The sequence below is a fragment of the Kineococcus rugosus genome (assembly GCF_050871975.1).
Lineage (GTDB): Bacteria > Actinomycetota > Actinomycetes > Actinomycetales > Kineococcaceae > Kineococcus.
Map to the genome: position 1 here is coordinate 1 of NZ_JBJLSJ010000017.1, position 57,671 is coordinate 57,671.

The window sequence follows — 57,671 nt, forward strand, 5'->3', positions numbered from 1 at the left end:
ACCCCCGCGACGAATCACAGGAAACAGACCAGCCGGTGTAGATCATTTCACTTCATAGTTGACCTTGGACTCCAAACCCTGTCCCGAGCTGGCAAGCCAGAACAGGGGTAGATCCCAAAGGAACCCCGACCACTCACCACACAGGATGAGTAGCCATTGGGGGTTAATGCATTGGCATCAACATTTATGGCACACTGTTGAGTTCTCAAGAACCGGACGCACCCACCCCGAACCAACCCCCGAAAGGGCCAGCGGAAGAGGGGCAACTTTCCCACCTTAACCGGACATCGGGCCAACCTGCAACCCCACCCCGGTCAAGACCTCCCGGCGCCACCCCCTGGACGCGGACCACCCAAGCTCGTGAGCTCCGGTTTTCCGCCCCGCCGGGGCGACATCGAGAACATTACGCGGCTCGCGGCCCAGCGCCAAATCCGTGCCCGTAGCGGCAGCGGATCCGTTGCCGCACAACGGAAGGAACGCTCCGAGGAGCCTGCGGACCCTTGGACACCCTGCCTCGTCCGTCGCTCCGGGGCCATCGATCGGTCCGACCACCAGCGGAGGTGGCGAGCGCTCGGGAGGTTCGTGCCGCCCTCCCGCTCAAGGTGAGCCCTCCAACGGTCGAAGACCCCCCGTACCGGTGGAGCCGCCACCGGACGCCGACCCTGCCGTGCCCGGAAGAGGACCCCGTGCTCACTCCCACCGCTGTCCCCACCGGCGCGCGGTCCGCTCGCTCCGCGGCGGCGCGGCACTGCGTGCGCGTCCTGGGTCGCCCCGACGCACCGGTCCTGCTGCTGGTGCACGGGTTCGGCGGCGACCAGCGCGCCTGGGACCGGCTCGTGCCGTCCTTCGTCGACCGGTACCGCGTGGTCCTGCTGGACCAGGCCGGTGCCGGCGGGTTCGACAGCGCGACCTACGACCGGGAGCGGTACTCCACGCTCGACGGCTACGCGGCGGACCTCGTGGCCGTCTGCGAGGAGCTCGACCTGCGCGACGTCGCCGTCGTGGGCCACAGCGTGAGCTCGACCATCGCCGCCCGGGCCGCGGTCCTGGCGCCCGAGCGCTTCTCGCGCGTCGTCATGATCGCGCCGTCGGCGCGCTACCTCGACGACCCGGGCACCGGCTACGACGGGGGCTTCTCCGCCGACGACATCGACGAGCTCCTGGACTCCCTCGACCAGAACTACCTGTCCTGGACCACCAGCGTCGGCCCGATGGTCATGGGCAACCCCGCCCGCCCCGAGCTCGGCGAGGAGCTGACGGCGTCGTTCCGGGCGCTGCACCCCGGCACGGCCCGCGACTTCGCCCGCGCCACCTTCCTCAGCGACTCGCGCGAGCTGCTGACGCGGCTGCAGGCGCCCACCCTCGTGCTGCAGTCCCGCGACGACGCCCTCGCCCCCGACAGCGCCGTCCGGGAGGTCGTCGCGCTCGTCCCGCACGCCACGCTGGTGCCCCTCGACGCGAGCGGCCACTGCCCACACCTCAGCGCCCCCGCGCAGACCGCCGCCGCGATCCTCGCCCACCTGTCGTGACCGACCCGTTCGAGGCGCTGTTCCACCACGCCCCCTGCGGCTACCTCACCACCACCGACGACGGGCGCATCACCCGCGTCAACGACACCTTCCTCACCTGGTCCGGGCACCACCGCGACCAGCTGCTCGGATCCGCCTTCGGCCGGCTGCTGCCCGTGGGCGACCGGATCCTGTGGTCCACGCACAGCCAGCCCCAGCTCGCCACCACCGGGACCGTCGGCGACGTCGCCGTGGACGTCGTCGGCGCGGACCGGACCCGCCGCCCCGCGCTCCTCACCGCCACCCGCGTCCCGACGGACGACGGCACCGACGCCGAGGTGCGGGTCGTCGTCGTCGGCGCCCCCGGACGCCGCGCCCACGAGCAGGAACTCGTCGCCGCCCTCCACCGCGTCGAGGAAGCCGACGACCGGCGCGTCGCCGCCGAGGCCGACGGACGCCGGCGAGCGCTGCAGGACCCCCTCACGGGGCTGCCGAACCGCGCCGGGCTCACCCAGCACCTGGAACCCACACCGGAGGGACCGGTCGGGGTGCTGGTCGTGGATGTCGACCACTTCGCCGTCGTCAACGAGAGCCTCGGCGCGAGCGCCGGCGACGAACTGCTCGTCACCGTCGCGGCCCGGCTGACCGCCGCCGTGCGCGACGGGGCCGTCGTGGCGCGCGTGTCCGCCGACGAGTTCGTCGTCGTCGAGCGCTGCCCCGACCTGGCCGCGGTGCGCCGGCTCGCCGACCGTGCCCTCGCCCAGCTGAGCGCACCCGTCGCCCTCGCCGGGCTGGAGGTCGTGACGTCCGCCAGCATCGGCGCCGCCGTCGCCGACGACGCCGACCGGGCGCTGCAGCACGCCGGGTCGGCGATGCAGCGCGCCAAGGCCCGCGGCGGCGGGCGCGTCGACGTGCACGACCCCACCACCGCGAACTCCACCGCCGACCGGCTCCGGCTCCTCGGGGAACTGCGCCACGGGATCACCGGAGGGCAGCTGCGCCTGCTGTACCAACCGCAGGTGCAGCTCCACGACGGGCACGTCCGCGGGGTCGAGGCGCTCGTCCGGTGGCAGCACCCCACCCGGGGTCTGCTGCCGCCGTCGGAGTTCATCGACGCCGCCGAGCAGTCCGGCCTCGTCCGCGAGCTCGGCGCCTGGGTCCTCGACACGGCCGTCGCGCAGGCCGCCCGCTGGGCCCGCGACACCGGTCAGCCGCCGCTCGAGGTGTCGGTGAACCTGTCCGCCCGGCAACTGGGCGACCCCGGCCTCGTCGACGCCGTCACCGCCGCCCTCGGACGGCACCGGCTCCCCGCCCACCTGCTCGTCCTGGAGATCACCGAGACCGCCCTCGTCGCCGACCCCGACGCCGCGGCCGCCACGCTCAGCGCCCTGCAGGAGCTCGGCGTGGGCATCTCCGTCGACGACTTCGGCACCGGCTACGCCAGCCTCACGTACCTGCAGCGGTTCCCCGTCGACGAGCTGAAGATCGACCGGTCCTTCGTCGACGGGCTCGGGGTGTCAGACGGGGACACCGGGATCGTGCGGGCGTGCGTGCAGCTCGCGCACGCCGTGGGGGTGCGCGCCGTCGCCGAAGGGGTCGAGACCGAGGAGCAGCGGCGTGCGCTGGTCGAGATGGGGTGCGACGTGGGGCAGGGGTACCTGTTCTCGCGGCCCGTGCAGGCGGACGCGATCCGCCCTCTCTGACAGGGAGCTGCACGGGCCCGGTTCGCCCTCGGAGCAGGACGTCTGGACCCGCCGGTCAGGCCGTGCCCTCTCGAGGGGCCTGCTGCACGAGCCGCTTCAGCTGGGCCCGCGTCTCGGCGTCCGTGGAGTACAGCACGGTGCCGACCATGCCCCGGGTCATCAGGACCTTGTAGACGTTGCGGACCAGCCGGTCGAAGTCCGCATCGCCGACCCGGGTGCGGTTGCGGAAGTCCGGGTCCCGGTTGGCTGAGCGCTCGCTCACGAACCGACCTTCCCGCCACACGAGGTCCGGGCCGAGGACCACCCCGCTCCAGTCGTACTCGAAGCCCTGCGCGGTGTAGATGCAGCCGACCTGACCGAAGCCGCCGTCCTGGGTCGCCCACAGGGCGGCCGGTGGTGCGTCCCCGACGGCCCGGTCACCGGGCACGTTCCAGGGGCGCGCCCAGTCGCCGATGCGGACGTCCGGCACGAGGCCACCGTCTGCGGCCGGAATCTTGCTCCACGGCCAGCAGTACCCCGCGGACATGCGGGCGGAGTACCCCTCCTCGAGCCGGGCCGCGAGGAACTGCTCCATCTCCTCGGGGGTGTCGGCGACGCGCAGCTGGAAGTGCTCGTCACCGGTCCAGTCCTCGACGCCCTCGTCGCTGAGGCCCAGCAGTCGCTGCACCCACCGCACGTACTCGGCGCTGCCGCCGCAGCGGAACTGCGCGTCGAGCGGGACGGTGAGGACCTCGACCCCGAGGCGCTCGGCGTGCCGGGTGATCTCTTCCAAGGAGCCCATCTCCCCGGGGCGGACGACCTGGTGCTGGTCGAGCAGGAACACCGGGACCCGCGCGGCGGCGATGAGCTCGTCGACCTGCGGCCGGCCCGTGCGCAGCTCCGCACGGGTGTAGCGGTCGACAGACGTCTCCCGGATGCGGTGGGCCTCGTCCAGGATCAGCACGTCGAGGTCGTTGGGCTCGGCGGTCATGAACTGGTTGAAGTACTTGAACATCGACTGCACCCGCGGGGCCCGGTGGCCGGCGACCTTGCGGAGCGTCTGCGTGAAGGACCGCGACCCGGTGGCGTGCAGCACGCTCTGGCCCGCGCGGGACAACTCGCCCAGCAGCGACAAGGCGATGACGCTCTTGCCGCTGCCCGGTCCGCCGGTGACGACGACGACGCGCTTGCTGTTGCCCGCCTTGGCCCGCCGGACCTGGTGCAGCACGAGGTCGACGGCCTCCTGCTGCTCCCCGACGAGGCGGAACTGCTCACGCTCGCGGATCTCCGCGGCGGCGACCTTCAGGAGCTGGCGCGACGGCGCGACCTTGGACCCGAGCAGCTCGTCCGCGGCGTGCACCCCGGGAACGCCCGGCGCCAGCCGCGTGCGGAGGTGGTTGCGGAGCGCACCGCGGTCCGCTCCGGTGAACAGCCTTCCCGAGCGGTCCATCGCGTAGTCGGCGAGCTCGGCGACCGCACCCGGCGCTGTCGCGTTGTGCAGGTACGCGACGCCGGCGACGGCGTCCCGCGCGAACTCCAGCGAGCGGGTGAAGTCGAGGAGGTAGTCGACGTACCCGCGGACCTGCTTCACCGGGTGCAGCTTCGGCGGACCGGCCATGGCGGGGACGACGACGAGGTCGGGGTTGTCCTCGAACCGGTGCGCCGAGCTCCACTGCTTCAGCTCCACCACGACGTACGAGGCGTCGCCCGTCCTCGGGTGCACCCCGGCGAGGACGACGTCGGCGCGTTTCGACGTCAACGGGAGCTGGTGCTCGAGGAGGACTTCGACGTCGCCGAGGTCGGCTTCGACGAGGTCGGTGACGAGCACGGGGAGGCTCGCCCGCCACGAGGCGACCTCGCTCGGACTGGGTGCGTAGCCCGCCGAGTGGAGCATCTGCTCCACCATCGCCTCCACGACGGAGCCGGTGGGCAGCTCCTCGTGGAGCTGGGCGGCGGAACGACGGACCAACGACACAGGACATCCCCCGGGCAGCACGAAGTCTCGTGCGGGTGGGGGCGTGTCCTGGGTCCCGTCGGAGCGTGGACGGCGGAAGCCTGTCGGGCCGCGCGGGCAGGCTACCGCCCGCTGATCACCGGCGCCCGTGTCGGGACCGGCCCCTACGATCACGCGCATGCCGGCCCCGACCTCCCGCGCCCGCACGGCGCCGAGGGCGACGCCCCCGGTCCGGGTCGACGACGCGGCGCGACGGGCCCTGCGGGCGTGGGCGGACGTCGACCGGTTCGAGGTGCCCGAGGTCGAGGAGGACGACGCACGGGGCCGCCGTGCTGTCGGGACGCTGCACCCGGACGTCCTGGCGCCGGCGAGCGCCGCGCCGTGGCCGCCGCGGCCGGTCGAGGACGCTCCCCGGCGCGAACCCCACGTCCTGGCCTGCCTGGTGCTGGTGGGGTGCGTCCCGCGGACCCGGGTGGAGGAGGACCTGCTCGAGGCGTTCGCCGACGACCTGCGCCTGCGGGAGGCGTGGCGGCCGCCCACCGGTCGGCGCGGGCGGCCGCGCGGGAGGCTGACGTTCCGGGCGTCGTTCGTCGTGGACGCGACGGGCCGTCCCGTGACCGACTCCCTGCAGTACCACCCGCTGACCGACTTCACCGACTTCGCCCGCGAGCACGGTGCGGCCCTCGGCACGTCCCGGGTCGCGGCGGACGGCCTGCGGCACGTGGAGGCGCGCGAGGCGTCGCTGCGCGCGCGGTGGGACGAGGTCGTCCGCGCCGGCCGTGACGACGATCCCCGGCTGGTCGTGCGGCGGCTCGTCGAGCTGCTGCACGTCACCGATCCCCGGGAAGCCCGCGAGGTGCGGTTCGACGCCCGGTGGGTGCCGGCCGGGGGGAGCCTGGAGGTCCAGCCGCGGTCCTTCTACCGCGACGACCTGCTGGCCGCCGCGGACTCCCCGACGTCCCGCGCCGCGGCCGTCTTCCTCACCGGGCGCCCCGGGGCCCGCCCGGCCTCGACGGTGGACGTGGAGTCGCGGGCTCCGCGGGAGGCGCTGCTGGACCCGTCCCGGCTGCCGCGCGCCGCGTGGCCCGGCGAGCACCTCCCCCGGCTGTCCCAGCAGGTCGCCCTGGCGGGGCTGCTGGAGCACGACGACCCCGTGGTGGCGGTCAACGGCCCGCCGGGGACGGGGAAGACGACGTTCCTGCGGGACCTGTACGCCAACGCCCTCGCCGACCGGGCGGCCGTCATGGCCGGTTTCGACGACCCGCGCGACGCGTTCGGCCCCCGGCAGGACGTCCCCCTGACGTCCGGCGGAACGCGCCCGTTCCACCCGGTCGTCGAGGCGCTGCACGGTTTCGAGCTGCTCGTCGCGTCGTCCAACAACGCCGCCGTCGCGAACGTCAGCCAGGAGATCCCCAAGCTGGGCGAGGTGGACGCGGCGTTCCGCGACGCGCTGTCGTACTTCCGCGGCGCGTCCGACCCGGAGGACGACGGCGAGGTGACGCGCCGCGGCCTGCTCGACGGCGACGCCCCCACGTGGGGGTTCGGCGCGGCGACCCTCGGCAAGCGGTCGCTGATCGGTGCCTTCGAGACCGTCGTGGGGCGCTACACCGCCGCCGACAAACCCGGCCGTCACCTCCTGAAACTGCTGAAGGAAGGCGGCAGCCTCGCCGACTGGCAGGACGCCCGGCAGCGCTTCACCCGGGCCGTGGCGGCGGTGGAGGAGTGGATCGAGCGGACCGAGCAGCAACGGGCCGGCGTGCGGGCGGCCGCCGAGCACCTGCGGGACCTGGAACGGGCCACGCGGGCCGTGACGGACCTCGACGTCGCCGCGACCGACGCCCGCACCGCGGCGGAGGCGGCGGAACGCCGGGTGGCCGACGCGAGAGCGGCCGCCGTGGCCGCGGCCGAGGCGGTCGCCCGGTCCCGGCAGACCCGCCCCGGCTGGTGGGCGCGCGTCACCGGCTCCCCGGAGAGCCAGGCGTGGGCGGACGCCGACAAGGAGAGCCGTCAGGCCTCGGCCGCCGCCGAGAAGACGCTCCGGACGGCGCGCACGACGGCGACGACCCGCGCGGACGAACGTTCGGCGGCAGAACGGGCGCTGGAGACGGGGCAGGCGCGGCGCGACGACCTCCAGCGGGGCGCCGACCACGCGCTCGCGGTCCTCGACGGCGCCGACCCGGACCGGTTCGTGGACGACGAGCGGTGGTGGAGCCGTGACCGCGACGACCTGGAGCAGGGCACGGCGTGGACGACGCGGGAACTGCACGCCCTGCAGGCGGAGGTGTTCGCGGCGGCCATGGCCGTCCACGAGCAGTTCGCCCGCCGCGCCGGGAAGCAGCTCGCCGCCGACCTGCGGTTGTGGATGCACCTCAAGGCCGGTGAGGTCCGCGCGCCCGCGAACACCCAGGTCGCCCTCGACGCGTGGCGGGCGTTCTTCCTGCTCGTCCCGCTGGTCTCCACGACGTTCGCGTCGCTGGCCCGACTGCTCGACGGGGTACCGCCCGGTTCCCTGGGCTGGCTGGTGGTCGACGAGGCCGGGCAGGCGCAACCCGCGCACGCCGTCGGCGGCCTCGCCCGGTTCCGGCGCGCCGTCGTCGTGGGCGACCCCCAGCAGCTCGAACCGGTGGTGGGACTGCCCGACGTGCTCGTCGACCGGCTCCTGGCCGCCCACGACGCCCCCGCCGAGCTCGCGCCGACGCGCGGGTCGGTGCAACGTTCCGCGGACGCCGTCAGCCGGTGCGGCACGAACCGCCAGGGCACCTGGGTCGGGCTCCCGCTGCTGGTGCACAACCGCTGCCTGGACCCCATGTTCAGCGTGTCCAACGAGGTGGCCTACGACCGCGACATGGTCCTGGGCCGGGAGAAACCCGCACCGGCCGCCGCGAGCGCCGTCGGGGACAGCCGGTGGATCGACGTGCCCCGCCCCGACGGCCCGCACTTCCACGACGGTGACGCCGCCGTCGTGCGGGACCTCCTGCGGTCCCTGGACTGGACCGCGGCCAAACCCGCCTCCGTGGCCGTCATCAGCCCCTTCCGGGACGTCGTCCGCGGCGTGCGGCGTGTCGTCGAGGAGGAACTGCGCCACCACCTCCCCGGCGCCTCCCCCGAGGTCCTCGACGCCCGGTGCCGGGTCGGGACCGTCCACACCTTCCAGGGGCAGGAGCGGAACATCGTGGTCCTGCTCCTCGGAGGTGGTTCCCGCGGCGCGCGGCAGTGGGCCGCCGGCACGCCGAACCTGCTCAACGTCGCGGTGACCCGCGCCAAGGACCGGCTCGTCGTCGTGGGTGACCGGGCGGCCTGGCACGACGTCGGGTGCGCGGAGGTGCTGGCCCGGTGGCTGCCCGTGGTGGGGACGGGCGCGGGCTGATCAGCCGGTCAGCGGCAGAGGGCGTCGTCGATGAGTTCCGTCGCGATGTCCCCCGCCGGGACCTGCGCGCCCGGCTGCGGCACCGGGGAGTCGGTGTTGAACGAGACGACGACGCTGCGCCGCCCGTCGGGGGTGACGCCGTTGCGGGTCATGAACCCCTGGATGTCCCCGCCGTGCGCCCACATGCCGCCGCAGGACGTCGGCACCCACATGATGCCCAGGCCGTAGCGGGCGCCGGGCCAGTTGGTGCGGAACTCCTCGCTGGCCGGGACCGTCGCCGTCATCTCCACCCACTGCGCCGGGCGCAGCACCCGGCCGCTCACGAGGGCCTGCAGGAACGTGTTGACGTCGTCGGTGGTGCTGATGATCGCGCCGGCCGCCCCCGCCCACGACGGGTTCAGCTCCGTCGCGTCGATCGCCTCGCCGTAGCGGGGGTCCTCCGGAGTGGCGCCCTCGCCGGGGAACCGCTCGTACCCGATAGCGTGCGGGCCGCGGATCTCCGACGAACTGCCCGGCAGCGTGGTGTGCCGCAGCCCCAGGGGACGCACGATCCGCTCCCGCACCTCGTGCTCCCAGGTGTTCCCGGTGACCTGCTCGATGACCATCCCGGCGAGCACGTAGTTCGTGTTCGAGTAGTTCCAGCTCGTGCCCGGCGCGAACGTCGGGGCCTGCGTCATCGCCAGCGCGACCGCGTCCGGCGCGGTGAGGTCGTCGAAGCGGTGCTGCTGGAAACCTTCCTCGCTGAACAGCTGCGGCATCACGGCCAGGTACTCCGGCAGGCCGCTGGTGTGCTGCAGCAGCTGGCGGATCGAGATGAGGTTCCCGTCGTTGCCGTTGCCCTGCACCACTCCGGGCAGGTGCTGCTCCACGGTGTCGTCCAGCGACAGGCGGCCCTCCCCGACGAGCTGCAGCAGCGTCGCCGCGACGAACGGCTTCGTGACGCTCGCGATGCGGAACCGCGCGTTCCACGGGACGGGGGTCTGCGCGGCGACGTCGCCGACACCGGCGCGGACGGTGAGGTCGCGGTGGCCGGCGCGGTCCAGCTCGGCGAGGACACCGGGGGTCCCCAGCGCCAGCAGGGCGTCGGCGTCCTGCTGCAGCACCTGCCGCAGGTGCGCGTCGTGGTCGCGCGACGGGGCGGCGAAGGCGGGCAGGGCGGTGGCCAGGGTGGCGCAGGCCGCGACGGCCGCCGCGGCGAGCGTGGTGGTGCGGCGGGTCCGGCGGGTGGTGGTTCGCGTCGTCGTCATGCCGAGGACGCTAGGGAGGGCGACCGTCGCGGCGCATCCCCCGAGGCGGGCAACTCCCCCTACCCCCGCAGGGGTACGCCGGGGGTCCGGACGGCCGATGGCGCCCGGCGCGGGTGACGTGCCAGGCTCACGGACGTGCGGAGACTGCCCGGTCCGTCCCTCGTCGACCCCGCGCTCGCCGCGCTGCTGACGCTGCTCACCCTCGGCCCGCTGGTCCGCGCCGGGGAACCCCTGCCCGGTCTCGTGCTCGCCGCGCTCACCGCTGCGCCCATCGCCGTCCGCCAGCGGGTACCGGTGCTGACCGCGGTGCTCGTGCTCGCGGCGGTCACCGGGCACCAGCTCCTCCTCGGCGCGTTCCCCGGCAGCGGCCTCGGCATGGTCGTGGCGATGTTCACCGTCGCCACCCTGCGCCCGCGACGCACCGCGGCCGCGGTGTTCACGGCCGCGGTGGCGGTGGTGTGGCTCGGCGGCGCCGTCGGCTCCGACCCCGAACCGAGCTGGTTCGACATCGGCCAGGCCGCCCTCGTCCTCGTCGGTGCGTGGGCCCTCGGGGAGAGCACCCGCCGCTGGGCCTCGCGCACCGAGGCGCTGGCCGCGCAGTCCGCCCGCGCCGTCGCCGACGAACGCCGCCGCATCGCCCGCGAACTCCACGACGTCGTCGGGCACCACCTGTCGGTGACCGCCCTGCAGGCCGGGGTCGCCGGGTACGTCCTCGACGACGACCCCGCCACCGCGAAGACCGCCATCGCCACCGTCGAGGACACCACCCGCGAGGCGCTCGCCGAGATGCGCCGGCTGCTGGAGGTCCTGCGGGCCGACGACGACCCCGACTACCTCCCCCAGCCGGGACTGGCCGCACTGCCGGACCTCGCCGAGCGGACCCGCGCCGCCGGGATCGCGGTCGACGTGCACACCAGCGGGGAGTTCGACGACCTCGGCGCCGGGCAGGGGCTGTGCGCGTACCGGGTCGTGCAGGAATCCCTCACCAACGTCATCAAGCACACCGCCACCACCCCGCGCGCCGTCCACGCCCAAGTGCTCGTGGAACGCCGCGACGGCACCCTGCACGTCGCGGTCCACGACGACGGTCCCGCGGTTCTGGGACCGGTGCGAGAGGGGCACGGTCTGCGCGGGATGCGCGAACGCGCCGCCCTCTACGGCGGAACCCTCACCGCCGGGCCGCGTCCCGGACACGGGTTCAGCGTCGAACTGCAGCTCCCCGTGCGGGCCGAACCGTGAGCGTCCGCGTCCTCGTCGCCGACGACCAGGCCCTCGTGCGCGCCGGCCTCGTCGCCCTCCTGCGCGCCGCCCCCGGCACCGAGGTCGCCGGGGAAGCCACCGACGGGCAGCAAGCCGTCGACCTGGCCCTCGCGGTCCGGCCCGACGTGGTGCTCATGGACATCCGGATGCCCGTGCTCGACGGGATCACCGCCACCCGGCGCATCCTCGGCTCCGAACGCCTTTCCGGCGAAGAGCCGCCGAAGGTGCTCGTGCTGACGACGTTCGACCTCGACGAACACGTCTACGCCGCCCTGCGCGCCGGCGCCGCCGGGTTCCTCCTCAAGGAAACCCCACCCGCGCGGATCATCGCCGCCGTCGAAGCCGTCGCCGCCGGAGACGTCCTCCTCACCCCGCGGATCACCCACCGGCTCGTCGAAGCGTTCCGGCCGCGAAAGGTCAGTGAGTCGGCGGTCGTGGACGCGCTCACCGCGCGGGAGCGGGAAGTGCTCGTCCTCGTGGGGCAAGGGCTGAGCAACGCGGAGATCGCGGAGCGCTTCGTGCTGAGTGAGGCGACGGTGAAGACGCACGTGAAGCGGGTGATGGGGAAGCTGGGGTTGGCGAGTCGGGCGCAGGCGGTGGTGTGGGCCTACGAGAGCGGGTTGGTGGTGGCGGGGAGGGACACCGCCTCGTGATCGGGATCTGGCACGCGTCTGCTCCATGCGCTAACAAGGGCTGCCTGCGTGGTCGAACTAATCGAGCGGGACGGGCGACGAATCCCGCAGCGTCTGAGGCTTGGTGAGGGTTCGGTCATCACCACCTCAGTTGCTGTTGCTGGCGCAGATGGTGCTGGCGACGGCGGTGATGTTCTTTCCCCTGACATCTGGCGCTCGTGGTGGTCGGCTGCTCCATGCCGCTCACCAACATCCGCGACAAGCCACAGCGCCCGGTGGCCGCGGCCTACCCGCAGGTGCGGGTGCGGATGGGCGAGCTGCTCGGCGCCGTTTCCGAGACCGTCGTCGGCGCCGACGTCATCCGCGCCCACGATGCTGCCTCCCGCTCCTGGCGCACCGTGGACGCCGCCGTGGAGGCGCACCGCAAGCAGGCCGTGAAGGCCCGGGTCGCCACCGCCACGACGTTCTCCACCGGCGTCGGCGGCGACATCACCCCCGGTCGGCTGCTGGCCTTCCTCTTCCTCGCGCAACTGTGGATGGGGCCGGTGCAGGCGACCATCGAGGTGCTCAACGAGCTGCCTGCCGGTCCCGTCGACGTGCGCGTCGAGGACCTCGCCTACACCTACTCCGGCACCGACAAGGTGGTGCTGACGGGCGTCACCCTGCACCTGCCCGCCGGCTCCCGCACCGCCGTCATCGGCGAGACCAGCTCCGGCAAGACCACCCTCGCCCGCCGCGTCACCCGCCTCGTCGACCCCGCCGCCGGGCGAGTCCTCCTCAACGGGATCGACGCTCCTGACCTGCCCAGCCGCGAACTGCACCGCCGCGTCGCTGCCGTGCCCCAGGAGGGCTTCCTCTTCGACGCCACCGTCGGCGACGACGTCCGCCGCGGCAAGCCCGGCGCCACCGGCGACGACGTCTGCGCCGCCTTCGCCGACCCCAGCCTCACCGCCTGGCTCGGGGGTCTGCCCGACGGCCTCGACCCCCCGTCGGCCAGCGCGGCGAGCGCCTCTCCGTCGGCGAGCGCCAGCTCGTGGCGCTGGCGAGAGCACACCTCCCGACCCCGACCTGCTCGTCCTTGACGAGGCCACCTCCTCCGTCGACCCCGCCACCGAAGTGGGGCTGCAGCGGGCCCCCGAAGAGGTGCTCAGCGGGCGGACCTCGGTGGCCATCGCGCACCGGCTGTCAACGGCGGAGGCCGCCGACGTCGTCCTGATCGTCGACTCCGGGCGGATCGTCGAGGTGGGGCCGGCAGTGGAGCCGGCGCACGCCGGAGGGCCGTACTCGCGACTGCACGCGGCGTGGATGGCGCAGCACTCCTGACCGGGCCACCCGTCGACGCGGGAACCGCACCGACGGTGCGGGTGCTGGAGCGAGCGGTCACCCAACGGCGATTCGGCACGCCCCACCGCGACGAGCGCCCGCACCCGGATCGACCCGACGTACTCACTCGTACGTCGCGGGCCAGCGCGGACCGGTGGGCGCCGAAGGGTTCAAGCCGTCGAGGACCAACCAGGGAGCAATCCGACGAGCGGAGGAGCAGTGGGCGACGGCCTGCCCGGCGACACGGCAGGCCAGGGCGAACAGGTCCTGCAGGTCGCTCACCGAGTCACCGCTGCCCTGCAACGTCGAGCCGCCCGCCCTCGCCCCGTCCTCGAGCATGCCTGCGAGGAGACGGGCTTGGTTCGGAGTGAGGTCGTCGAGGACCTCGGCGAGCCCTCCGACGGTGCTGTCGCTGAAGGCCCCGGAGTCCTCCAAGGCGGCGAGCGAAGCGGCGATCCAGCGACACAGGACGTCTGCGCTGCGCTCGAAGTGGTCCTCGGCGGCGGACTCGAAGAACCACGATCCGTGCTGCTCGTTGATGCCAGGCAGCACGGTGCTGGTCACCAGCCCGCTGAGCATGACTTCGACGTCATCGCGCACGTCGGGAACGGTCCGTTGGGTGGACATGGCCCCGGAGAAGCTGTCGATCCGGCGGGATCGCGCAGGTGCGGCTAGATCAACCTCCCACGCGGGGAGCTCGAGGAGAGCAGAAGCGTCCAGCGCGCTGCCCGGCAGCACCGTCACCGACAGGCAACGATCGCCGGGCGCCCGGCGCGCCGTCTGAACGGCTCGGTCCACGACACCCCGCTCCCTCTGCGTCAGGTCGGTGAGTCCCACCCTCCGCTGCGTGGTCAGTCGTGGCAGGCCCGCCGCGGCGGCGATCACGTGCTCGTCCTGCACGACGTGCAGGTGCAGGAGCAGCGCGAGCTCGCCGATCAGGTCGGCGTGGGAAGAGGTGTGCCACGTGATCCCGGGCGCCCCGTCCAGCCCGGAGCGCTCCTCACCCTCGAAGAGGTCCAGGCGCAGGAGCTGCCACGCGGTCTCGGCGCCCTCGTGGAGCAGCACGAGCCACCCGGGCCGGACCCCTCCCCGGTAGCGGTGAGGGTTGCCGACGAGGATGCTCGTCGTCACAGTGCTCATGTCTTCCCTCCCTCGACTGCTGTTGAGCAGTTGATGATGCCGCTCGACGCCACGGGCAACGCACGGGATCCGCCGTGATTCGACCGTCTGGCGCAATCGCGCGGCTGGATGCGGGACGAGCCCTCTCGGGCGTCGGCACGTCGACCGGGTCCTCTGCGTGCGAACACCCCTGCGCTGGAGGCTCGCACTCCCCCGCACGACCTGTCCGTGGTCGACCACCGGAATCGGCGCCTTCCGGCACAGGCCGTTCGTCGACCAGGTGAACGCCCAGTTCATCGGCACCTGCCACGTGCGTGGTACGACACCGGGATGGTTGAGGTACCTTCACGACGAGGCAGAGCGAGGGCGTGAGTGACCGCAGCTGAGGGGAGCACCCACCGACTCGTGGTGGGCACTGCGGCAGCAGCGGTTGTACCCTTTTCCACAGGCATCAGGTACCAGCTCCCGGACCAGCGGCGGCACCTCACCCTCGGCCACGGCTACAGCGTCAGACCACCTCGGCGGGCGAGGCGAGTCACGGCGGAGCGAGCGGTCGTCCGGGGTGACAGCGCTCGTAGCGTTCACAGCGACGGAGCCGTCCGCCGAGCTGGGTGGCGCAGCACGGCATTGAGCAGTGGTCCCTTCGGGTCACCTGAACCCGCGTGTCTTGAGTGTGTCGTTCCATGCGGCGCGACACCAGATCGGCACGGATGAAAGACGGAATCTTGAAGAGGCTCGCTCTCCTGAGGGAGCAGATCTCACAGTGAGAAGGGTTTTGTGATGGTCGACACCACGCCGTGGGAGCCGCACGCTCCTGCTCAGCACGCCGATCCTGGTCCGGCCGATGAGGGTCTCCGCCGGCACCTTTCGTTCGGCCTGTGAGCCGTCACGTGCCTGACCACGTCGTGGAGGAACCTCCGATGTCGATCCCGAAGCGTGTTCAGCGCTCCTCGGGGTTCCAATACCGCTCGTACCGATCGCGCTCGGCCGGCCGTCGCGTGGCTGGGCTTCCGCCTGAAGGTCCGTGGAGCACTGAACCTGACGAAGTTCGGTGGATCGACGCACGGACCGACCTCGCGTGCGTCGTCAGCCGCAACTACTGGGGCGCATGGTGCGGCTACGTCGCGGTCACTTCCTCACACCCCTTCTGCGGACGTGAACGTTCAACGATCAACGGCATCGTCGTGCACGGGGACTTGACGTACAGCGGCTTCTCCGGACCATGGGACGAGCGCGCGAAGGGCGATGGCGCACCAGTCCTGGCGAGCTCCGGCTACTGGCTGGGGTTTGACTGCATGCACATCTACGACGGCGACCTCATCCCGAGCCGGCTGAGCGCTCCAGGTGCCCCCGCCGTGGACCGGAACGCGGTCTACCGCGATCTGACATTCGCGATCCGCGAAGTGGAGTCCCTCGCGCAGCAGTTGGCGGACCAGACTGCACCTTGATCGCCAGGAGGCGAGGGGTGGGTGGCTGTCGGCGCTCCCGTCCGCGCCACCGCCACGTCGTACGGGTCGAGGAAGTCGAGCCTTATGAATCGACGTCTTGGATCTTGCGGAAGCGCTGAGACGCCACGCGGCTCGGCCGATTGAGGCCGAGGTTGATCACGAGCGTCGTCCTCGACGGGGTGCCGGCCACCGGGCAACAGAGCCGGCCTCGAGCGTTCCGGTTGGCGCCGTGGAGGACGCTCAGCGGTAGTTCGTCGGTAGTGACCAACAGGGCGGGCACAGTACCCGGACCCCCCGGGTCGGTGAGGTCGCGCCTCCTCGGCGCACCCCCTCGCTGATCAGCCGGCGAGGGTGAACCAGACGGTCGGTGGTCGTGCGGATCGGGCTGCGCACGGCTCAGCACGGCACACCGGAGCCGTCGACCGGCTCTCGCGACGAGGTTCTGACTGAGTGGCGACTCCTGCCGCCGTCCGTGAACTCGGGTTCGCCGACGGCCGGTCCGTCGTCACAAGCCGGTCCCCAGCTCCTCAACCTCCTTCCCGTGCAGTCGGCGAGGAGCTGCTGCTCGAGGTGATCGAGCCGGATCGCGGCGCACGCTGTGGACGGAGCGCAAACCGTCGTAGTCGACCGAGAAGTACACCCGGCTCGACGTCCACGCCACCACTTCACTGCCGGGTGCGTTGCCGCCCACGCAGGGGTCAAACCGTGCAGCGCCTCCCGGGGCACCGCTGAGCCCGTGGTCGTTGGGGAAGGTGATCCGGAAGGTGCCCTCATCGGGCCAGTACTCCTGCACCGGGCCCGGATCGCCGGCCTCGACCATCGCCTGGCGCAGCTCGTGGAGCCACGTAGTGAGAGGGTGTGTTCCTCGCCTGCTCACACCCCACGCCTCGAGCGGTGCTGAGTCCCTCCAGGACTCACCGCGAGCGTCACCAACCGGATCCATGTGCTTGCCACCCCCTCGAACCGTCGTGCACTTCGTGTTCTGCGATGGTCGGCCCGCACGAGGAGCACGGCGCGTCGGGCTCCGGACCACGACAACGGTGATCGCGGTGGACCACCGAGCTCACGCGCATCCATGCACCCACACCCACACCCACACCCAGCGAGCGCACCACGCGCCAGGCGGACTTCCGCGAACCGCCTCGGAGCTCACCGTCGTCCCGGCACGCCGGTCGAGGAACCGGTGGTCCTGACCACTTCCGGCGACGCGTACCTGCGCAACCGCATCGTGGTGAACACGTGCTCGAAGGACATGGGCGCGAAGCCGTGCACGTCGACCCCCACGTCCAACCTCGTGGTGTCCGGCACCCGCAGGTTGCCGTGGGAGTGCCCGTGCAGATGCCACGACCCGTGGTGCGCCCTGTTCCACGTGAGCAACGGGTAGTGGCACAGCACGATGAGCAGATGGCGCCGGCGCTCGCCCCGTGCTGCCGCTCCACAACAACCTCGAGGTCGAGCAAGCGGTCCGCCGACGGTGGTGGCACGACAGGTCGCCCAGGTGGTAGACGGTGTCCCGCGACCGCACGGTGCGGTTCCAGCGCTCGATGAGCATCTCGTCGTGCTCCTCCACCGTCCGTGCCGGGCGGCCTGCACCCGCCCTGAGGGTGGCAGCGTGCCCGAAGTGGGTGTCGCTGGTGAAGGAGGTGCGGGACGCCTGCCCGACGCTCGACGCTCGGATGCGTAGAGTCACCTCCGCGCCGCTCATCAGCGGCTGAGCGCGAACGCTCGGCACAGCTCCTCGTCCGCCAAGCACCGGTCGACGAGCGAGAGCGCGACGGCCGGGTCGACTCCGACCGCTCCGGCCCACAGGACCGAGGGGCAGACGTCGTACGCCTCGGCCAGCGGGTGCCCGAACGGGTACTGCAGGTGGTCGCCCTGTACGTCCAGCGCCATGACGTGCCACACGTCGAGGTCGGGCTCGTCCCGGTCGCCCCAGATGGTCTCGGCCATCGGGAGCAGGCACAGGCGCTTGCCGGCGCTGAGCTGGACGTGCAGGGCGGTGAGATCGCCGTACTCGCCGAGGCTCACGCCGAGACCGGCGGCCCGGAGCAGCAGCGCGGAGCTCTCACACAGCTCCCGCTGCACGGTGTCGCCCAGGGTGGCCTCCTGAGCGCTGGCGGTGGTGGTGTCCTGCAGGTCGAGCATCATCACGTCTTCCTCTGTTCTTCGTCGTCGTGGTGATGCCCATCCTCCACAGCGTTAGGACACGGCTCCTGCCGCGACGTCCTCGAAGCAGCGGCGCCGGGCGTGAGCCCGGGTCAACTGCGACCGCCACATCGACAGCTTGTCCGCTGCCGTCCGCAGGGGCCCGTCGCCCCACGCGTCGTCCACCCGGCAGACCTCGTCGACGAGGTCCAGGCGCTCGTCGGTCTCCTCGAGCGTGTAGGCGAAGCGTCCCAGGGCACCGAGGCCGGCGGTCGTCGAGGGGCACGCGTCCAGGACCACGATGAAGTCGGACTCCGGGTCGTCGAGGTCGACGTCGACGACGTCGAAACCGTCGAGGACCGGCTGGTCGGACTTCTCCGGCTCGAGCGCGTTGGGGGTGCGGTTGGCGACGAACCAGGCGAGCGCTGCGCGCAGTTCCTGCGGGGGCACGCCGAAGTCCTGCGCCAGCTGCCGGCCGTTCGGTCCTGCCGAGCCCTCGTCCAGGAGGAACTCCTCCTCGAGGAACCGCAGCACGGACAGCACCAGGTCGAACTGGCGGGAGCGTCCGCTGCGGGCACCGACCCGCAACGGTCCGCGCTGGAGTCGGCGGCGCGCCAGGGCGAGCGCCCGGTGCTCGTCGGTGTTGAGCCTCAGGTCGACACCCTTCATCGACGCCTTCAGGCGCAGCCCGGTCCGGTTCAGCGCGTGGGGCGCCACCGTGAGGCCGGTCTCGATGAGGCCACGCACGCGCAGTTCCTTCAGGTCACGCCGCAACGTACGGTCGCCGTTCGTCCCGTCCCGGTACTCCGGGACCTTCTCCCGCAGCTGGTGAGTGCTCACCACCCTCGGCGCGGGCTCGGACACGAGGCGGAGGATGAAGGCCATGCGCTCGGCCGGTCCGACGCGCTCGTGGACGTCGGGGGTTCTCGTCATGCGTGCCGCGCCACCTCTGCTGGTCGTCCGGTCGGGTGAGGCGTCCGGAACTCCGTCGCGGCGCCTCCAGAACGGTACGCGACCCGTCTCTCGCCGCCGCTCAGCGTTCATCCCGATGGAGCACGGACGGCCGATCGGGTGACCGCCCTGCGACAGGCCGGACCCGGCCGGGTGAACCTGCCCGCGGGCGGTGGGGACCCGCCTGCTCCGTGCCTACCGTGGACCAGGGCCCACCCGCGGATCGGACGGGGATCCCTCGAGGTCACCGCCCAGGGCGTGTCCTAGCTCTTCGGCACTCTGCTCCCCGTCCACCTCGACGGCCCCCAGGAGGCACCCGCATGACCACCGACCTGCAGTTCGCCACGCGCGGCACCGCGCTCGCGGGAGCCGTGGGCACCGCTTTCAGCTGGCCGGTGCACCGGTGGACCGAACAGCCGGTGGAGGCGTTCCCCGCCACGCCCTACCCGGGCCTGACGCCACTGGGTTCCTTCCTCGTGCACGCCGGCACCGTGCGGGGCCTGCGCGACGACTCGGAGCTGCGGGTGCGCGCCACCGGGGAACCGGTGGAGGACCACCTCGCGCGCAACGCCTGCACCCCGCTGGACCAGCGCGTCGCGGTGCTCGCCTACGGCTCCAACGCCAACCCGGTCAAGCTGACCGAGAAGTTGCTGCGCCACGCCCCCGGGGACGCGGTCGTCGGCGTCCAGGCGCACGTCCACGACGCCGCCGCGGCGTGGTGCGACCGCACCCGCGGCGACGGAGAGCTCCCCGCGACCCTCGTGCCCCGCCCCGGGCACACCGAGCTGCACCACGTCCTGCTCATCCCGCAGGACTTGCTGGAGCACATGCACCGGTGGGAGGGCGTGCGCGGCGGGTACTACGCGTACGACCCCTTGACCATCGGCAGCGTCCGGCTGCCCGTCGCGTGGGACGACACGATCCACTGCTACGTCGGGGCGGAGCACCGTCCTCCCCTGCAGGTGGACGGCGTTCACGTCCTGTGCCACAGCGTGCCGCAGCAGCGCGCCCGCCGGCTCGCGGCCGGTGCCCGGTGACCCCGCGCACCCGCCCGGTGCTGCTGAGCGCCTACGCGGCGCGGACGTGCGCCCGCGCCGTCCACAACGACTTCGACGTCACCGTACCGCGACCGCCGCACGTGGTCCCGAACCCCCACCAGCACCTGCTCGACGAGGGCGTGCGCTTCGAGGAGGACGTGTTCGCGCGGTGGCTGGCCCTCGACGTCGACGTGCTGGACCTGCGCGGCCTCCGGGGCGAGGCGCAGGTCACCGCCACGCTGGCGGCGCTGGAGAGGGGATGCCCGGTCGTCCTGGGCGGCCGGTTGCCCGACGACCCCGCCGGTGCCCGCACCGGTCTTCCCGACGTGCTCGTCCGGGAAGCGGACGGCTCGGGTTACCACCCGGTCGACGTCAAGGCGCACAAGACCCTCAGCGGCGAGGGGGCGGGGGCCCGGGTCAGCACGCTGCTCGAGCCGCACCTGGCGTACGCCACCGACGCCGCCGCTCGGGCGAAGGCGAACGAAGGGGACCTGCTGCAGCTGGCCCACTACTGGCGCATGCTGCAGGCGTGCGGTCACCAGGCCGACACGCCGTGGGGCGCGGTGGTCGGCACGGACGCCGGCGGGTCGCAGCTCACGTGGTTCGACTTGAGCCAACCGCGTTTCACCGCGTTCTCCCGCTCTCGGGGGAAGGTGCGGCGCAGCGCGTTGCAGCGCTACGACCACGAGCACGGTTTCCGCGTCAGCGTCGCCCGCACGGCTCAGGGGCGCCGTGGCGCCCCTGCCGACCCGGCGCCGCTGGTCGTCCCCGTGGGGCAGGCGGAGTGCGCCACCTGCCGCTGGGCACCGGTGTGCGTGGACACCCTGCCGGCCGACGACCTCAGCCGTCGGCTGCCCGCACGGCTGTCCGTGCGTGAGCACCTCGCCCTGCGGCGGGCGGGCATCAGCACCGTGCAGGACCTCGCCGACGCCGACGTCGCCGCCCTGCTCGACTCCCCGTACACGGCGGAGACGAGCGACGTCGTGCAACGCGAGCGCCGGCTGCGCACGGCGCAGGTGGAGGCGCGGCTGACGCGCGACGGCGCCGACCTCCGCCTGCGTGAGGGAGCCGTGGTGGACGTCCCCACCTCACCCGTGGAGGTGGACCTGGACATGGAGAGCAGTCGGGAGGGCCGCGTCTACCTGTGGGGCGTCCTCGTCACCGTCGACGGCACCTCGACCTACACGCCGTTCCTCGACCTGCACGTCGACGACCCCGACAGCGAACTCGCGCTCGCGGTGCGCTGCTTCGACTGGCTCGCGCAGCGGTACCCGGACGCCGTCGTGTACCACTACAGCCCCGTGGAGAAGACCGTCACCCGTCGCATCCTCGGCGGGCGCCTGTCGGCGTACGCCGGGACCGCCGCCGACCCCGCCACCTGGGTGGACCTGCTGCCCACGACGAGGGCCTCCTTCGACAGCCGCGGCGGGCACGGGTTGAAGTTCGTCGCCACGAAGGGAGCCGGTTTCCGGTGGCGCGACACCGACCCCGGCGGCGCGCAGTCGCAGCTGTGGCTGGGACAGGCCCGCACCGGAGACCGCGCGGCCGAGCAGCGGGTCCTGGAGTACAACGAGGACGACGTCCTGGCGACGCTCGCGGTGCGCAGGTGGCTGCGCTCCTCCTCCACCGCCCACCGCGGGGAGCTCTCGTGAGCGGCGGTGACCGGCTGCCGTTCTTCGTCTACGGCACGTTGCGCCGCGGTGGCGGCAACCACGCCTGGGCGCTCGCCGGACGCACCGTCTCGGAGCGGGCCGCAGTGCTCGACGGCGCGCACATGCACGAGGGGCCGGGGTACCCGTTCGTCGTCCCCGGCGGTCCCGGCGGGGTGATCGGTGAGCTGGTGGAGGTCCTCCCGGCTCACCACTCCCAGGTGCTCGCCGACCTCGACCGGCTGGAGGGGTTCGTCCCCGGCGGGTCCTCCAACCTCTACGACCGGGTGGTGGTCGAGGTGAGGACCGCCGACGGCACGCTCGTGCCGGCGCTCACCTACGTCGCCGCCGAACGCCTGCGCGAACGGGTGCGGACCCTCCCGCCGGTCCCCTCCGGGGACTGGTTCGGCACCCGCCGCATGACGCCCTGACCGACCCTGTCCACCCCCGTCGACCACCGGAGGAACCCCGTGCCCGTCGCCCCCCTGCCCTTCCTCGACGACCGCGGCGAACGTCGCGTGTTCTGCATGCTCTCGCTCCTCGCCGCGCACGGGCCCGTCCCACGGCGTGAGCTGCTCGAGCGCGTCGAGCACCTCGTGTCCACGACCGCCGAGGAGCAGCAGACGGCGCCGAACGCCCCCGAGCACACGCACGCCGCGCAGACGATCACCCGGTCCTACGAGGCGTTGCGCCGCCGCGGCCTGCTGGTCGACCCGCCGCTCGGCGGCAGGTGGGCCCTCACCGAGCTGGGCCGCGAGCACGTCGCGGAAGCCGCCGGCTCGTACCTCGACTTCTGGGGACGCTGACCGAGCTCCCCGCCTCGTGCTGGAGCTCCACCACCCACCGACGACTGCTCGACCAGTCACCGCCACCGAAGGACCACCGTGCCCGTTGCTCCCCTCCCCGTCCTCGACGACCGCGCTGAACGCCGCCTGTTCTGCATGTTGGCGCTGCTCGCCGCGGACGGGCCCGCATCTCGACGCGCGCTGATGCAGCGCGTGGAGCGGCTCGTCCCGCTGCTGGAGAACGAGCGGGAGCGGGCCGTCGACAGCGCCGACCACACCGCAGCCGGGCGGGTTCTGACCCGGGCGTACGAGACGCTGCGCAAACGAGGTCTGCTCGTCCACCCGCCCCGGGGCGACGTGTGGGAGTTGACCTCGACGGGTTCGGAGGCGGTGGAAGCAGCAGCAGGGTCGTACCGGGAGTTCTGGGGCCGCGTCGAGGAGGTGCCAGCCGTCGACACGTCCGCAGCGCAGTCCGAGGAGATCCTCGCCCGCTTCGAGCCCGCAGGACCGCTGAACCGGATCCTGTACGGCCCGCCCGGCACCGGCAAGACGTACTCCACGGTGGACGCGGCCCTCGCCTGCCTCCGGGACACCGCATCCCCCGTCGAGCTGGGCGGTCCGAGCCCTTCCCGTCAGGACCTCCTCGCCGCCTACCGCGCCCACGTCAACGCGGGGCACATCGAGTTCGTCACGTTCCACCAGGCCTTCAGCTACGAAGACTTCGTCGAGGGTTTCCGACCCGTGGTCGACGAGGGCACGGCCGAGACCGAGCGCGCAGGCGGCCAGATCCGCTACGAGGTGCGGGCCGGGGTCTTCAAGCGCCTCGCGGAGCGAGCTTCGGTGAACCCGGACCAGGCGTTCGTCCTGGTCATCGACGAGATCAACCGCGGGAACGTCGCCGGGATCTTCGGTGAGCTCATCACGCTCGTCGAGGACGGCAAGCGCATCGGGCAGCCGGAGCAGCTGCGAGTCCAGCTGCCCTACTCGGGTGAGTCGTTCGGCGTACCGGTCAACCTGCACATCATCGGGACGATGAACACCGCCGACCGTTCCCTCGCTGGCGTGGACCTCGCGTTGCGCCGCCGGTTCGACTTCACGGAGATGCCGCCGCAGAAGGAACTGCTGGAAGACGTCGTCGCCGAGGACGTGAAGGTCGCCGACGTCATGTCTCACCTCAACCGGCGGATCCAGGCGGCCAAGGGTCGGGACTTCGCGATCGGCCACGCCTTCTTCCTCCCGCTGGCCGCACGCGCCGGCGGAGCGACTCTCGCCGACCTCGCCGAGGTTTTCCGCCGCAAGGTGCTGCCGCTGCTGCAGGAGTACTTCTTCGAGGACGACCTGCAGATCGCCCGGGTGCTGAACCAGGCTGAACCGCACGACAAGGAGTGGGACTACCTGCACCGTGAGGTGCAGGGGAACGGCGGACGAAGCCTGTGGTCGCAGCAGGACGCTGCCCTCGAAGACCTTCGCTTCTACCACCAGATCGTCGACGAGCCCTTCAACGGAGTTCCCGGACAGCGGAGGAGCCCCGTGGAAGTGGTTTCGACGCGCGTCGCCACCGAGGACGGCGCTGCCGAACTCGCCACCGCGTCCTCCCAGCCTGCGTGATCGGCGGCGACCGGCACCTCACCGTCCAGGAGCACGAGAGGATCCAGCTCTCCTCGCTCCCGGGTGGGTTGACCGCCGAGCGGTTGGTGGCCGTGCAGGCCGAGGACCTGCACGACCCCCGGAAGAAGACTTTCACCCCCTTCAGTCGAGTCGGGGAGCAGGTGCGCGCTCCCGGTCGGGTAGGGGTGGTCGACGTCGACGGGGTGGTGGTCGAAATCCTGCCCAAGGCGGGCCACCGGGACCTCGGCTCCAGCGCCGCTGGGGAACAGCTGAGCGAACGCCAGGTCGAACGCTCACGGCAGGTCGTGGAAGCGCTGGTGCACGCCTTCCTCCAGAGCGGTCCGATGGACGACCACCGTTCGGCTCGGACGCTGAACCCGACGCGCCTGCAGGCGACGCGAGGCCCAATCAGGGAGCGGGTGCACGAGCGGTTCGTGGAGGAGACGGAAATCCTCCTCCCTCACCGTGTCCGCATGGGGTACACCGCGGCCAGCGAGCGCCTGCCCTACCTGAGAGGACGCCTCGACCTCGGCCGGCAGAGCCGGCAGCTCCCCGGTCAAGAGCACCGCTTCCACGTGCGGTACCGGCGCTTCGACGCCGCTCGCCCGGAGAACCGCCTGATCAAGACGGCGCTGCTGCGGGTGGCTTCTCGCAGCCCGCGAGCGGACCTGCGGCTGCGGGCGCACCAGCTGGCGGGCCTGCTGGACGAGGTGCCCGTCTCGCACGCCGTTGCCGCGGACCTGGCGCAGTGGGACCGAGGACGGTTGCTCGAGGGCTACCGGGCCGTCGAGCCGTGGTGCCGCCTGACACTGCAACCGCTCCTGGGCACCCGGGTGGGCGCCGACCAAGCGGAGTCGCTGCTGTGGAGGACGGAGAACCTCTTCGAGAAGGCCCTCGAATCCGCACTCGCTCGACGCGTCGTGGCTGTCGGTGCGGACCTGGAGGTGGTCTCACAGGCGGGGGACGTCGTCGAGCACCTCGGCACGGACGAGGCCGGGGAGGCAGCCTTCCGCCTCGAGCCGGACCTGCTCCTGCGGAGCCGCGGCGACGCCGTCGCCGTGATCGACGCCAAGTGGAAGCAGCACGACAAACGTGGATCCGCGGTACCGGACCTCTCGCCGTCGGACGACGATCCGTCCGAGGAGGCCGCCACGTCCACCAAGCCCCGCCCTCTGGCGATCGGACGGGAGGACGCCTACCAGCTCTTCGCCTACGGCCACCGGTACTTGAAGGGGCGGGGCCCGATGGTCGTGGTCTACCCCGCTTCGCTGAAGTTCACGACCCCGGTCACGTACCAGCTCGGCGAGCTGACGCTGACCGCGCTCCCCTACGACGTCGCCGACGACGAGTTCCTGCTGGGCCACCGCGACTCGGCCACCCGCAGGGCCCTCGGCGACCTGGTGCCCCTGCTGTCTCCCCCAGGCAGCAGCTCCGCCACGCACAAGACGAGGAGCACAACGTGAGTGACCTGATCCTGACCGCCGCCCTGGGACCGGCGGGCCGCTCGCACGGCTCGCCCAAGCCGGCCGGCATCTTCGCCTGCCTGTACGTGGGCGGCTCCGGAGCCTGGAGCTTCGTGAGCACCCCGCCGGACGGTGGAGTCCGCCGGCTCGGTCTATGCTCAGACGGCGAGGTGGTTCAGGAGCTCATGGCCGGCTTCGCGCTGGCCGCCGGCGACCCCGCGCTGGACGAGGTCGTCACCGAGCTGCTGGGCACGACGCGGCACGACCGGGACGTGGAACTCACGAGCCGGCAGCGGAAGCGCCTCGCCGACGCCGCCGGGGAGTACGGCGTCGCTGCGGTCATCACCCACTTGGTGAGCTCGGTGCCGGCGGAGGTCCACGAGACGCTCGCGTCCGCCGGCTGGTCCGTCGTCACCGCCACCCCGGCGCAGGACTCGCGGACCTCAGCGTGGGGCGGGGACTGACCGGAGGCCACCACGTCACGCAGATCCGTCGCAGCACGTCGTGGCGGGAGCGGGAGCCGTCTGGTAGCGCGTGCGCGCGGGCCCCTTCGTGCGGCGTACCGCGCCGAGGACGTTCCAGTGCCGACACCGTCGCTGGTGTTCCCGGCCGGGCAGCTCGAGCCGGGAACGGTGCCGCTGGTCACGGGCGACGACGCAGCGGGTGGTGCGCCGGGAGATCGGTGAGCGGGACCCGCAGGTCCGACCAGCGCCACCCCAGCCGGCGCAACCGGACGTGCTCGTACACCGTCAACCCCAGCACCGTCACCGCACCACCGACACCCAGCAGGGCCAGGGTGTGCTCGACCCCGGCCGACGGTTCCAGTGCGTCGCTGACGTTCTCCGCTCCGCTGGCCAGGGCGACGACGAACGCGAGGATCGACGGCAGCAACGGGTGCACGTCCCCCGCGCAGAACAGGTGCCGCACTCCGTGGACGAGGACAGCCGCCGCGGCCGCCAGCAGGAACGGCCACACCAGGTAGAGGGCGGCGCCCCCACCCACCAGGACCGGGGCGGCGACCCTCAGGAGAGCCGACCCCGGCGGGAGGTCGTCCACCTCCTGCGTGCCCCACGCGACGAGCACGGGGACGGCGATGACCGCGACGAGCAGGAGGAACGGGCGGACCGTGGGCGTCAGCCGGTCCCGGCGCTGACTCCGGTGGCTGCGGAACGCGACGACGGCGATGCCCACGAGGAAGACCGGCACCGCGACCGCCGCCTTCAGCGCGAAACCCACCAGGGCGCCCACCAGCAGGTCCTCCGCCAGACCGGACGGCACGTCCCGGGACGCCGCGACCGCGACGACGACGCTGGCGTACCCCAGCCACGACCGCCACGCCTGCAAGCGCTCCACGTGCGGGTCGCTGCGCCGGCGCGGACGCATCCAGCGCGAGGCCGTCCGCCAGCAGCTGCGGATCGTGCGCACGTACCAGGCGACGATGCGGACGGCCAGCTCGATGAACACCTCAGCCACGACGATCCCCTCCAGGTCACTTGCCGTGGTGACTGTGGCAGAGGGGGCGGACACGAGGATCGCGGTCGGTGTCGGGTCGGTCGGACATCCACGACGACCACCTCGACAGGCGCTGCAGTAGCGCCTCGCCGTGCTCAGCAGGGCGGTCGCGTCGGTGACCAACGTCCATGGCAGCGGCATCCAACGAGCCGGAAACCGTTGCTGTCAACGCCTCATCTTCCACGCGGCCATCGAGACGCCGCGGCAACTCCTGTCGAAGGTCGGCGAGCACTGCGACTCCCGGCCGGAAACTCCTCCACCAGCCGGACCAGCTCGCGACCCACGACGACCGTCCGCTCCGACGCACCAGGATCCCACAGTGCGCGCTACACGAGTCACGCGAGCACTGAACCAGTCTTACGCCCTGCCCTCTCGGCTCCCTCGATGAGGCCGGCAGCTTCCCGTGCATGGAACTCGGCATCAACGATGGACCGATTGGCAGAACGCCACGGCTACCGTGCCGACTCGGCAGCTCACGGAAACGAAGTGTAATCTGCGAGGCGGCGACAATGCGTTGGAGCGAACATCTCGCCAACCGTAATCACCTCCCACGGTGAGACACGTGAGCGCCCGGCCTGCCCCGTGGAACGGGCGGTCGTGGCCGACCATGCCCAGCAGCTCGTGCCTGCATTCCGGGCAGGAGTCGACTGCTCCCCCCGTCGTCGGTCGGCAGTCTCCGCAGGACGACGACGCCTCAACGCTCACGCGGCCGAAGAGACTGTGCTGCGCCCCACCGCACCCGGCGCAGAAGAATTCTTCCACGGCGACGGATGCAGCCTGACCAGGCAGCCACTTCGAGCTCGACCGAGTTCACTTCATGCTCTGATGAATCGGTCGGCGCGCACGGCAGCTGAGATCGCATCACTCATCTGGGCGTCAGATTGAAAGCAGAGTGTGATCGCGGAGCAGCATCCACCCGTCAGAGTGGCGTCTGTGCCCCCTGGATGGCGGCATCAACCACCCCGTGCTCTTCGCCGATCTTCACGGAAGCGTTGGAGTCGAGAAGGGAGCAGTGATGGCCAGGGCGTCGCAGAAGGTCACCGTGGCGGTCCGTACCGCCGAGGGGGAGCACGTCGAACAGCTCACCGACCGCCCGGTTCGGCGGATGCCGGACGGCGTCAGCGGCGTCGTCTACGGCGGCCGGGTGTACCCGGTCAACGAGGGCATGTTCATCTGCCTCGACGACGAGAGCGTGCCCAAGTCCAGCTGCAGCGACTTCGTGTCTCCTGGTGAAGACCTGGTCGTCCTCGTCTCCGCATCGGCCCAGACGACCTTCGCGGTGGACCGCTGGTCGATCGAGCCGACGCGGTTCGGGCAGTACGTCGTACTGGACGGGACGGAGGCTCAAGCGGAGGAGCTCGTCCGTCGCCTGACCGCCGCCGGCGTCACGGTCAAGCGGTGGGCTGAGAGTTGGCGACCGGCATCCGACGGCTACCACTACGACTGGTTCATCCGCCTCGGCGACGACCTCACGAGGGAACAGAGCATCGCCGCCGTCTCAGACGTCCTGGCCGCAGGCACCAGCGCGCCGGGAGCAGCCGCCTCGTCGGTCGCGGATTCGATGAGCAGCGTGCAGGAGAGCCTCCTGCGGGTCGAGCTGCTCATCGCCCGAAGTCAACTAGCTACGACGCAGCTCCAGACCGCGTCGCTCGAGCAGGAGGTCGAAGAGCTCCGTGCCGGCAACTCGTCGCTGCGGCGCGAGCTGTCCAGCGCCAAGAGCGGGCGTACCCGCGCAGAGAAGAAGCTCGCGGCGGCTCAAACGATCGCCGCCGCGACCCAGGAGCAGGCCTCGGAGCAGAGGGCCGTCGATGAGCTGCTCGACGAGGCTCAGCGCCAGCTCGACGCTCGAGACAGCGAACTGTCGGCACGGACCGACGAGCTGCACCGGCTGCGACAGCAACTCGAGGCAGCTGAGCATGCAGTCTCGCGAGAGCGTGAACTCCGCGAGCAGGTGACCGCCGAGGCTGTCGCCCAACCACGCGTCGCTGGTCCGCTGCGCGGCCTTGAAGGAGTGCTCGACCGCATGTTCGACCGTCTCGTGCTCGATGAGACGACCGTGGACGCCTTCACGGACGCCCGCGAGTTTCGCCGGCTGTCACACCTCGTGCGCGTGCTCGTCGAGCTCGACGGCAAGCAGGTGCTCGGCAAGAAGTGCAAGGGCTACCCCGACATCTACGAGGTCGACGACGTCCACACCGGCGTCAAGGGCTCGGAGCGGATGGGGCGGGTGTACCACCGTCGTGACCCTTCGTCGGACAAGCTGCTCGTCTTCGCCCACCGCAAGGTCGACGCCAAGAAGCAGCGTGAGTTCCTGGAGAAGATCTCGAAGGAGCCCGTGACCCTCCACGACCCGGTCTGACCCCAGAGCTGTCCGCTCAAGTGCCGATCACCCCCTTGGCGAAGCGCTTTACAACTGCGACCGCCCGAGGACTGCTCGAGCCAGACCCGCGCCGCGAAGCCACCGCGCTCGGCCCGCTTCGGCCAATCTGCCCTCGGTGGTGTCCGCACCGCGGAGCTCACGTGCTTCCTCGACGACCTCGTCGTGCAGGGCGTCGACGTACTCGTGCTGGACGAAGACACGTGTCACGGGCGTTCCCTCCGCGGTACGGATGACCTCGGGACGCGGTCCCGCAGAAGCTTGCCCATCCCCGCGTGGCTTCCGAGGTCGCCCGATGAATGCCGACTTCTACCGCACGGAGTCGACACCCTGCATGTCCGGGCAAATGGCCGTCCTGCTGGCTGCCACCAACCGAACCTACGAGTTCGCCCTCGGGTCGGCGTCGCTCGACTTCGTCGAGGAGGGTCGACAGGACGTCAGCCTCATTGAGCTGACGACCCCGTACACGCTGAAGCTGGCGGCCCGCTCCCCCGAAACCGCGCAGACCTCGGCGGTGACCACCACGGGCACTGCCGACTACCTCACCTAGCTCCGTGAGGACATCGAGGACGTCTCGACGCACGGAGAGCCGATGCCACGGCTCATCGACAAGGCGTCAGGGACAGGCCGCGAATGGTCGCGAAGATGTTCCTGACGCGAACGGCGGGAGCGAGCACGAGTTCTGTCGGCTGCACGGCCAAGGCCGCTTCCGCCGTGTCGCCCTCGCGGAGGAACTCCCGAGCTCCACGGGGTCGACCACCTCGCTGGAGGACGAGCTGGAGTCACGCTGATTCATCGTCGAGAGCATCTTTCGCTGCCGGCGTCATCGGCCGACGCGTCGGCCTCGCACCGTTGGGGGAAGGTCAATGCCTGGTCATGCCGCGTCGCCGTGTCATCGTCGCTCTGCACGCTCAAGGGCTTCCAGCGCGGCCGCTGCTTCTCCTGCGAAGACGTGCTGCTCGACGCCCCCTGCGCGGCTCACACCGATCACGTCTTCGCCTGGTTCCTGATGAACCGGTACGAAGCTCGTGACGCCGCCCTGGACGGCTCGTGGAACTGCGTCGCAGCCTCCGCGCCGTGCAGCCTGCGCAAGAGCAACCGCCTGACGAGCCCCGACGTCCTGCAGGCGCTCGTCGTGCGGAATGACACGGTCCTCGCCTCGTCCGTGCCCTTGAAGGTGGTGCGCAGCACCCACGCCCATTTCCCCGCGTGATCCTCCTGCCGTCGACGACCACGTCACACCGCGCCTCACGACAACCCCAGGGCGGTCTCCAACTCGCTCCCCACCACCTCCTGGGGAACTACGACAGCGTCCCTGAGTGCCGTCTTGCTGCGCAGCAGCCGGTCGAGGTTGACGTCGAAGGACTCCAGGTCGGGGTGGACAGCGAGAGGAAGGTGCACGTGCACGTTCCTCGTCTGGCCGATCCGGTAGATGCGGTCGGTGGCCTGCGCCTCCTTCGCCGGGTTCCAGTGCCGTTCGAGGTGCACGGCGTGGTTGGCTCCCACGACGGTGAGCCCGACGCCGGCAGCCAGCGGCGACATGATGATGACGTTGAAGCCGGATTGCGCCTCGAAGGCGCGGATCTTCTTGAGCCGCGTCTCGCCCGCACCCGTTGCTGCGGTCTCACCGTTGACGACGTCGACGCGGATCCCGTACGGCTGGTCGAGCCAGAGGGCGAGAGCACGCTGCAACGCCTTGGTCTTGGCGAAGACGATGGCCTTCTCCCCTCGGGCACGGACGTCGTCCAGGATGGTGCGAACGGTGACCACGGTCCGGGCGGACAGCTCGTGGGCCGACGCGTCAACGTCAATCTTGTCCGACACCAGGTGCGGATGCAGCGAGACGCTGGCCAACTGCTGCAGCGCCTTGAGCGCCGTTCCCTTCGGCCGCGGTCCGTGGCGGTGCGCCGCGAGCACACCGTCGTAGGCCTCGATCTAAGCAGCCGGCATCACCTGCCGGTACTCGTGCACGTGCTTGCCCGGGAGGTCCTCGAGGTGGTCCTCCTTTACCCGACGCAGCATGAAAGCGCCAACCTCATCGCGGAGCGCCTTGCCCAACCGCTCGTGCTCCGTTCCCGAGGCAACACTCATCGGCTGGACCCACGCCTCCTGGAAGTCGCCCCACGAGCTCAACAAGCCGGGCTGTGCCGTGTCCCCGAGGGTCCAGAAATCGCGCAACGAGTTCTCGACCGGTGTTCCGGTAGCGAGCAGCTTGAAGCGAGCTTTGAGCGCCTTGGCCGCTCGAGTCGCGAGGATCTCGGGGTTCTTGACCGCTTGCGCCTCGTCCATGACGACGACTCCCCAGTCGACGAGTCCGAGGGACACCTGGTAGCGGCGCAACGTCTCGTAGGTGGTGAGGACCAGGACGCCCGGCCGGTCCAGTCGCGCTTCCCCGTGCGCCGGTCCGATCCTCAGCGACGCGTGGATGCGGTCGGCGCGGACCATCCCGTTCTCGTCGAGGTCCTCCAGCCGGGCCGCGGTCTCCCGCTCGGCTCCCCGCTCCTGGTAGTCGGCGAGTCCGCTGCCTTGGAGGACGACGACGTCGTCGAAGGGACCGCAGCGGTTGCCGAAGGTGGCTCGGATCTCCGCGAGCCAGTTCTCCAGCAGGGCGACGGGCATGACGCTGAGGGTCGGCAGAGGCACGCGGCCGGCCCTCCGCTGGACCCGCTGGGCCTCGGCCAGCGCCACCAAGGTCATGTAGGTCTTGCCGAGCCCCATGTCGTCGGCCAGCAGCGCGCCTTGGATTCTCGCCGGTTCGCCGTCCTCCGCCGTGAGAGCCGCCTCGAGCAGACCAGCCATCCACTCAGCCCCGACGCGTTGGTGGGCGAAAGGCTGGCGCAGCAGCTGACTGAAGTCGATGGGGGCGGTGGGTGAGGCCGCGGCTGCCCGACTACGCATGGCCTTGGCGGTCCCGCTGGCGTCGAGGATGTGCATCCCGACGGTGACTCGTCGGCCCGAGCTGCGGGGTTCCTCCTGGCGATCAACCGTGTCTGCGCTCAGGGCAGCGAGGCGACGTCGTGACGCAGCGAGGACCTCATGAACGTGACTGCGGTCGGAGATGTCGACCACTGCAGTGTCGCCGAACGGCAGAACGGTGTCCCCGCGGTTCCACGCTTCTTCGACCGCCGTCTCGACGGACGCCTGCTGGCTCTCCGTCCGGACGTCCTGAACGAGGAGCTCCGGCGTCGACCTGGACGCTACCCCTGCGAACCAGTCCAGCCCTGTGCTGGCGGCCTGCTCGAAGCTCACCGGTGCGATGACGCCGAGGCCGGCGACCCGGACGCTGAACCGCACGTCGACGTCCACCAGCTCGGGGTCGTAGAAGGACCCCGGTGCTTCGAGGAACGCGCGGACGTCCGCCGCGGGGATGACGGAGCGCTGACGCACCTCGCGCACGGCCGCGAGCTCCTGCTCCTCCAGGAGAACGAGGGTGTCATCGATACGCAGGACGCCAGCTTCGTCGGACGCTCCGCTGCTCGAAGGTCCCTCGACCTGGTGCCACCGCGTGGCGGCAGCTGAGGCGTCCACGCCAGGTCCCAGGTCCGGCTCCACCGTGAGCGAGCCGTCCGGCTGCGGTTCGACCGTCAAGCCGACCGACGTCGGCACCACTGTGGTGAAGCGGTCCAGGGCACCCAGGGAGAAGCTCGAGCCGGGCGACTCGGCCTCCGCCAGACTTTTAGCGGTTTGGAGCTCCGCGACGAGCCGGACGTTGGCGTCCTCCGAGCGCGGTGAGCCGGCGGATCGGTGGTGCTCCACGGCACGGAGTGCCTTCAACGCCCAGGTGGGCAGACGATGCAGCTCTCCCCCCACCCGCAGGACAGGGCCGCGACGGTCGGGAGTGGTGGGGTGGGCGCCCACCAGCACATCCAGTTCGACGCGGAAGTCGGGGGACGCCGTGTACCGGTGGACGCGTGCCTCGAGTCGTCCATCGAAGGTCGAGGGTAGGCCGAGGACGGCGGCGTCGAGGGCGTCGAGCCCGGCGATGACGTCCTCGGAGACCGCGAAACCGTCGTCCAAGTCGGTCGCTTGGCCGTCGTCACACAGCAGGTCGAGAACGTAGTACTGCTCCTGCGCACGTCGGCCAGCCTGACCGGCCCGTACGAGGCTCAAGGTCTCAGGATCAGCGGTGAACCGAGTGTACCGGCCGAACTCCTGGCGGAAGCCCGTTGGGGTTTCCGGACCGGACGGCTCGGGTCGACGCCGACGGACGCGATCGATCAGTCGCACGACTCACCATGCCTTCGCTCGACGCTGCGCCAGCTCGGCGAAGTCGTTCTTGGTCATGAGACCGTGCTCATCGAGGCGAACACCGTTCCTCCGGAGGAAGTCGAGAGCAGTCTTGATCCACGACCCGCTCGCGTGGTGCTTGATGGTCGTGTGGGACGTTGGCCCGTTCTGCGCCACGTGCGCGCCGGGCAGCTCGTCACGCAGGTAGCCCGCGTCGAAGCGCGTCCTGCTGCGCTGCTCCAGCCGCTCCAGCGGTCCACCGAGGAAGACGTGCAAGCTGAAGTTGTGAGAGCCCTCGACGAGGCAGAAGTCGCCGCAGTTCACGTAGACGACTGCGGTACCGGCCAGACCTGGACCCTCCAACCGCGCCACGTCCTGCAGGCCGACGGCCACCGATCGACGCACCCAGCGCTCGATGTCGGCCCCGAGCACGAGGCGCACGTCCTCGATCCGGTCCTGCTCGTAGAGGCCGTTCAGCAGCCGCTTCCGGCGCTTCAACATGCGCTCCATGGACTCGTCCTTCGAGTTCGCGTACGTCTCGATGCCGTCGAGGAAGGCGGTCAGGTTCAGGCCGCTCATCCACCGGACAGCACGGGATCGATTCTCCTCCGGCAAGCCAGCCCACCACGTGCGCCAGGACTCGGTCTGCTGGAAGCGTGGGTCACCGCCGATGTCCAGCACAGCTTGCAACCAGGCACTGCTTGGGCGACGCGTTACCTTGTCGGTCAGTGCCACCAGGATGCGGTGTCCGAAGTACAGGCCGTCCCGATCGGTGTTCTCCGTGCGCTGACGAGCCATCACCTCGTCGGTGATCGCTGACAGGAAAGCGTGGTCGCCACGCTCCGCATCGGCGGCGGCGATCCGCGCCAGGTAGAACTCATCGCGCGCGACCCGGGCGAAGCGCGTGGTGGAGTAGGCGGACAGCAGCGCGTCCCGGAACCACCGGTTGAGATCCTCACCGGCCGCCACCAGGCGAGTCGCCAGGAGCTGAGGTCCTTGAGCGGTGAAAAGGTACTCGTCCTGCCGACGGAGGGACTCGACCGCGTCCAGGTGGTTGCGGCTGGGCAGGGCGGCGACGGCGTTCCGCACGACGTCACGCAGCACCGCCTGCAACCCGTCGTCCCAGCGGTCGAGCCGGTCGAGGTGGTCGAGGAACAGATGCGCCAGCAGGAGGGTCGTCAGACGCGAGACACCGCTGCGCTGCACGAGCCGTGCGACGGTCACCGACAGCGTGCGCCGCGCGAGCTCCGCGTCCTCGGCCCAGGCCGTCGCGGCGGCCCGCACGGCACGACGATCGCTCAGGCGTGCCGCGATGGCCTCCGGGTCGCCGGCATCCAACACCTGGCGCACGTCGGCGACGAGGGCGGTGAAGTTGCGTCCCGTACCGGCGCTGTCGATGAGCGCTGCCACGCGCTCGACGTGCTCGTTCCATGCGTCGCACACCTGGTTCGACCGCGGGGACAGCGTCAGCTGGGGCACCGGAGGGTGCGCACGGAGCTTCACGAGCCGATCCCCGCGGCCGTGCGGATCTGACCGATCTCCTCTTCGGAGAGCTTGTGCTCGGTGAACCGGATGTCGATGCGCCGGTTCGCGGCACGGTCTTCCGGCGTCACCTGGACCGGGACGACCGGGCGGGTGTCGGCGTAACCGGACACGGAGAAGAGCCGCTCGCCGGTGTGCCCGTGGAGGGTCCCCAAGTCAGCGGGCAACTTGTCCTCCCACAGTCGCCACAAGGAGATTGCACGGTTCGCGGACAAGCCCCAGTTGCCCCCGTAGACACCGCCGATCGGCACGTCGTCGGTGTGGCCTTCGATGAAGACGGTGTCCAGCTGCAGGTACCGGTCACCCTCATGCAGGACGTCGTCGACGACCTGCCCGATCGCAAGCGCGTTGGCCTCGTGCTCCGGCCTGATGTCCGCCGACCCGCTGTCGAAGCCGAGGAGGTCCGTGGGGACACGCAGCACGGTGTTCGTCGGGTCGGTCTCCACCTGGACCCCCGCAGCGGAGAGTCGATCACGCATCTCGACGACCATCGCGGCGCGCACCTGCTCGCTCGTCCCGAGGCTGCCGAGGACCTGGTCGAAGGCGTCGTTGCGCGCTTTGGCCGCGGCGGCGTCCTTCTTGGCGTCGGCCAGGGCGCTCTGCTCCTGCGTCAGGGAGAACACCAGGGCGACGGCCGCCAACATGAAGACGGTGAGCAGTGCCGTCATGAGGTCGGCGAAGGAGATCCACACGGACTCCTCTTCGCCCTCGCTGCGCCTGGACCGCCCGATGAAGCGCCGACTCATGCCGCCGAGGCCTGCTCGGTGGCGCCGCGAAGGCGGCGGACGGTGTCGTACTCGTCGATGGCGTGGGAGAGCGCCTCGATGGCCGTGAGCATGTTCGACGTGAACTTCTCCGTCTGAGCGTCCCACTCGGTCATGCGACGACCGGTCTGCTTGCTCACCTGCTCCGCGTAGTCCGCCAGCCAACCGGCGGTGGTCTTGGAGTGCTCGACCAGCTGCCGGTTGAGGCTGTCCAGGAAAGACTCTTGATGGGCTCGCATGTCGGTGAAGCCGCTCTTGAGCAGACTGGACGCCTTCTGCAGCGCTTCGACCGACGCTGCGGTCTTCTGCGTGAGCTCAGTAACGGTGCTCTGCTGGTCGACCAGAGCCGTCGCGGCTTCGGTCGTCTTGTCGGCGAGGTCGTCCATCGTCTCGATGGCGTCGGCGAGGATGCGGGCCAGCGTAGTGCTGGTGCCCCCGATCTCGGTCGCCACCCGGGCGAGGTTGTCGCTGATGGACTCCATGCCGCCCGTAGCTGCCCCCACGACGCTGGCTGCCTGCTCGAGGCCGGCCACGACCTTCGGCAACGACTCGTCCAGCATGCGCATCTGGCGTTCAGTGGCGTCGTTGACAGCACGCATCTGGGTCGTGACCGTGGTCCGCAACTCGGACATCTGGTGAGTCGTCATCGTGCCGATCGCTTCGAGCTGCTGTGCGGAGGTCCGGTGCAGATCGTCCAGGGTCCGGGTCGAGGTCTCCTGCATGTGACGAGCCTGCTCGGACGCAGCCCGCTGCAGTTCGTCCAGAGTCCGAGTCGACGTCTCCTGCATGTGACGAGCCTGCTCGGCTGCTGCGCTCTGCAGCTCCTTGACCTGGTGCGTGGTCGTCGTGCGGATCTCATCAAGCTGATGAGCAGTCGCTTGCTGCGTCCTTTCCAGAGCGACGATGGAGGCCTCGTGCATCACGCGGACCTGCTCAACCGCAGACGATTGCAGATCGCTCAATGTCTGAGTAGTTCCCACCCTGAGCTCTTCGAGATGCGACGCCGACGCACGCTGGAGTCCGTCGACAGCCGTCGTCGTGGCCTCGCGCATGTGACGAGCCTGCTCGGCTGCTGCGGACTGCAGCTCCTTGGCCTGGTGCGTGGTCGTCGTGCGAATCTCGTCGAGCTGATGAGTAGCCGCGCGGCTGGTCTCCTCCAAGACGGCTGCCGACATCTCGTGCATCCGACGAGCCTGTTCGGCCACGGAGGACTGGAGCTCGATCAACGTTTGAGTGGTTCCCGTCCTGAGCTCTTCGAGGTGCGATGCCGACGCACGCTGGAGCCCGTCGACAGCCGTGGTGGTGGCTTCGCGCATGTGACGTGCCTGCTCCGCCGCCGCGTCTCGAAGCTCCCTGGACTGTTCGACCGTCGTGGCCCGCAGCTCTTCCAGGTGTTCGGAGGATGCCCGCTGCAGAGCGTTCAAAGTCTGGGTGGACGTCTCCTGCATGCGCCGCGCCTGCTCGGACGCCACGACTTGGAGCTCGGTCAGCTGCTGAGCAGTCGTCGCACGAACCTCCTCGACGTGCGCCGCAACAGCTCGCTGCAGCTCACCCAGCGCCTGAGCTGAGGTTTCGTGCAACTGCCGTGACTGCTTGATGGCAGTCAGCTGCATCGCCTCCAGGCGCTGTGCGTGCTCGTCGGAGTGGCGCGCCATCTCGACGCCCATGTGGTCGAGCGTGGACCGCATGGACTCGGACGACGACTTCAACTCGTGGGCGAGGGACAGCCCCATCTCGCGGAAGGAGCTGGTCAGCTCCGCCGAGACCAGCTTGAAGACTTCAGCCGAGTGCTCCACGCTCCGCTCAGCCAGCTCTCGGATGATCGGGGTCAGCGAGTCGTGGATCGCCTCGCTCACCGATGCGCTGACCGCTCTGCTCGTCTCCTGTCCGATGTGCTGGACGGTCTCCTGGAGCGCACTTCCGACCTTCTCGTGGAGCACCTGGAGCGCCTCGTTGGAGTCGCTGGAGTGGACTGCGATGTCGGACAGGGACTGTTCAGGTGTCTTCAAGGGGAAGATCGCGTCGATGCGCACCTGGAGCCGGCGGAGCTCCTCCAGGACCTTGCGCTCACGCAGCCGCAGGACGACGTTCGTGACCAAGCTCATGAAGACGCCCCACAAGGAGGCGGTGAATCCTAGGGCCGCCCCGTCGACGAGCGTTTGGATACCTACCCGCAGTTCCTCGGGAGTGGAGCCGAGATCGAGTCCGCGCAGCCCCACCGTCAGGCCGAGGAAGGTGCCGAAGAGCCCCAGGGTGGTCAGGACGGTCGGTGCGGCACCGAGCACCCGGTTGCCGATCAGTCCGGGCGCGAAGCGCTGCTCGGTGAAGAAGCTCTCGGCCGGGACGGACGCGTGCACGGACGTCCCGGAGGCCACCAGAGTTCCGTCAAAGTCCGCCCAGGCGCTGCGCACCGCAGCGGAGTGGCGAGACGCGACGAGCGCCAGCTCAGCTCGACGGGCGCGCGGGTCACTCGTGCTGGTGGACGAGTTGGCGAGTCGGATAGCTTCTCGCACCAGCCTCAGGGCGTGCCTCGCGCGGCGGTACGCCACGGCGATGACCCAGGCGCTGAGCCCGAGGATGATCAACCAGAGGATCGGCGTCACCGACTCCACGCCGCCGTCGACGATCTCCCCGACATCTGGGACGACCAGCTCGACGAAGCCGATGCCTGTGTCACTCATGGGTCCTCTTCCTGGCATCGACAGCGTGGGTGCGGGGCCGGATCTGGCGGCCGTCTAGAACGTCGGATCGCTGTCAAGCAGATGTGAGCTCGAGCCCCGTGATTCGCTCGAACGGCCGTCTCGTGGTGCCTCGGGGCACTGCACGGCCGTCGCTCCTCGATTCCGGGTGAGCCGATCGTCCCGATCTAGGCTGAGGGCATGACCGGAGAGCTGTCCTTGTTCGGAGACGATGAGCCTGAAGGCGTCGAAGACCTCGAAGCGGTCGTCGCCCCGATCGCGCCGTGGCAGGAGGCGCTCCTCCGCAAGAGCCTCGACGGTCTGGGTCTAGTGACCATGGACGAGCGTCAGCGTGCGATCGAGACGGCTGCCGGCCGTCCCGTGGAGTCTCTGCGATCGCTCACCCATGCAGAGGCGCTCTCAGTTGCGGAGCGGCTCGCAGCGGTGACGCCGAAGACGGCGAGCTCCACCACGTCGTGGGACGACCGCGAGGAGAGCACCTGGATCGACCGACTCTGAGAGCACGTGAGTCACCTGGATTGACCGATTGCGTCCCAAAGATCGTGTGTGGTTAATCGAACACGGCATCGCCTCAAATCGGGCGACATCGTGCTTGCTCCTGCCTCGGCAAGCCCTTCGCACTCCCGATGAGTGGATCTGGCTCGGGACGAGCCAGATCGGCCCAGCGCTCCTCGCCCAGTGCTTGACGAGAGCTTCGGGGTTCAAGGCTAAGTTCATCGGCGTGCCGGGACAGGGATTGGCGCCGAGAGGATCGACTCGTGAGAGGCGTCTCCCAGCCCGGGGTCACCCCGCCCGTCTCTGCGGGGTGGGCAATGCTCAGCACCCCGGCTGTCCGCCCAACGCTGCAACCAGGAGCAACACCCGTGATGTCTACATGCGCTGCGAGCTCACAATGACGTCGACGATCATCGCCGCCCGACATCCTTCGTAGACGTCGCCGTACCGGTAGGCGGCGTGAGACGCCGCCAAGCCATGTGCTTCTTCACGCTGTCGAAGTGGATCTATCGCCGACTGTCAGCTCGCGTGCTGGCGCACACATGCTCCAAGGCACTGGTGCACTGCTCGCTCATGAGCGATCAGTCTTCTAACAGCCACCAGCCAAAGGTCACTGCTCCCTCTTTGCTGACGTCGGGGGTGATCGCTCAATTGCCTTTCGTCGTCGTGTCGAGGTGCTTCCCGATGTAGCCGATGTAGACCTTCCCCGTCTTCCGGGTGTCGTCGTAGTAGTGCAAACGCGGGGCGAACATGTCTGACCTTGGAGGCTTGAAGTGCGCGTACATCGCTACGCACCCGTCAGGGTGCACTTCGGTGGGGACGGGGAAGACACGCTGCGCGGAGAGCCGAGGGCTGTTGACGACAGTCTCTGATTCGCCCTTGGCATACCTGCGCAGGGTTACCTTGCGCGTAGTGACGGTTTCGTCCTCCAGGTAGGCCTGGACGGGCCCAGAGTGCTTTGTGCGTGCGTAGTCGTAGAGAACGAGGATCTGCTCCCACAAGTCACCCCGGTGCCGGCGCTGGTTGTCGCGCAGGTCCACGGCGGCTGCCTTCTCCCGCTCGCCGGTGAAGACCACGAACTGAGAGATCCGGCTGCCGCAGCCGGCGGTGAGAAGATCGACGATGCCTTCGACATCATCAGGCTCCTCCTCCTCGGCCTCCGAGACGTCGACGTAGACGTCGTAGACGGAGGCGGCCCGTAGTTTGCTTTCCAGTGCCGCGACCTGTCGCTGCAGCTCACGAACCCGGGCCTCCGCGCGGCGGCGGGCCGTGGCTTCGTCGACGGTGAACAGCTCCTGGATCTCAAGCTCGGCGCGCGCATCGTTCCGCTCTGCTTCGAGGGTCGCGAGGTCCTCCAGGAAGCTCTCAGTGGCCTCGGCGTCACTGCGCAGTCGTTGCAGCGAGGCATCAGCCACGTCCAAGTGCTCGAGCTCGAAGCCGTCAGCGCCGAGACGGGTCAGGAGCTGCACCACGCGCGCGTGCTCTGCGACGCCCAGCTCGACCACGTCTAGGCGGCGAGCCCGCCGCTCCGTGCCATCCCAGACGGTAGTGACGGTCCCCGGCTCGACAGGAGCGACTGGCTCCTCCGGGCGCGTGATGACCGGCACCTCGGGGAGAGGAGTCCTGCGCGCCAAGATCTCCTCTCGTCCCAGAATGCGAAGCGTCCTGGAGAGGTCAGGGGGCAGAGGTCGGTCGAGGAACCGTTGGCGGGATGTCCGGGCGTGAGCGAAAGGCAGATGCCCGGTGACGCGAAGCCCCTTGCCGGTCCGCTTGAGGTGTCGCGCCATCGTGCGGGGTCCGAGGGTGCGGTGGCGCAGGCCGTCGGCCGGGTCGTCGAGGTCCACCTGCGGCGCGAACGTGCGGATGCCGCTGTGCTCGATGCGGTGGCTGTCCGGCAGCCGCTTCTCCAGCTCCGCGTGCGCCGCTTCGGTCAGCACATACCCCGTGGAGACACCGCGACTTTCCTTCAGGAGGCTGTCCAAAGCGTCGCGCCACGGGTCGACCGGTACGCCGAGGATGGCGCCTGCAACGACGACGGCCACATTGCGCGCAGGATCGAGGATGGCTTGGAGGAGATCAGGTACGTCTGAGGCGTGGACGATGACGGGAGCAGGTCGGAGAGGAGTATCGCCGTCACGGACCTCGACCGCCTCGAGGACGTGCCGAACGATGTTGGGCGCTGATCCGCGGGTCACCGCGGTCTCCGCGTCGACGTCACCGACGTCGAGCTCGATGACGAGCGACTGAGCGTTGCGCTCCACACCGGAAAGGTTGGCCGCGATGACGGACACGGTCCACGTACCGTCGTCGCTCTCCTCGACGTGCCGGAGCGCCTGCCGCACGGAGCCGTCGGTTCCGACATGCCTGACCACCGTCAGGTGGGCTCCGGGACCCGTCTCATGGGTCCCGGGACCGTCCCAGTCGGCGTTCGTCAAGACGTTGCGCGGCTTGCGGTCGCTCTTCAGCTTGCCGCGCAGCCAAGACCGCATCTGGTCGTCGGCGACCGCGACCGCATCGGTCGTCTCAGGCAGGCGGAAGACCGCCCGATAGCCCAGTGTCATACCCGCCTCCGTCAGCGATCAGGGAACTTCGGATCTTGATTCGCACCGTGGCGGGGTGTCCCGACACATCACGTAGAGCCTCGGGTCACAGTCGGCCACCTTGGCTTCTGGGTGAGGACAGTGTTCTCAACCCCGTGTGGTGGCGTGTGCGCTCGCAAACGGTGATCAATCCTTGGCGGAACCCGTGACGCTCAAGTTCGGGTTGAGCAAGTCCTGGGTCGGTCAGCTGCGGTCAGCTTGACTCGAAGCCTGAGTCGTCGAAGCGCAAGGTCGTGGCGTTCTCCGACACCGTCCGGATCTTCGCCTCGTCAAAACCACCGGGTGCCTTCGCCTGGATTTCGAGCCGCAACTCGAGCTCGACGCCGTCGACAGCGGCGAGCTGGGCGATGACTTCCTGCTGGATGACGTGCAGCTGCCGCGCGTAGGACTGCGGATCGAGCTGCTTGGTGCCCCAGTAGCGAGTGCGCCGCGCAGCAGGAGGCACAGGACCGGGGCCAGGGCCAGGACCAGGGCCCGGACCCGGACCCGGACCCGGACCCGGACCAGGACCCGGACCAGGACCAGGACCAGGACCAGGACCAGGACCAGGACCCACTACTACCTCGTCGTCTCGCTGCTTCTGCGCCGGCTCGGGCTTGACGATCAGCAAGCTGTCGGTCGCGGGAGGCGGCGGAGTGTCGTCGGTGGGCAGCCACAAGCCGATGTAGCGGCCCGCGTCCTCGTCGTACCCCTCCGCGAGCGCGAAGGTCGATTGTTCCCAGCCGATGACGGAACCCGCGGCGTGCACACCCTCGGCGAGCACGAAGCGCTTGCTGAGCCGCGCGAGGTAAGGGTACGTCGTGTAGTAGCCCCACAGCGTCCCGAAAGAGAGATGTCCCGCTTCCCACGCCTTCGCCAGCGGTCCCCGCAGGTCGACGCGGAGCAGGGTGGCCGCCCGCTGGGTGCTGAGCTGGTTGACCTGGCCGAGCTTGACGACGGCACGCTCTACCAGGTCCTTCGCCGTCCCCTCGGCCTTGTGGGCGATGACGTCGAACGGCTGGGTGGGGTCGAGCTGTTGCGCGGCGAGCACCCAGTGGTAGGTCGCCGTGAGCCGCTCGCTGACGAGCTGGTCGGAACGGTCACGGCGTTCCTTGGCCTGTTCCTTCTGCTGGGCGGTGAGGTCGAGGCTGCTGTCGGCGTTCTGGTAGACCCACTTCCAGGCCAAGTGCTCGCGCACGGCGGCGTCCAGCTCGGCCATGCGGTTGGTGTCGGCGGCGAGGGCGACGACCATGTTGCGCCTCGTGCGCTGTCCTGAGCCGACGTGTTCCACGATGCGCCGGTACGCCTGAGCAGCGGGCGACTTGCCGTCAGCCTTGCGGTCGTACGTGACACGTGGGTGCAGCATAACCAGACGCACCTCGTCCGTGTCGGGAACCTCACCGGGGTCATCAGTGACGTGGGTCGCGGCGATGCCCCGGGGGTCGTTGCGACGCTGCTTTGCAAGACGATCGACGAGCTCGGCCCACACGTCGGCGGCCTGGAGGTTCTCGGCGTGGTCGCGGGCTGCGCGGGTGGTGTTGGCCTGCGTGAGGAACCAGGACCGGTTGTCGAGGGCGTAGTAGTACGTCGCCCGGTCGCCGAGCTTGGCGAGGGCCGAGTGGAAGTTGCCGGGTACGTCACCAGGTAGCGCCGTGCCGAGGAAGAGGCGGCTGCGGTCGATGCCCCGGTGAGCCCCCTTGAGGGTTGGGGTTGCCCCGAAGAAGACGGTGCGGGCGAGACGCCGGGTGACCTGGCGGGCGCCGAAGAGCGCCCGGTTCTCGTCATCGATGCGGGCAGGAGTGCTGCCCTCACCGTCGACGTCGGCGTCGATGACCACCTTCCACTGGTCCTCGAGGTACTGAGTCAGCTCGGTCATGACCGTGGGGTCGGCCAGCGGCACGCTGCCGGGCATGATGAGCGGGAAGGGGTCGTTGCTCTTCCACAGGGAGTTGACGACGGTGTTGAGGAGCCGCAGCACACCGCGGGTGCGCTGGAAGCGCTCCAGCGTCGACCAGTCGGTGTAGAGGCGGTCGAAGAGCTCGGGATGAATGGGGTAGCAGCGGCGGATGCGGTCGACGTACTCCTGGTCGCGCACCTCACCGGGGAAGTCGGTGGAGTGCTTGCGGTAGAAGTCGACGACGGCCTTGGCCGTCGCGGTGATCCGTGCGTGCGCCTCGCCGCTCGGCGGGAGGAACAGCCGGCGTCGGACGATCTCGAAGGACTCTTCAGCGCTGGCCGGACGCCACTGGTCGGCAACACGCCGGACGACATTCTGCAAGGCAGCGAGGGCCTCGCGTCCACCGCGGCCCCCGACCTCCTCATCGTGGACGGTGCCCTCGGCGTACGGGGAGTCGCTGGAGGCGGGGATGGAGATCACGAGCAGCGCACCCGGGGTGCGCTTGACGGCTTCGGTGAGCGTCTGCGCGAAGGTGAACTGGGTATCGAAGCTGCCGCCGGCGCGGTCGTCGCTGCTATAGAGCTGCCGTGCATAGGCGACCCACTCATCGATGAGGATGACGGCCGGGGCGTAGCGCTGGAGAAGAGTGTCTAGCGCACCGGCGGGGTTGGTGCTCGTGCGGTCAGCCTCCGCGACGATGTCATAGCCATCCTGGCCACCGAGCTGCCACGCCAGCTCCCCCCACAGGGTGCGGCGCAGCGGCTCGCCATCAGTGCCGCCGATGCCCGAAGCAGACAGGTGGTTGCCGACGAGGGCCACCCGCTTCACGCGACCGCGGACGGCGTCGAGGCCGGAGCCTTGCAGAAGCTCCTGCACGTCCTGGGGGAAGTCGACGAGGGCGTGACCGGAGACGATGTGCCAGAGGGCCAGCATCGAGTGCGTCTTGCCGCCACCGAAGTTGGTCTGCAGGTTGACGACGGGTGCGGCGTTCATGTCGCCGCTGACGCGAGCGACCGCTCCGGAGAGCAGGGTTTTGAGGCCGTCGGTGAGGTACGTCCGCCCGAAGAACTGGATCGGGTCCGTGTAGTCGCCGTCCGCGGTGACACCTGGCGCCAGCTTCCCTTGGGAGGCCATGGCGACGGTATGGAGGTCGGCAGCGAACTCGGCGGCCCGGAAATTGCCAGAGCGGACGTCGTCGTGCGGCTGGAGGACCTCTCGCCACGGCAGCAGACCGGCGGTGTCAAGCTCAAGCGCCGCCGGGACGACTCGTCGCACCTCCTCGGCAGCGCTGACGCGGCGGAGGTCAATGCGGAGCTGCTTCACCTCATCGGCGCGGCCAGGATCACCGACCGCGCGCAGGAGGCGCTCGGTAGTGTCGAGCGCGCGGTAGGCGTCGTCGGTGCTGAACGGCTGGTGGTGCGCCCACTTGTTGCGGACGTCGCGCAGCTCGCTGGCGAAGCTCTCCTCAACACGGGAGAGGTGCTCGTTGAAGGGGTACCAGTTGGGCTTGATCTGGGCGGTGACCTTCTCGGTGAGCACGCGGAGCTGCACTTGGAGGTCACGGCGGTCGTAGGTGCGAGGTGCCCCACCGGCCTCCCTGACCTTCCGGGCATCGCGTGCGGCGATGAGGATCGACCAGTCTTGCCCCTCGGGTGTTTCCGGAGCGAGGACCTGGGCGATGAACGGGTCGAGTCCTTCAGCGAGGAGATCGAGGGTCTTGCCCACGCGGTCGCGGTTGCTCAGTGCCACGGTGGTGCCTCAGCTCTCAGTGTCGAAGTCGAAGGCCGCCTGCAGCGGGCCGGCGGGGGCGAGCTGCACTTGGGTGGCCGCCTCGTTCCAGGCGGTGACGAGGGCGTTGAACATCACGGCGACCTCGGTGAGCTTGCGGTCCTCCGCGATGGAAAACAGCAGGAAGCCCAGCTCCTTGGCGGTGTCCGCGTTGCCAACGCGGTCGGCGTACGCCATGACCTTCGCCATGCCGGGAATGCCCTCGGTGGTGACGGCGTGCGCGAGACGCAGCACGAACTCCCATGCGGTGACGGTGTCGTGCGGGCCAGGCTCGAATGTCTCGGACAGCTCGTCCGGGCGCAGCAGCTGCACGCTGCCGCCGCCGCTACGAAGGATGCCGAGGCGAGCCAGGCGCTGCACGGAGGAGTTGCGGGCTCGAGCAAGGCTGTCGGCGGACCCGAAGTCGCCCGCGTCGAAGCCGTGCTGGCGGAACCATGCGATGGCGAAGCGGGTATCGGTGTCGAAATCGCCCTCCTGCTCAGCTAGCACCTCGTCCAGCACCTCATTGATGCGCGCCAAAGCGTCGCGCACTGTCATAGAGGAACCATCGTCTTCCAATACTTGCGCGTACTGAGAGTACGTTGCCATGCCCGGCCCAATTGCAGCTTGGGGCAGGTCCACTGGGGCAATGGCGCCCTGTTGCAACTTACGCAAGGCGTCAGGCAAGTCGCGATGAAGGTTCGCAACAAATCCTCGACGGTCGATGATCGAAGCATCGTGCGACCGCGGACGAAGCGACAAGACGATGGAGGAAGCAAGAGCATTGGTATTTCGGCCAACCATTCGAGTAGCCATTTCAGTACGCAGGGGCCATGTAGACGTCACAGCCCATCCGGACCGGATCATTCCATGCAGCAGTGTTTCCCAACCCTTGGAAGCTTCGCCCATGACGTCTGATTCTGACTGCTTGAAGGCGTAGTAAACAGTCATCGGGAAAGCTGTATTCGCCTCATCGCGGACTCGGCTAAATACCTCACGGAAACCCGATTCAAAGAATGCGCGCGCCGAATCAGGTCCCCCGTGGCGGTACGGATTCGCCACAAGTTCATCGGATTTGGGTGTCAGCATCGTTGCCAACAGGTCTGGGTACAAAGACTTCAAAGATCGACGAAGCCATACATAAGAAAAATCGGACAAGTTGGCGTACTCAATGTTGTCATAGTATGGAGGATCCGTGCTCAAGACTCCAGAGAATGAAGCCGCCTGCGCGGACGAGTGCTTAACTGCGCCACGCCCATGCCCCGCATTCTTTGCTATGGCATCAGCTGCACCTTGTACGACGCCGCTCCAGTCTCCACCCGCTCCCGAGAATGGGGTAACTTCAGCGTAATCCCAAGTCATTGCAATGGCTTGACGACCGAATGCTGGAGCACTCTTGTCAGCATCCGCTCGCCAACGAGCCAACGTACAATGAAAAACGGCCATTTTGGACGCGCAGAGGCCCAAGTAGGTGGAGACCGCGACAGCGTACTCCTCAGAAGAAACGCCAGAAGAGATAGTCTTTCCGGCGCCTTGCCCATCGATGGCGATGCGTTCGCGCACCTCACTCACTAAGTCACTAAAGGTGCACAGCATTGTCAACTGACGAGAGCTGAATAGGTCCGCAAAGGAGGTCAATCCGTAGGGAGGCACCCAGATGTTTCTCGGATCATATGCCATCTCTTGACTAGGGACCTCGTCTGGCCGCGTCACCATGGCCAGGTCTTCCTGAGCTTCGGAGGGTTCTAAGTAGACACGCGACCGTCGATGCTCTGCCACCGTCGCCATCAGCTGCACGCCAAGACGGCCCGCTACTCCCTCGTGTTTGATGTGTTCTCGATTAACAGCTGCACCACAACCTACGCAAATAGCGCCGGTTCGACTGACCGTCCCATCCTCATCCTTACCTGGTCCGCATTTGATGTTGCGCCCAATAGTGAACTGCACTTTGCCGTCCACCACGCGGGGAACCACATAAGCTTCTCTGCCCTTTCTCTTTCCTAGCCACCATGAGCGCACCAGTGGCATCCGAATTCCACAAGCAGGATTCGGACACGTCACTGTTCGCGTCCAAATCCACGCGATGACCGTAGCGTCGGTACCGTCACCGAGCTTTACCTTCGGGTAAAGATGACCAATGCGCTTCTCCGCCTCATCGCGCATCCACTGCCCGTACCGCCGCACGTCTTCTGCGAGCCCCGTCGCCCGCGGCCAGTGATCCGACTTCGGCGCATCGGGGTGCACCGGCGGTTGCCCCGCGAACTTCGGCGGAATTTCGATGAGCGCCTTGTTGATGAGCACCGCAACGGGGTTGAGGTCGGAGGCGTGCGCCTCCAACCCGAGGCGCTGTGCCTCCAGCGGGATCGTGCCGCCCCCGGCGAACGGATCGAGGATGGGCGGTGGGTTGCCGTCGGTGGACTTGAGGATCTCCTCGTGCGCGGCCTTGAGCAGCTTCTCGTTGCCGGCGTTCTCCCACACGACGAGTTCCTCGATGAGGGCGTGCAGGCGCTTACGTTCGCGCGCCTGATCCTCCTCGGTGGGGAACTTGTCCGGGTGCGAGGACGGGTCGTCGACCAGCTGCGCGAAGAGGACCGCCCGCGCGGCCGCCAAGGGCCGGCGTGCCCACCACAGGTGCAGAGTGGAGGGGTGACCGTGCCGGATGGACTTCTCCCGCGCGGACTCGCGGTTGATGGTTTCCAGCGGCAAGGCGACCTCGATGAGCTTGCGGCGCGGGACGGGAGCGGGGCTGTCGGACATGGCACTTCCTCGACGCAGGGACTGACTGGTACGCGATGGGGCGGGGAGCGGTCAGAACGGCACGGAGGCCCTCCCCCAGGTAACGGGCCAGTTGCCGCGCACGGCGGTGGCGGCGAAGGAGCCGAGCTCGGTATCACGGAAGGGGTTGGCCAGATAGCGCACCCGGTCGTGCTCGGGCCCGTCGGGTGAAACCTCCACCATCGCCAACCGGTACCGGTCACCCGCGTTCTTGGCGAAAAGCACCTCGTTCGCGGTGACGGTGAAGTCGTCCGCGCCGGCGACGCGCCCCTTGACCTCGAGGAGCAGTAAGTGCCCGTCGGGGCCGGTGGACTCGACGTCGTAGCCGGGGTTGCTGTGCGGCATCTCCACCGGCTCCCGCCCCAGCGCACGCTCCGCGGCGAGGACCGCGTCCACGGCCCGGCGTTCGGTGATGCGCGTGTCCACCGGGTGCTGTCCTAGCGGTGCGGCAGTGCCGACCAGCCCGGCCGGCAGCACGAGGGCCGCGCCGACGATCCGCGGGGGCCGGGCGGTGAGCTGTTCCTCCGCGGCGAGCTGCGTCAGGCGCTTCTCCCGCCGCTTCTCCAGCTCCTCCGCACGCCGCTCGGCGCGCCGGGCGGAGGTGCGGCCCTGCCTGCCCGCGGCTTCCTCGGCCCGGAGCTTGGACGCCGTGGCCCACCAGGTGCTGACCTCCTGGTCCAGCCGCTGTCGCACGGCCGCTCGGGTGCGGTGGATGCCCGGCACCAGCCGGTCCCGTAGCTCGGTCACGTGCCGCGGCAGACTCTCCTGCACCGCCCACTGCGTCACCGCCTGCTCCACTCCCCCAGCGAGCCACGGCTGAGCCAGCACGTCGTCCACCAGATCGGCGGCCTCATCGGGCAGCGGCTCGGCATCCAGGTACGGGGCGGCGCCCGACGCCGTGGCCGTGCCCGAGGGTGTCAGCGTGACGTACGCGAACCGCTTGCTCACCACCGCGTCGAAGCCGTTGACGACCTCCTCCAGCACCGCCACCACCAGCCGCGGTTCGGTGCCGGGGTCGCGCGGATCCAGCAGGGCTGCCCCCCGCTCCAGCACGCCACCCCACCGCTCCTGGGCGGCGTCCAGCACCGCGTCGAGCAACGGGTGCCCCGGGGCGAGCAGCTCCGCTCGTGGGGCGTCGCGGGCTTCGAGCCGGGCCGGGTCGAACGTCACCCGCGCGTACCGGTGGGTCACGGCGGCGTGCGGCCGGGTGGCGCGCGCCAGGATGGCGGACGGCACGTTGGGGATCTCGAAGCGTCCTGCCTCACGGGGCGCGAGCCGGCCACCCAGACGGGTGAACGCTTCGGTGGCGCAGCGCTGCACGAAGTGAGGTTGCAGCCGCCGCGCCCGGGCCTCGTCCATCTGCCGCCGCAGTGCGGCGACGTCGACCTCCGCGGCGCGTGTCTCGTGCAGGGCGCGTTCTGCGAGCAGCTCCTTCAGCCCGTCGGCCACTTGGGCGTCGACGACCGCGTCGAGCTCCGCCTGCCGCTCCGGCTGGTCGCCGTAGCGAATAGCGTCGACGAGCAGCTCGCGCAGCGGTCGGTCCTGGAAGGCGTTGCCGAGCACGTCGAACAGTCGGCCGCCGTAGGCGCGGCGCTGCTCCTCCGCCTTCTCCAGCAGCCGGACGAACACCTGCCCCTCGCGCGTCTCATGGGCCACGAGGTTCCACAGCCGGCACACCTCACGCTGGCCGATGCGGTGGATGCGGCCGAAGCGCTGCTCCAGCCGGTTGGGGTTCCACGGCAGGTCGTAGTTCACCATCAGGTGCGCGACCTGGAGGTTGAGACCCTCGCCAGCCGCGTCGGTCGCCACGAGGACCTGGCAGGTCTCGTCCTGCGTGAAGCGCTCGCGCACCCGAAGCCGCTCCTCGCGCGGCACTCCGCCGTGGATCGTGACCACGGCGTCGTCGCGGCCGATGAGGTTGCCGATCCGGCCTGCCAGGTAGGTCAAGGTGTCGCGGTGCTCGGTGAAGACGATGAGCTTGCGCAGCGCGCCGTTCTCCCGGGTCAGCAGCTGCTGGTCGTCGAACAGCCCTCGCAGGCTGACCCACTTGGTGTCCGTCCCCGCCGCCAGCACCCGGGCTGACAAGACTTCGAGCTGCTCGAGGACCACGATCTCGGCGTCCAGCTCGGCGACCGTCCGCGCGGCGGTGGCCGCGTCGACGACACCTTCCTCCACGTGCTCCGCCTCGGCCGCAGTCAGGTCGTCGGGGTCGTCCAGCGCCAGGTTCGCCAGGCTCGACTCCAGCGACGCCTCCAGCGGGGAGGTCACCGCCCCGGCGGCCATCTCCTCCCGGCGAGCCTGCAACCGGGCGCGGCGGCGCTGCAGGGAGCGGTGGATCGCCTCGGGGCTGGACGCCAGGCGCCGCTGCAGCACGGTCAAGGCGAAGCCCACCGTCCGCGAGCGCTGGCTCTCACCCTCGGCCTGGAGTGTGTCGGCGCGCGTCATCTCGTCGCGGACGTAGCGGGTGACCTCTTCGTAGAGGTCCTCCTCCAGCGGGGAGAGTGCGAACGGGACCGTCTCGGCGCGCCGCTCGGGGAAGAGCGGCTTGCCCTCGAAGGTGAGCAGGTCCTCCTTGACCATGCGGCGCATCAGCCCGGTGGTGTCGGCGGAGTGCACGCCCTGGCGGTAGCGACCCTCGAAGCGGTCGGCGTCGAGCAGCGCCAGGAACAGCTGGAACTCGTCCTCCTTACCCGCGTGCGGGGTGGCGGTCATCAGCAGCAGGTGCCGGGCGACCGTGCCGAGGACCCGGCCCAGCTCGTAGCGCTTGGTGGTCTTGACCTCCGTACCGGCGTACGTGGCGGACATCCGGTGCGCCTCGTCCACGACGACCAGGTCCCAGTCGGTCCGGCGCAGGCCGTCCAGCAGCTCCGGCCGCCGAGCCAGGACGTCCATCCGAGCGATCGCCAGCGGATGAGCATCGAACGCCGTGCCGCTCACCACCTCGGCCGGCGACGGGGCCAGCACGGCGAAGTCCAACCCGAAGCGGGTCGCCAGCTCCACCTGCCACTGCTCCACCAGGCTGCCCGGCGCCACGATGAGGCACCGTGCGAGGTCTCCGCGCAGCATCAGCTCCCGGGCGTAGAGACCGGCCATGATCGTCTTGCCGGCGCCAGGGTCGTCGGCGAGGAGGAAGCGCAGCGGCGTGCGGGGCAGCAGCTCGCCGTAGACGGCGCGGATCTGGTGCGGCAGGGGGTCGATGTCGCTGGACGTCACCGCGATCATCGGGTCGTAGAGACCAGCCATCCGGATGCGAAGCACCTCCGCCGCCAGCCGGAAGTCTGCGGCGTCAGCGTCGAAGGTCCAGCGCAGCGGTCCGCTGGTCAACGCGAGCCGGTGCTCGTCCGCCCGGTAGAGGAGCTGGTCGCCGAGCGAGCCGTCCGGTGCCCGGTAGGTCAGGGTGAGAGCATCGGCGCCGTGCCAGGTGGTGGCGAGCACCTCCACGGCGACGCCGTTGCGGACGCCGTGGACGTGCGCTCCGGCGACCAGCGTCTCCAGGGTCGTCACACGCCCGCCTCGATGACGGGGGCAGCCACTGGCCCGGTGATCACGGGCACCGGTGTGCTCTGACTGGCGGCAAGCCTGACCTGCCGCCCCCGCTCATGCGAGAGCTGATGACGGCCGCGTCGCTCAGGCTTCTCATTGCTCGAAGCACTGGATCAGTCTGCCCCATGCCTGTGATTCACGTACCCCGTACGTGTCACTCGACGTGACGAACGCTTGCGGCTCCCGTGGCCGGTGGCGGTGCCGGCTCGACGAGCAAGTCGAAGTGGGAAGCAACGTCACAGGTGCGCCGACAGCGCCAACAGGCTGTTGAACAGTCGAGATGCCTCCGACCTCATGGCGCGCTCCCCTCCGTCACCTCCCATGATCGTCCAGTGAGCTTGCTCCACCGAACCAGTCATCGCCACTCCCCGTGTCCGACTCATCGGGCACAGTGGAGATGACCCGCCAGGCAGCGGCGGCCCGGCACCACGAGGAAGACCCGCGCATGAGCACCCCGACTGCCCCGAGCAGCACCCCCGGACCCATCGCCTCCGCAGCGCACGTCGTGAAGCTCCTCGACTTCCTCAGCGAGTACGACGCGCAACGACACCCCGCCGTCCTCGACATCGCCCAGGAAGGTCTGTACCGCGTGGTCGAGGGGCAGCTCCCCGCCGTGCCGGGCATCACCTTCGACCCAGCTGAGCAGCACTGGCTCCGCGTGGACTACGTCGAGCTGCCGGCCGCGCCCACCCCACCGGCGTCGGTCCGTGACGTGCTCTCCGGCCCCCTCACCGCCGTCCACCGACCGGAACTGATCCCCGAGCCCGAGCACCCGGGAGCCGAGGCCGACCCGGAGGAGATCGCCCGGTGGGACGACATGCGCCGTCAGCGCGAGCGCGCCGAGCAGTGGATCGACACGAGGTGGCAGCCGTGGTCCGAGGCCTACGCGGCGGCTCAGCAAGCGAAGAAGGCCTACCGCGACCTCTTCGAGGCCGCTGAGCGCCTGCACACCGATCGCGACAGCGTCGAGCTCGTCTGGGGCTTCGGGATGCTCAAGTGGCGGCTGGGCACGGACACACGCATCTCCCACCCACTGCTCACCATCCCCGTCGAGGTCACCACGGACCCCGCGACGCAGGCCCTGTCCATCCACCCGGACGGGGCGATGGAGTTGCAGACCTTGCCGCTGGCCGGGGTGGACCTGCGCGACCGTGCCGGGCTGAACGTCAAACGCGACGCCCTCGCCCAGGAAGTCCTCGAGCCGTGGTCCGACGAGGTGACCGAACAGCTCCGCGCCACCGTGCGTCTGCTGCACGAAGCCGGTGCACTGCAAGGAGAAGCCGACCACCCGGCAGGTGCACCCGTCGTCGACCCGAGCTGGGTGCTGTACTTGCGGCGCCGCCAGCGCGACTACCAGGGGTTCCTCGACAACCTCCGCACGCTGTACCAGGACGGAGCCGCTGTGCCGGCGGCGCTGGCTGCCCTGGTGGCTGAGGAACCGTCCAGAGTCGTCGGTAGGGCCCTCGACGGACGCCAAGGCACCGGCTCGAGCCGTGGGTCCGGGGCGACGGAACCGTTGCTGCTGCCGCTGCCCGCCAACGAAGAGCAGGCCCGCATCCTCCGGCTCGCGCAGGAACGTCCCGGCGTCACCGTGCAAGGCCCGCCGGGTACGGGCAAGACGCACACCATCGCCAACCTCGTCTCGCACTACGTCGCCTACGGCAAGCGGGTCCTCGTCGTCGCCGAGAAGGAGCAGGCGCTGCGCCGCGTCGCGGAGAAGGTGCCCGACGGCATCCGCAGCCTCATCGTCAACGTCTTCGGCGCCGACGAGGAGAGCCGCCGCGAGCTCGGGGCCGCCATCACCGGCATCCAGGCGGGCGTCAACGGCCTCGACCGCGACCACGCCGACGAGGAGATCGCCCGGCTGACCCAGGCGCTGGACGACCTCGACCGACGCATCGCCACGACGACGAGCGAGATGCTCACCACCCGCGTGGCCGAGACCACGACCCTGTCCGGTGAGTGGCCGGCAGGCATCGACCCGACGCCGCAGCAGGTCGCGCAGTGGCTGGCCGCTCATTCCGAGCTCGGCTACGTGCCGGACCTCGTCGAGCCCGGAACGGCGTGCCCGCTGACGGTGAGCGAGCTGGGGCGACTGGTGGAGCTGGTCGACCGCATCGGCGTACGACGAGCCGAGGAGTGCGCCTACGCGCTGCCGCTGCTGACGGACCTGCCGACCCCTGCGCAGCTGGCGCTCGCCCTCAGCCGGCGTGCAGAGCTGGAGCAACAACTCACCGCTGCTGCGCCGGTGCTCACCGACTGGAACCGGGTGGACGCCGCCTCCGTCGAGCAGCTCGAACAAGCGCGCACGCTGGTCGACGCGGAGGTCGAGCACCTCACGGCGGCGAGCGCGGGCTGGGCCGCCACGGTGAGCGAACAACTCACCGACCCGTTGTTGCACGAGGAGTGGGTGCAGTTCGCCACCGCCTGCACCACCCACCGCGAACAGCTGATGAGCTTGCGCACGCCGCTGCGCGGCCACGACGTCACCGTGCCTGATACCCCGGCGAGTGATCTGGGCACCCAGCTGGCCAAGGCCCGCGACGCCCTCGCCGCCAAGGGCAAGCTCGGCCTGTTCGCCGGCGCGGCCAAGCGAGCGCTCGAGACGTGCACGGTCGACGGGCACGCCCCCGCCACCGCGCAGGAGGTCGAGCTGTGCGAGCAGGCGCTGGCGCTGCAGGCGTCGCGCCGGTCCCTCACCACCCGCTGGCGCAACCAGTTCGGCGATGTCGGCGGCCCCGAGCTGACGAGCGGCTCCCCGGAAGTCGAGTGCCGCGGGCCGCTGGAGGTGCTCGGTGGGCTGCTCGGCGCGGACGAGCGCTGGGGACGGATGGTCGAAGCGCTGGGCCGCCTCGGGGTCGACGTCCCGGTGAAGGCTTCGCTGCACGGGGCAACCCGCCTGCAAGAAGTGGTCGCGCTCTTCGACACCCGCGCAGTGGAACGCACCCTGATCGCCGAGTTGAGCGATGCGGAGGAACTGCTGCGCAGATCGTCCGAGCAGGAGGACGCCTCGCCGCTGTGCGCACTGCTGCTCGACGCCTTCCGCAGCGGCGCCACCGAACGCTACGGGGAGGTTCGAGAGCTCATCGCCGACCTGGCAGGCGTCGCACCGCAGGCGCTGGAACTGCGGGACCTGCGCGCTCGCCTGTCGGCAGCAGCACCGCTGTGGGCACAGGAGGTCCTCGCCGACACCTCGGCAGCGCGTGACGTGGGCGACCTGCCGGTGGCGTGGCAGTGGCGACAGTGCGACACGTGGATCGCCAAGATCACCGCCATGCCCTCCCCCACCGAACTGCAGGTACGCCTCGAAGAGCTCAGCGCCGAACGGCGTCGAATCGTCACCGAGCTCGTCAGCCAGCGCGCGTGGCGCAGGCTCGCCGACAACCTCGGCGACCGCGAGCGCAAGGCGCTCAACCAGTACCTGCAGGCCGTCAACCGGTACGGGAAGACGGGAGGCAAGTTCGCCGCCCGCTGGCTCGCTGAGCAGCGCCGCAGCCTCAACGAGGCCAAGACGGCCGTGCCCGTGTGGGTCATGACGACCAGCCGCGCGCTGGCCAGCTTCGCCGCCGAGCGAACGCCACCGTTCGACGTGCTCATCATCGACGAAGCCTCCCAGGCCGGTTTCGAGGCGCTGCCCGTCTTCTCACTCGCCTCCACCTCGATCGTCGTCGGCGACGAGAAGCAGACCAGCCCGGAGAACGTCGGCCTGGACCGCGCCCAGGTCTTCGACCTCATCGACGACCACCTGTCGAGCATCCACGGCCACCGGACGTTGTTCGACCCGGACAACAGCCTCTACGACATGGCGAGGCTGCAATTCCCCGACATCGTGATGCTCGTCGAGCACTTCCGCTGCCTGCCGGACATCATCGGCTTCTCGTCGGCCCTCTGCTACGACAACAAAATCCAGCCGTTGCGCGACCAAGCACCCGCACCCGGGTGGAGCGCACTGGGTGCCGTCCGCGTCCTGGACGGGTACCGCACCGGTGGTAGGACGACGACGGTCAACCGCCCCGAGGCCGAAGCCGTCGTCGACCTCATCGCCGAGCTGGATGCCGACCCCCGCTACACCGACATGACGTTCGGCGTCGTGACCCTCCTGGCCGGCGGTCAGGCGCGACTGATCGACGAGCTCCTCATGGACCGCCTCGGTCCCAAGCGCTTCAACGAGCGTCGTCTCCGCGTGGGTGAGGCCGCCGCCTTCCAGGGCGATGAGCGTGACGTCATCGTCATCAGCGTCGTAGCAGCGCTCGACTCGGGTACTTCGAAGAATCGCATCGCGGGTGCCGCGACCAGTTTGCGCGACCAGCGCCGGATCAACGTCGCCGCCTCCCGAGCTCAGCAGCAGATGTGGGTCGTGCACTCCGCCGACCCCGAGTCCTTCCCCGACGGCGACTACCGCGCCGCACTCATCCGGCACTGCCGCGACCCCCGTGGCATCGAGAAGGCCGGAGAGGAAGCGCTCGCGCTGTGCGAGTCGCCCTTCGAGACGGCAGTCCTCCAGCGCATCCTCGCCCGCGGGTACCGCCGAGTACGCGCTCAGCACCAGGTCGGCTCCCCCACCCGCAACTACCGCATCGACCTCGTCGTCGAAGGTCCGTCCAGCCGGCTCGCCGTCGAGTGCGACGGGGAACGCTGGCACGGGCCCGACCGCTGGCACGCCGACCGCGCACGCCAGCAGGTGCTGGAGCGAGCCGGGTGGACGTTCGAGCGGATTCGCGGCTCGGCGTTCTACCGCGACCCAGACTCGGCATTAGAGCCGCTGTGGGCGCGGCTGGCTGCGATGGGAATCCCGACCGGGAGCGAGTGGGTCGACGGGGATGGCCCGCAGCCTACGGTGCGGAGCGTAAGCGGTGCGACCCCGCCTCACGCTGAAGCGGGGGCTTCCGGTGAGAGGTCGCTCTGACGCTCTCCTGAAACGGTGAACCTGAAAGGGTCGACCTCCTGTGTCTGCTGCTCGGGAGGGGAAGCAAGATCGTGTGCGACGAGGACTTCGTCTTCCACAACAATCCCGGCTCGAGCGACGGTGCCGCCACCCTCTCACCAAAGTCGATGCACCGACCGACGGGGGACAACTGGCAGACCCTTTCCATCGACGTCCCGAAGTTGTCCGACGACATCAGCACGGTCCTGCTGGCCGTGTCCGCTCCTCCGGAAGCCGTCACCACGATCGATGCGACCATCAAGACGGCGAAGGCGGTGCAGGACGCGTGGGACGACTGATCCTCCTGCGCCGTCGACGCATCGCTCACCTCGCCCGTGGTAGTCCTCGTCGAACTGGGCAGGGAGGCCGGCTCGTGGACCGCGCGCTGCACGGGGACGGGCTTCGACGGCGGGTTCTGTGAGTTCGTCGGTCACCACGGGGGGATGGTCAACGACTGACGTGGAAAGCGAGCAAAGACAGACAACCGGCTAGGCCTCGCCCACGGAATCTTGCTTATCGAGGTCGCCGGTTCGGTCGTGCTGCACGGTCGGAGAGCACCTTTCGATCTGGTCCGGGTGACCACCGTGAAACCGCTCAGTCCTTCGGACCAGCGGCCCACGAGCTGCACCTACCGGCCGTACGTGTCCGCCGGCCACCCGCCGCCTGTGCTCAGCGACGTCCAACCCACCTGCACGAGCGATGTCGCAACGCGCCGGTCCAGCAAAACCGCGGGGTGGTCAAGCCCTCCTCCCCGGCGAAGTAGAGGAACTTGGTGCCGAACGCCCGCCCGAGGTGGGGCACGGGCTCTCGACGCGGCGGGTGAGGAGCTTGTAGGCGCCGACAGGGTCCCAACGACGAGTAGCGCTGCCTGCTGAAGCTGCTCACCGATGCGGTCGCGGTCCCGGTGGACGGCCTCGACGCGCTTGCTGCACAGGCGCAGGCGGTGCCCGGCTTCCTAGGCGACGGCGGCCCACAGCAGCCAGCGAGCTGCAGCGGGCGACGTCCGCGCATCGTCAGCGAGAGCCCAGACGTTCTTCCGCCGCACGGCGGCGGTGAATGCACCGAAGTCTTTCCGGAACAGCTGAGGCCAGTCGTCCTCGTCCCGGGTGCGGCGCCACCAGCCGACGGGGGCGTCCACGCACTGTTGGGCGACTCCTCCTTCCGGTCGCCGTAGGGGTCCTTCGGTGGCAGGAGGGTGCTCAGGTCAGTGCGGCTCACGGGACGAGCCTGCTACTTCCGTGCACCCTCGTCGCTCCAGGACGTGTGCGGCGTCCCTCGACCGGCTGCTCCAGCAGCGACTCGACGCGCATGCTCGACGTGGTCAAGCAGGCCGTGCTGCTGCACAAGGTCACCGAGCCGGGCTTCACCCGCTGGACGACCGTCGCGGATGTC

General features: G+C 70.0%; 37 protein-coding genes and 1 pseudogene (1 of these 38 running past the window's edge). 23 read left to right on the top strand and 15 right to left on the bottom strand.

Annotated features, from left to right (window positions below; all coding sequences use genetic code 11):
• Positions 1–686: 686 nt before the first annotated feature.
• Together ACRYM6_RS11460 and ACRYM6_RS11465 are read left to right on the top strand one after the other, a co-directional pair.
• Positions 687–1,529 carry an alpha/beta fold hydrolase gene (locus ACRYM6_RS11460; protein WP_432543002.1) on the top strand — a complete coding sequence of 281 codons (843 nt, stop codon included), beginning with the start codon at positions 687–689 and terminating at the stop codon, positions 1,527–1,529.
• Positions 1,526–3,211, top strand: coding sequence for a sensor domain-containing protein (locus tag ACRYM6_RS11465; RefSeq protein WP_432543003.1), 1,686 nt, complete (start codon positions 1,526–1,528; stop codon positions 3,209–3,211). The genes ACRYM6_RS11460 and ACRYM6_RS11465 overlap by 4 nt, the downstream gene beginning before the upstream one ends.
• Before the next feature lie 55 nt (positions 3,212–3,266).
• Here ACRYM6_RS11465 and ACRYM6_RS11470 read toward each other — a convergent pair whose 3' ends face one another.
• On the bottom strand, positions 3,267–5,165 hold the full coding sequence (locus tag ACRYM6_RS11470; protein WP_432543004.1) for a DNA/RNA helicase domain-containing protein: 1,899 nt from the start codon (positions 5,163–5,165) through the stop codon (positions 3,267–3,269).
• A 157-nt stretch (positions 5,166–5,322) separates the two neighbouring features.
• Between ACRYM6_RS11470 and ACRYM6_RS11475 the strand changes: the two genes are divergently transcribed.
• Entirely contained in the window at positions 5,323–8,511 is a 3,189-nt protein-coding gene (locus ACRYM6_RS11475) for a DEAD/DEAH box helicase (RefSeq protein ID WP_432543005.1), read from the top strand.
• 8 nt (positions 8,512–8,519) lie between these two features.
• On the opposite strand, the gene ACRYM6_RS11480 is transcribed toward ACRYM6_RS11475, so the two are convergent.
• Positions 8,520–9,758 carry a serine hydrolase domain-containing protein gene (locus tag ACRYM6_RS11480; RefSeq protein ID WP_432543006.1) on the bottom strand — a complete coding sequence of 413 codons (1,239 nt, stop codon included), beginning with the start codon at positions 9,756–9,758 and terminating at the stop codon, positions 8,520–8,522.
• A 135-nt stretch (positions 9,759–9,893) separates the two neighbouring features.
• Between ACRYM6_RS11480 and ACRYM6_RS11485 the strand changes: the two genes are divergently transcribed.
• The 4 genes from ACRYM6_RS11485 (at position 9,894) to ACRYM6_RS11500 (ending at position 12,973) form a co-directional block, all read left to right on the top strand.
• Complete coding sequence (locus ACRYM6_RS11485) at positions 9,894–10,997, top strand: sensor histidine kinase (protein ID WP_432543007.1); 1,104 nt, start codon at positions 9,894–9,896, stop codon at positions 10,995–10,997.
• A complete protein-coding gene (locus ACRYM6_RS11490; protein ID WP_432543008.1) occupies positions 10,994–11,671 on the top strand; it encodes a response regulator in 678 nt (225 codons plus the stop codon). Before ACRYM6_RS11485 ends, ACRYM6_RS11490 begins: the two co-directional genes overlap by 4 nt.
• Positions 11,672–11,886: 215 nt before the next feature.
• Positions 11,887–12,732 carry an ATP-binding cassette domain-containing protein gene (locus tag ACRYM6_RS11495; protein WP_432543009.1) on the top strand — a complete coding sequence of 282 codons (846 nt, stop codon included), beginning with the start codon at positions 11,887–11,889 and terminating at the stop codon, positions 12,730–12,732.
• A gap of 82 nt (positions 12,733–12,814) precedes the next feature.
• A complete protein-coding gene (locus tag ACRYM6_RS11500; protein WP_432543010.1) occupies positions 12,815–12,973 on the top strand; it encodes a hypothetical protein in 159 nt (52 codons plus the stop codon).
• A 123-nt stretch (positions 12,974–13,096) separates the two neighbouring features.
• Here the strand turns inward: ACRYM6_RS11500 and ACRYM6_RS11505 are convergent, their stop codons facing one another.
• A complete protein-coding gene (locus ACRYM6_RS11505) occupies positions 13,097–14,113 on the bottom strand; it encodes a hypothetical protein (protein ID WP_432543011.1) in 1,017 nt (338 codons plus the stop codon).
• Between the two features lie 899 nt (positions 14,114–15,012).
• Here ACRYM6_RS11505 and ACRYM6_RS11510 point away from each other — a divergent pair.
• Positions 15,013–15,540, top strand: a complete 528-nt coding sequence (locus ACRYM6_RS11510; protein ID WP_432543012.1) for a hypothetical protein — start codon at positions 15,013–15,015, stop codon at positions 15,538–15,540.
• 1,183 nt (positions 15,541–16,723) lie between these two features.
• Positions 16,724–16,924, top strand: coding sequence for a hypothetical protein (locus ACRYM6_RS11515; protein ID WP_432543013.1), 201 nt, complete (start codon positions 16,724–16,726; stop codon positions 16,922–16,924).
• Between the two features lie 320 nt (positions 16,925–17,244).
• On the opposite strand, the gene ACRYM6_RS11520 is transcribed toward ACRYM6_RS11515, so the two are convergent.
• Complete coding sequence (locus ACRYM6_RS11520; protein WP_432543014.1) at positions 17,245–17,688, bottom strand: hypothetical protein; 444 nt, start codon at positions 17,686–17,688, stop codon at positions 17,245–17,247.
• Between the two features lie 51 nt (positions 17,689–17,739).
• Positions 17,740–18,618, bottom strand: coding sequence for a hypothetical protein (locus ACRYM6_RS11525; RefSeq protein ID WP_432543015.1), 879 nt, complete (start codon positions 18,616–18,618; stop codon positions 17,740–17,742).
• A gap of 338 nt (positions 18,619–18,956) precedes the next feature.
• On the opposite strand from ACRYM6_RS11525, the gene ACRYM6_RS11530 reads away from it, so the two are divergent.
• The 7 genes from ACRYM6_RS11530 (at position 18,957) to ACRYM6_RS11560 (ending at position 25,642) form a co-directional block, all read left to right on the top strand.
• Positions 18,957–19,673: a hypothetical protein gene (locus ACRYM6_RS11530; protein ID WP_432543016.1), complete on the top strand. Its 717-nt coding sequence runs from the start codon at positions 18,957–18,959 to the stop codon at positions 19,671–19,673.
• Complete coding sequence (locus ACRYM6_RS11535; RefSeq protein ID WP_432543017.1) at positions 19,670–21,325, top strand: TM0106 family RecB-like putative nuclease; 1,656 nt, start codon at positions 19,670–19,672, stop codon at positions 21,323–21,325. The genes ACRYM6_RS11530 and ACRYM6_RS11535 overlap by 4 nt, the downstream gene beginning before the upstream one ends.
• The gene (locus ACRYM6_RS11540; protein ID WP_432543018.1) at positions 21,322–21,753 is read left to right on the top strand and encodes a gamma-glutamylcyclotransferase family protein; all 432 of its coding nucleotides are present in this window, start codon (positions 21,322–21,324) and stop codon (positions 21,751–21,753) included. Before ACRYM6_RS11535 ends, ACRYM6_RS11540 begins: the two co-directional genes overlap by 4 nt.
• A gap of 39 nt (positions 21,754–21,792) precedes the next feature.
• Positions 21,793–22,128 (top strand): hypothetical protein, encoded by a 336-nt coding sequence (locus ACRYM6_RS11545; protein WP_432543019.1) that lies wholly within the window; start codon positions 21,793–21,795, stop codon positions 22,126–22,128.
• A 78-nt stretch (positions 22,129–22,206) separates the two neighbouring features.
• Positions 22,207–23,715 carry an McrB family protein gene (locus tag ACRYM6_RS11550; RefSeq protein WP_432543020.1) on the top strand — a complete coding sequence of 503 codons (1,509 nt, stop codon included), beginning with the start codon at positions 22,207–22,209 and terminating at the stop codon, positions 23,713–23,715.
• Positions 23,712–25,178, top strand: a complete 1,467-nt coding sequence (locus ACRYM6_RS11555; RefSeq protein WP_432543021.1) for an McrC family protein — start codon at positions 23,712–23,714, stop codon at positions 25,176–25,178. Before ACRYM6_RS11550 ends, ACRYM6_RS11555 begins: the two co-directional genes overlap by 4 nt.
• On the top strand, positions 25,175–25,642 hold the full coding sequence (locus ACRYM6_RS11560) for a hypothetical protein (RefSeq protein WP_432543022.1): 468 nt from the start codon (positions 25,175–25,177) through the stop codon (positions 25,640–25,642). The genes ACRYM6_RS11555 and ACRYM6_RS11560 overlap by 4 nt, the downstream gene beginning before the upstream one ends.
• Positions 25,643–25,820: 178 nt before the next feature.
• Here the strand turns inward: ACRYM6_RS11560 and ACRYM6_RS11565 are convergent, their stop codons facing one another.
• Positions 25,821–26,651 carry a hypothetical protein gene (locus ACRYM6_RS11565; protein WP_432543023.1) on the bottom strand — a complete coding sequence of 277 codons (831 nt, stop codon included), beginning with the start codon at positions 26,649–26,651 and terminating at the stop codon, positions 25,821–25,823.
• Positions 26,652–27,654: 1,003 nt separating this feature from the next.
• Here ACRYM6_RS11565 and ACRYM6_RS11570 point away from each other — a divergent pair.
• From ACRYM6_RS11570 to ACRYM6_RS11580, 3 genes are all read left to right on the top strand, one after another.
• The gene (locus tag ACRYM6_RS11570; protein ID WP_432543024.1) at positions 27,655–29,049 is read left to right on the top strand and encodes a hypothetical protein; all 1,395 of its coding nucleotides are present in this window, start codon (positions 27,655–27,657) and stop codon (positions 29,047–29,049) included.
• A 313-nt stretch (positions 29,050–29,362) separates the two neighbouring features.
• Complete coding sequence (locus ACRYM6_RS11575) at positions 29,363–29,617, top strand: hypothetical protein (protein ID WP_432543025.1); 255 nt, start codon at positions 29,363–29,365, stop codon at positions 29,615–29,617.
• Between the two features lie 339 nt (positions 29,618–29,956).
• Positions 29,957–30,280, top strand: coding sequence for a hypothetical protein (locus ACRYM6_RS11580; protein WP_432543026.1), 324 nt, complete (start codon positions 29,957–29,959; stop codon positions 30,278–30,280).
• A 35-nt stretch (positions 30,281–30,315) separates the two neighbouring features.
• Here the strand turns inward: ACRYM6_RS11580 and ACRYM6_RS11585 are convergent.
• From ACRYM6_RS11585 to zorA, 5 genes and pseudogenes are all read right to left on the bottom strand, one after another.
• A pseudogene (locus ACRYM6_RS11585) lies at positions 30,316–30,816 on the bottom strand (helicase-related protein); the annotation flags it as partial.
• 186 nt (positions 30,817–31,002) lie between these two features.
• Positions 31,003–33,294, bottom strand: a complete 2,292-nt coding sequence (locus ACRYM6_RS11590) for a DEAD/DEAH box helicase (RefSeq protein WP_432543027.1) — start codon at positions 33,292–33,294, stop codon at positions 31,003–31,005.
• 3 nt (positions 33,295–33,297) lie between these two features.
• Complete coding sequence (locus ACRYM6_RS11595; RefSeq protein ID WP_432543028.1) at positions 33,298–34,773, bottom strand: EH signature domain-containing protein; 1,476 nt, start codon at positions 34,771–34,773, stop codon at positions 33,298–33,300.
• Between the two features lie 20 nt (positions 34,774–34,793).
• A complete protein-coding gene (locus tag ACRYM6_RS11600; protein WP_432543029.1) occupies positions 34,794–35,528 on the bottom strand; it encodes an OmpA/MotB family protein in 735 nt (244 codons plus the stop codon).
• Positions 35,529–35,578: 50 nt separating this feature from the next.
• The gene (gene zorA / locus ACRYM6_RS11605) at positions 35,579–38,281 is read right to left on the bottom strand and encodes an anti-phage ZorAB system protein ZorA (protein ID WP_432543030.1); all 2,703 of its coding nucleotides are present in this window, start codon (positions 38,279–38,281) and stop codon (positions 35,579–35,581) included.
• 198 nt (positions 38,282–38,479) lie between these two features.
• Between zorA and ACRYM6_RS11610 the strand changes: the two genes are divergently transcribed.
• A complete protein-coding gene (locus tag ACRYM6_RS11610) occupies positions 38,480–38,797 on the top strand; it encodes a hypothetical protein (RefSeq protein WP_432543031.1) in 318 nt (105 codons plus the stop codon).
• A 644-nt stretch (positions 38,798–39,441) separates the two neighbouring features.
• On the opposite strand, the gene ACRYM6_RS11615 is transcribed toward ACRYM6_RS11610, so the two are convergent.
• The 4 genes from ACRYM6_RS11615 to ACRYM6_RS11630 form a co-directional block, all read right to left on the bottom strand.
• Complete coding sequence (locus ACRYM6_RS11615; protein ID WP_432543032.1) at positions 39,442–41,355, bottom strand: hypothetical protein; 1,914 nt, start codon at positions 41,353–41,355, stop codon at positions 39,442–39,444.
• Positions 41,356–41,587: 232 nt separating this feature from the next.
• Entirely contained in the window at positions 41,588–45,019 is a 3,432-nt protein-coding gene (locus tag ACRYM6_RS11620) for a Swt1 family HEPN domain-containing protein (protein ID WP_432543033.1), read from the bottom strand.
• A gap of 9 nt (positions 45,020–45,028) precedes the next feature.
• Positions 45,029–47,794, bottom strand: coding sequence for a DUF1156 domain-containing protein (locus ACRYM6_RS11625; RefSeq protein ID WP_432543034.1), 2,766 nt, complete (start codon positions 47,792–47,794; stop codon positions 45,029–45,031).
• Positions 47,795–47,845: 51 nt separating this feature from the next.
• A complete protein-coding gene (locus tag ACRYM6_RS11630; protein ID WP_432543035.1) occupies positions 47,846–51,316 on the bottom strand; it encodes a helicase-related protein in 3,471 nt (1,156 codons plus the stop codon).
• A 544-nt stretch (positions 51,317–51,860) separates the two neighbouring features.
• On the opposite strand from ACRYM6_RS11630, the gene ACRYM6_RS11635 reads away from it, so the two are divergent.
• From ACRYM6_RS11635 to ACRYM6_RS11645, 3 genes are all read left to right on the top strand, one after another.
• Positions 51,861–56,261, top strand: coding sequence for an AAA domain-containing protein (locus tag ACRYM6_RS11635; protein WP_432543036.1), 4,401 nt, complete (start codon positions 51,861–51,863; stop codon positions 56,259–56,261).
• Between the two features lie 38 nt (positions 56,262–56,299).
• Positions 56,300–56,578 carry a TerD family protein gene (locus ACRYM6_RS11640; RefSeq protein WP_432543077.1) on the top strand — a complete coding sequence of 93 codons (279 nt, stop codon included), beginning with the start codon at positions 56,300–56,302 and terminating at the stop codon, positions 56,576–56,578.
• Positions 56,579–57,587: 1,009 nt separating this feature from the next.
• Positions 57,588–57,671 carry the 5' portion of a hypothetical protein gene (locus ACRYM6_RS11645; RefSeq protein ID WP_432543037.1) on the top strand. The gene runs 72 nt beyond the window's last position, so only the first 84 of its 156 coding nucleotides appear in the window; the start codon lies at positions 57,588–57,590; its stop codon lies beyond the right edge, outside the window.

Excerpts from the sequence above, each read along its gene's own strand:
- ACRYM6_RS11475 (WP_432543005.1), top strand. The coding sequence starts at position 5,323 with ATGCCGGCCCCGACCTCCCGCGCCCGCACGGCGCCGAGGGCGACGCCC.
- ACRYM6_RS11480 (WP_432543006.1), bottom strand. The coding sequence starts at position 9,758 with ATGACGACGACGCGAACCACCACCCGCCGGACCCGCCGCACCACCACG.
- ACRYM6_RS11495 (WP_432543009.1), top strand. The coding sequence starts at position 11,887 with ATGCCGCTCACCAACATCCGCGACAAGCCACAGCGCCCGGTGGCCGCG.
- ACRYM6_RS11505 (WP_432543011.1), bottom strand. The coding sequence starts at position 14,113 with ATGAGCACTGTGACGACGAGCATCCTCGTCGGCAACCCTCACCGCTAC.
- ACRYM6_RS11510 (WP_432543012.1), top strand. The coding sequence starts at position 15,013 with ATGTCGATCCCGAAGCGTGTTCAGCGCTCCTCGGGGTTCCAATACCGC.
- ACRYM6_RS11520 (WP_432543014.1), bottom strand. The coding sequence starts at position 17,688 with ATGATGCTCGACCTGCAGGACACCACCACCGCCAGCGCTCAGGAGGCC.
- ACRYM6_RS11525 (WP_432543015.1), bottom strand. The coding sequence starts at position 18,618 with ATGACGAGAACCCCCGACGTCCACGAGCGCGTCGGACCGGCCGAGCGC.
- ACRYM6_RS11530 (WP_432543016.1), top strand. The coding sequence starts at position 18,957 with ATGACCACCGACCTGCAGTTCGCCACGCGCGGCACCGCGCTCGCGGGA.
- ACRYM6_RS11575 (WP_432543025.1), top strand. The coding sequence starts at position 29,363 with ATGAATGCCGACTTCTACCGCACGGAGTCGACACCCTGCATGTCCGGG.
- zorA (WP_432543030.1), bottom strand. The coding sequence starts at position 38,281 with ATGAGTGACACAGGCATCGGCTTCGTCGAGCTGGTCGTCCCAGATGTC.
- ACRYM6_RS11610 (WP_432543031.1), top strand. The coding sequence starts at position 38,480 with ATGACCGGAGAGCTGTCCTTGTTCGGAGACGATGAGCCTGAAGGCGTC.
- ACRYM6_RS11615 (WP_432543032.1), bottom strand. The coding sequence starts at position 41,355 with ATGACACTGGGCTATCGGGCGGTCTTCCGCCTGCCTGAGACGACCGAT.
- ACRYM6_RS11625 (WP_432543034.1), bottom strand. The coding sequence starts at position 47,794 with ATGTCCGACAGCCCCGCTCCCGTCCCGCGCCGCAAGCTCATCGAGGTC.